Origin of the sequence: Thermostichus vulcanus str. 'Rupite' (genome assembly GCF_022848905.1) — a bacterium.
GTDB classification, from domain to species: Bacteria; Cyanobacteriota; Cyanobacteriia; order Thermostichales; family Thermostichaceae; genus Thermostichus; species Thermostichus vulcanus_A.
Map to the genome: position 1 here is coordinate 57672 of NZ_JAFIRA010000001.1, position 57671 is coordinate 115342.

Sequence of the window (57671 nt, forward strand, 5' to 3'; positions counted from 1 at the left end):
ATGGGCAAGGGATCCCTTCTTATCGGATCCTGGCCAACCAAGCCTACGATTACATTGAGCTGGATGCGGAACAGCTGCGAACCTTAAGGCCCAGCTTACTGTATCGAGGCAGCTTGGCTGCTCGCACAGAAGCCGCCCATCGACGGATTCAGATCCTGATCCAAGCGCTGAATTGCCCTGTCTTTCTGGATCTGAACTTGCGGGATCCCTGGTGGAACCCAGGGCGGATCCGGGAAATGATCCGCAGCTGTGATTGGCTGAAACTCAACCAAGAGGAATTGGTGCAAGTGGCCAATTTGGAAGGGATCCCTGCTGAAAATCCGCTTGACCAGGCTCAGACCTTACGGGAGAACCTGAACCTGAACAAGATTTTCCTCACCCTTGGAGCAGCCGGTGCGAGGCTGATCACCTCCACGCATATCCATCGGGTAGATCCGGTACCCGTCCCTCAAATGGTGGATACGGTTGGGGCTGGGGATGCCTTTAGTGCCGTGGTGATTCTGGGGTTACTGCAGGGATGGTCTGAGGTGGCTCTGTTGGAGCGGGCGGTGATGTTTGCCGCTGCGGTGTGTGGGATCCGGGGGGGGACACCTCAGGATCCCGAGTTTTATCTGCCGTTTCGGCGGGAGTGGGGATTGGGAGTGGGGGCACCTGCAGAGTAAGGTTCTGCCAATTGAGAGCTTTTGGAGTGCCTCCCAAAAGCGGCACCCAACTTTTGCTGTTTTGCTATTGAAACTGGCGCAAATGGAACTGAGCATAACGGCCTCCTTTACCCAATAACTCCCCATGGTTGCCCTGCTCCAAAAGCTGCCCCTGTTCCAGGACAAAAATACGATGGGCTGTGCGCACCGTTGAGAGCCGATGGGCAATCACAAACACGGTGCAGCGGTGCATCAGCCGTTGCAAAGCTTCCTGCACCAGAGCTTCTGACTCGTTGTCTAGAGCAGAAGTGGCCTCATCCAAAATCAGAATCTTCGGGTTAAGCAAGACCGCCCGCGCAATCGCCAGCCGTTGCCGCTGTCCTCCCGAGAGGGTTACCCCCCGTTCCCCCACCAAGGTGGCATAACCATCCGGCAGACTTTCGATGAAGGTGTGGATATTGGCCACTTGGGCCGCCTGACGTACGGCTTCTAGGTCAAAGTGCTCCTGGCCATAGGCGATGTTGCTGGCGATGGTTCCAGAGAACAGGGTGATCTCCTGGGGAACAATGCCGATCTGACGGCGCAAACTCTGGAGGGTAACCGTGCGAATATCAATGCCGTCGATGCGGATACACCCCTGTTGCGGATCATAGAAGCGAGGGATCAAGCTCACCAAAGTGGATTTTCCGGCACCAGAGGATCCCACTAGAGCGACAATCTCGCCGGGAGAGACCTTAAAGCTGAGCTGTTTGAGCACCGGCTGATCGGGTTTGTAGCGAAAAGACACCTGATCAAACTCCACCCACCCCTGAATCGGGGGTAAAGGTTTGGCTCCCGGTAGATCGCACACTTGGGAGCGAATATCCAAGAGCTCGAAAATCCGCTCTACCGAAGCCTCTCCCTGTTTCAACTCGCTGTAGTTGTTGGTGATATGCACAATCGGGTCGATCAGCATCGCGATCCCGGCAATAAAACCCAAAAACTGGCTGCCGGTTAGGTTGCCCTGGCTAATCTGCCACCCGCCAACCCAAAACACCCCCAAAACGCTCATGGCGTAGAGGAATCCCACTACTGGGTCTTGAATCGCCTTCACCTGCTCCGTTTGAAACCGGGCCAGACGGTTGCTTTCGGCAATGGTACTAAAGCGGCGGATTTCATATTCCTCTGCAGCAAAGGCGCGAATCAGGCCAATCCCGGCAAAAACTTCTGTCAAAAGGGCGGCCAGATCCGACATGCTCTCCTGGTTGAGGCGGGAGCGAAACAAAAGCCGATCCCCAAACCAGCTGATCAAGGCTCCCATGAGGGGGGCGATCACCAAGGTGGTCAGGGTTAGGATCCCGTTGAGGTAAAACAGGTAGCCCACCACCGCCACAATGGTGAGCACACTCGGAATGAAGCGATGGAAAAACCGCTGCACCACTTCCCCGACCCGATCCAGATCCCCCGTGAGACGATAGACCAAGTCCCCAGTGCGGCTGCCGGAAAAATAGTCCAGATCCAAGGCCTGTAAGTGGGCATACAGCCGCTGCCGCAACTCCAGCACCATTTGCAGTGAAGCTCGCGCCATCAGGGCGTCCTGGCCATACTGAAAAGCGCCACGCACCAGAAAAAACACCACCCCAATTAGGGCTAGCAGGCGCAGTTGACCCAAATCTCCTGCCCCAATCGACCGCGCCACCCACTCGATCAGATAGGCAAGCGCAGGCATGGTCAGCACAAAGCCGAGGGTACACATTAGCCCCAACAGCAGCATCCACAAATGGGGCTGGATAAAGGGAATTAGGCGACGATAGCTACGACCCGGATGCACAAATGACGAACCAAAAGGGCCTCTGACCCAACCAGCTTACAGGATAGTGCTGCGAACTGTTGTCGGGATCTCGTTGATCGGGCTGTAGAGTTGGAAGCCATTGCGACTGTTTTCCTTCACCCGGTAAAGGGCCAAATCGGCATGGTGTAGCAGAGTACACGCCTCCACCCCATCCTGGGGGTAGAGGGCAATGCCAATACTGCAGGTGACAGCAATGGCATGACCTTGGCAACAGATGGGCTTCTGAAAAGTATCGAGAATCCGTTGGGCCAGACGCATGGCTACTATAGGGTTACCAATTTGGGGCAGCAACAGGGTAAACTCATCTCCTCCCCAGCGGGCTACCGTATCTCCCGAGCGAACACACTCCGTCAGGCGCTGGGCAACCCCCCGCAACAGATCATCTCCCACACTATGGCCAAAGGTATCGTTGATGTCTTTGAAGCGATCCAAATCCACAAAAAGGAGCGCCAGCATTTCATGGCGGTATTGCTTGAGGACTTGCTGCAATTGATCGCTGAACCGTTCGCGGTTAACCAATCCGGTTAGAGCATCATGATGAGCCCGAAACTCGATGTGGGCCAGGTTTTGCTTTTGGGCAGTAATGTCTTCCGAGATGCCTTCGTAACCGAGAATGTTCCCTTCGCCATCTTTCACCAAGCGGGCATTTTCTCGTACCCAAATGATCGAGCCATCCCGCCGTCGAATCTGATACTCGAAGCCGCGCACGGATCCCTGCTCATGCAACAGACGTACAAATTCTTCTCGCTGACTGGGATCCACATAAAGCTGAGTGCCGACATTCTTGACTTCCTGCATCAATGCTTCCGGGGAGTCGTAGCCACAGATTTGAGCCAGCGCCGGGTTGGCAGAAAGGTAGCGGCCTGCGGCATCGGTGAAGAAGATTCCCTCGACAGCATTTTCGAAAAAGTTGCGATAACGTTCTTCTGCTTGGCGAAGAGCTTCTTCCATCTGCCGACGTTCTGAGATTTCCAAGGCCAGGGATACCAAATCCGCCAGGGATCCGGCAAAGTTCTGTTCCTCTAACGTCCAGTGGCGGGGAAACCCGACGTGACCGTGACAGAGAATGCCCACCATCTGCCCTTCGAGTCGAATCGGGGCATCCAACATCGAGACGACCCCGATCCCAGTCAGGTAGGAATTGCGAAACTCAACCGTGCGGGGATCCTCAGCCACTTGGTCGGCAGCGATGGTGCGTTCTTGCTCCAAGGCATGAAAATAGCGGGGATAGTCTTTGGCCCAGATCTCCGCTCCCTGGGTGTGGGATCCCTCGGGGTTGTTCTGGTTGATCTCAAATTGATTGACGCAGCGAATGCTCGAGCGTTCCGGTGTGTAAAGCCAAACCCCCACCCGTTCTACTCGCAACGTATGGGCAGCCGTGGTACAAATCTCCCGCAAAGCCGCCTGTAGATCCCCTTGGTTGAGGGCCTTGTGACGGGTGAGGGCCATCAGAGCGCGATTTTGCTCCAATAACCGCTCTTGGCTGCGTTGCAAGGCCCATTCCACCTGTTTACGCTCGGTGATGTCCTGGCAGGAGCCGACAATTTGGCGAATCGGCTTTTCCCCTTCCAGGACGGGTGAGAGGGTCACAATCAAGATATGGGTTTGCTCTTGGTCTGGGGTACTGGCGGGATCCACTAAGCTCAGTTCGAAGCTGACCCGCCTGCGGTGTTTGATACAGTGTTGGGTGTGCAATTGTATCTGGGCTGCTGTGGAAGCGGTTAGACAAGACAGTAAGTCCTCCCCTTCAACCGGCCCGGAGAGGAGAAAGAACATCCTGCGAAAGGCAGGGTTACAGACAAGAAATCGGTAGCGCGGCTGGGAGGTGCCCTGACTTTCTCCTTCTGGGAGATGCTCCAGAATAAACAGTCCATCGCTCACACTTTCAAACAGGGTGCGTAGCATGGCTCGGCCCCGCTCCTGCATCGGACGACCCCGATACAGCACCTGTGGGTTCCACAGCTCGCTGGGTGCCAACGTGTCATAGACGCTGGGATCCTCACCGGGCCAGGTATTCGAAGTCTCACCCATAGGCCAGAAGCACCTGCTGTCTGCCTCATCAATGCTGAGGGAGAAGGAACCGCAGCAGCATGGCGTAGCGCAGACTACGATACAGCTTTATTTTCCAAGATTATCCTGTGGGGCTGTGTATTAGTTGACACAAAAACCTACAGATTCCCTTCAGCCCTAATCAGGGTTTGCCAGATATTTCCTTGAATCCACAAGGCTCGCAACCCCGTTCCTTTCCCCTCTTGAGTGGGGGGATCCCTGTGGCAGGATTGTGGGGTCGCTATCGTTTGTGGAGAGGGATCCCGGTGCGCTTGACCACACGGGCTACCTATAGCATCAGGGCACTGCTGGATTTGGCCATGCTCGGATCGGGGCAAACGGCTTCGGTACGGGCCATCGCCGAGCGACAACACATCCCGGCTCCCTATCTGGAAAAGCTGCTGATTGAGCTGCGTCAGGCGGGTTTGGTGCGTTCGCAGCGGGGGGCGCAAGGGGGGTATCAGTTGGCGCGGGCGCCACGCCGGATCCCATTGAGTGCCATTTTGACGGCGGTGGGAGAATCTCTGGATCCCGTGGCCAAAGAAGGTTCTGATGTCGAAGGAAAGTCCTCTGGTCAAGGCGGAGATCAGGCTTTGGAACGGCTGGACTGGGTTACAGAAGCCTTGTGGGAGCGGATTGCACGGCGGGTTCAACAGGTTTTAGACGAGACGACCTTGGAAGATCTCTACTTTGATGCCCGCAGTTGGCAGGCAGCCCAAGATCAGGAGAGTGGGTTTGTGGTCTGAATGGTTTTTCCCGGCTCAACGGACGGCCTGGGTTGTACTGGCTGCATCGCTGGGGCTGGACTATCTGCTGGCGGATCCCTGGGGTTGGCCACACCCAGTGCGAGTGATGGGGGCGGCGATCACGGTCGGGCAGCGGTGGATCCTCAAATACTGTCGCACGGCTCAAGCCCAGCGGTGGGGGGGGGCTGGACTGGCCTTGGTTTTGGTCATGGGATCCTACGGGGTGGGTTGGGGACTCATGGCTGTGGGCGATTGGATTCATCCTTGGGTCGGGATCCTGGTTCAGATCATTCTCCTGGCCAGTTGTTTGGGGGGGCGCAGCCTGCGGTTGGCGGCTTTGGAGGTGTTGGATCCCTTGGAGAAAGGGGATCTGCCGGGGGCTCGGCAACGGCTTAGCCGCTATGTGGGGCGGGATACCGAAAATTTATCGGCAGCAGAGATTTTACGGGCAGTCCTCGAAACGGTAGCGGAAAATACCCCGGATGGGGCAACCGCACCTTTGTTCTACGCTTTCTTGGGCGGGGCCCCCTTGGCACTGGCCTACAAAGCCGTCAGCACCCTGGACTCAATGGTGGGTTATCGTCGGGCTCCCTTTACTCACCTGGGCCTGGTCTCGGCCCGATGTGAAGATGGGTTGACCTGGTTGCCCTGTCGCTTAACGGTGCTGACGTTAGCGCTGCTCAGTCGGGATCCCTGCTCCTTCTGGGCCCGCTGTCGTCAAGATGCGCGGGCGGATCCCAGTCCCAATTCGGGATGGAGTGAGGCGGCCTTTGCCTGGAGGCTGGGGATCCAATTGGGGGGAACCAATGTTTACCAAGGGATCCCAAAAGAGAAACCCAAATTAGGGATCCCAGCTCGAGCTTTATCCCCGCAAGTGGTGCTGGAAAGCTTGGGGATCCTGCGACAGATTTTGCTGATCTGGGGAGGAGGAATGACAGGGATCTTGTTGATGCCGCACTTGCTCCCTCTGGTTTTGGGCTGAAGACTGTGGGGCTGATTCCCACGGATTACCACTGCAACCGTTGCCCGCGCGAGAGCAAGTAATTTTGCAACTCTGCCATTTTCCCTTGCGGCACAATCTCGGCGGGCGTCAAGCTGGGATCCTGGCTGTGCAACCAAGCCACCGTTAACCCTGCCGCCGAACCAATCGTCCATTCGCCGTAATGAACCCGGGTTGCCGCATTGACAATATGGCTAACGGCGATGCCTTTTCCTCCAATCAAGAGGTTATCGATCCTCTGAGGAATTAAGGCTTCTAAGGGAATGTAAATCGGATGGACGGAAAACTCGTTAATCGGAGCCGAACTGGCGGAAAAAGAGGGTTCCCAGTTGCGATACCGACAGCCGTGGATGTCAATGGCATAGTGAGTCACCCCCACCACCGTCGGCCTGAAATCGCGTCCACCTCTGGTGCCAATGCGAATATCCTGCTCTCGCATCATGAATTCCGACTGGCCGTAGGCAGCCCGTCCAAGAATGCGCCGCCCTTCGCGGATGTAGGGGTAAAGGCTGAGGCCGGAACGGGTGCCCATCAACGACTCTTCCCCAAACAGCAGCGACAGGGGATAGCCTGGCCGGCTTTGGGTTTCCATCAACCATTCGGCAAACAAGAGAGCGTGGTTCTCGCCATCTTTGATCGCTGAGACATCCAGCCCCCCCAACCAGTTGTGGCGTTGCCCCGACTGCAGCAGGCGTTCTTCTGTCAGGATCAGAGGCGGGTTCATGATTCCCCAATCGTTGCCGCGATTCCAGTTCACCATCGTCATATCTCCGGGAACAGGGGTGCCGTAAAAGGGATCCGTGCGCCCTTTGCTGACAATGCGGCGGTAGTTAAAAAAGCTCTGGCCACTAAAGGTGGGAAACCCTTCCATATCAAACTCGCGGCGGTGCTCGGCGCGGGAATAGCCTGGTTGCAGCTGGGCCAGTTCGGCTTTGGAGCGACCGCCATCGTCGTGAATGGCCATCACAAACGGAAAGGTAAAAGCTTGGGTACATTCCGGATTCGTCGCCGGCGCCCCGTTGGGTTCCCCCAGCAGTTCACGGCTTTCGGAACCGACGCGATAGGGGATCCCTGCCCAGCCCACCAGTTCTCCCGTATCGGTGGCATCAATAACCCACAATTGTCGGCCCGGCGGCGCCTGTAGGCGTACTGACCGTTTGGTAAAAACCTCTGTTTCCCCCCAGCCATACCAACTGTTCAGCTCGCGCCACAAGCGCCCTGGCGGCACAAAATTAGGATCCCGGGGTTGTCGTTGCACAGCATAAATGCTCTCGATCCGGGATCCATCGGTGCTAAAGGTGGCCCCCTTAAAGGCGGTCTGGGTAGCCCAGCGACTGTTGGGAGCATTTTGGGCCGCTTGTTCCAGCCAGGTCTCTACTGCTTTGACCCCAGCCTGGGGTGGAAAACATAACCCTCCCACCCAGCAACTGTTGATATCCGCTACGCGCGTTCCGGCAGGGATCCCGGTCCAGGCAGGTAGCTCGACTGGCTGACCTTCCAGTAGAGCTTTGAACTGCATCCAATGGCTGGAAAAATTGCCCCGTTGCCGCATCGGTAGCGATTCATCAATGGCCGATACTCCTTGTGATGTGATCTGCCCACCGAGCCAAGGGGTTAACTCGATCAAACAAGTTGGGATCCCGGCTCGCATGGCGTGACTGGCTGCTGCCACACCCCCCAGGGATCCGCCGACCACCACCAATTCACACTCCCAAATCTGATCGGGCTGAGGCTTCGGATCCAGCAGTGGCCAGCCCTGGGCCGTAAAGCGGGGTGGCTCAGGTGTGGCAGCCTCAGACGGGGGGAGGGATCCGGAGGACAGGGAGCTCACCTCCTGCCGGGACACACCCGCTACCCCCATTCCCCCCAAGAAGCCCAGCAAGGACAGCATTCCCAACCACAGCGGCACCCGTTCGCGTAAGCGGGACGAAGTCTTTTTTTGCCCACGCCCCAACCGCAGCGGAGCGCTTCCTTTGCCAGCCATGCTCACCTCGGTTTTGCCTCACACCCCAGGCCCTTCCCCACCGGATGTCTTTTTGACATCAACAGGAGAAATCCCCTTGAGAATAGCTGACAGAAGTAACCGTGGATCCCTTTTCGCTCTTTCCTATGGCCGAATTGCCACTGCTTTTCGAGCCTCGCTGCCTACACCCCGGGCTAGGTGTGGGAAGGGGCCGTACTTGCGGACAAAGGCATCAGCATCACCCAGGTGGGTCTGGCCTGGGAGAGTTCCCCTGGTAAACCCAGCAACAAGGACGTTTCCCCCTCTGTCTATAGCAATAGCGCGGACAACGTCATCCTCACTGCTTCCAAATTGTCGGGCTAAGAGTTCGTTGCCCTCGGAGTCGTACTTGCGCACAAAGGCGTCCCTTCTGCCAGAGTGGGCTTGGTCAGGGAGTGCTCCTTCGGTTTGACGCTCATCCCGCTAACGCTTTGCGTACAGCAGGAGATTCCCCGTTCACAGAGTCTTGACTAGACGTCCCAAAGGACACCCCCGCCAGAACCTCTCCAGGGGCATTTTCAGCACTGTGCGCCCCACAGCGCTTTTGTTCCCGATAGGATGCCGCACTCATAAATCTGTTCCGCAGAACCAACGCGCTGGCAATATCCCTAGGCATGGAGCAACCACAGGAGCATTCATGCCAACGTGTTGACAGCGTTTTGCGAACGGCTTCCCCACACTTAGGGCACTCCTGAGAGGTGCCCGCTGCCTGCTCCTTCACCACAGCCTTGCCACGTTTGAAGCCCACCCAGGGCAGCACCGAGTTAGTGCTCCGCACCGCTACGCGATCAGAAACTGACCGTGGCCGGCATCCAGCATGTGTTTGCCCAACATGCCGCGACTGAGGTTAATCAGGTTCAAGTCCTCAACCACAATCACATCAGCTTCATGACAAAGTTGGTGAGCTGCCTTGAAGTGGAAGTCTTTGCGGGTATTGGCAATCCGCTCATGCAGCCGTGCCACCTTGAGCTGAGCCTTTTTCCAGTTCGCCGACCCAAGCTGTTTCCGCTTCAGTCTGCGTTGCAGCGATTTAAGCTTGCGGTGCAGATCCACGAAAAACTTGGGGCGCTCTAGTTGAAGCCCATCTGAGGTGGAAAGAAAGTATTCCAGGCCCACATCTACGGCAACCACAGGCCCCACCAACGGTGGTGCTGGGATAGCAATATCCGCCTGAAAAGTGAGCAGGACGTAATAGCCAGAGGCCCGCTTGACCACCCTGGCTTGCTTGACCATGAAACCCTCTGGGTATGGCCGTGACTGACGAAGGGCGACCCACCCCAACCCAGGCAACTTAACTGCCCCATTGTTCAGGGGAGTCTTGCCCAGTTGAGGGAACGCAAACGACCGCATCTGTCCCGGCTTTTTGAACCGGGGGAACCCAGTCCCCAACTTTTTGCGACGGTCAAAGGCTTGGTCTAAGCGCCTCAAAACCTGCTGCAATGCCTGGGCATTGACAGAAGCTAGATCCTCATCAAGCCGCTTTGCCTCAGTCAGCCGTTGGCATTGCAGCTTAAAGCTGGGGTATGGCGCGTCTGCCGGGATGATGGACTCGCTACGCAGAGAGCAGGCATTGACCGGACATTTGCGAGAAGCCATCCAGTCTTTGCGCTCTCTCAGAGCATCATTCCAGACCCTACGGCATATCTCCAGATAGTGGTTGATCTGTTTGGCCTGCTGCTGAGTCGGTTTTAGCTTGTACTCATACGTCAAGTTCATCATAGGTGCAGTGTAACGTTTGGCTTAATCGTGCTCCGCACGACCCGGAGGGTCAACGTGCTCCGCACGACCCGGAGGGTCAACGTGCTCCGCACGACCCGGAGGGTCAACGCTTCACCCCCACCTAACCGCAAGCGGTATAGGCGGAGCACTGCGATGCTCTCCGGTAGCCCGAGACCAGGATGTTTCCCTGTTGATCCACTGCCATGGAAGTAGCCCAGTCATCATGGTGGGTTCCGAACTGCCGGGTCCAAAGAACTGAACTGAGATTGGCCGGATTTCGGGTTGGGGCGAAGTCCGAGGCGGGATTACTACGAGTCAAGATCCAAGCCACAGGGCATAATGGGCTAGCAACTTTTCAAGTAGGGATCCACAGCAGCATGGGACGGGCGAAGAAGGTGGTGTTGGCCTATTCGGGTGGGGTGGATACTTCGGTCTGTATCCCCTACCTGATTCACGAGTGGGGGGTGGAATCGGTGGTGACCTTGGCCGTGGACCTAGGGCAAGGGGCGGAACTGGACGCGATTCAAGCCAAAGCCCTGACCGCTGGGGCCGAACAATCCTTAGTGCGCGATGCCATTCGGGAACTGATCACCGACTACGCTTTCCCGGCCATTCAAGCCAATGCCCTCTACGAAAATCGCTATCCCCTCTCCACCGCGCTGGCCCGGCCCTTGATCGCCAAACTGTTGGTGGAAGTGGCGGAGGAAGTGGGCGCCGATGCGGTGGCCCACGGTTGCACCGGCAAAGGCAACGACCAAGTGCGTTTTGATCTGGCCATTACCGCCCTTAATCCAAAGCTGAAGGTGTTAGCGCCGGCCCGTGAATGGGGCATGACCCGCGAAGCAACCATTGCCTACGGGGAGCGGTTCGGGCTCCCTTCGCCGGTGAAAAAATCCAGCCCCTACAGCATCGATCTCAATATTTTGGGCCGCAGTGCCGAAGCCGGGATCCTAGAGGATGCCAACCTAGAACCACCGGAAGAAGTCTATGCCCTCACCAAATCGGTGCAGGATGCGCCAGCGGATCCCACCTACGTGGAGATTGAGTTTGAGCAAGGGATCCCTGTGGGCTTGGATGGCGAGCGGCTGGATCCGAAGATGCTGTTTGAACAGTTGAACCTTTTGGCAGGCGCCAATGGGGTCGGGCGCATCGACATGGTAGAAAATCGCCTTGTCGGAATTAAATCTCGTGAAATCTACGAGTGCCCCGCTCTGCTGGTGCTCATCCAGGCCCATCGTGAGTTGGAAAGCCTGACGTTGACCCGCGATGTTACCCATTACAAGTACGGCATTGAAACCACCTACAGCCAACTGGTTTACAACGGTCTCTGGTATTCTCCACTGCGGGATGCTTTGGATGGATTTATCCATGCCACCCAAAAAACCGTTACCGGCGTTGTGCGCATGCGCTTACATAAGGGACAAGCGGTGTGTGTGGGGCGTTCGTCTCCTTACTCCCTCTACAACGCTGAACTGGCCACTTATGGGGAAGGGGATCAGTTTGATCACAAGGCTGCTGAAGGCTTCATCTATATTTGGGGCCTGCCCACCCGCGTTTGGTCACAATCGCAACGGGGCTGAGGGGATCCCGTTTAGAATCTCACTGCACAACCGCGCCCACAGGTGCTCAGGATCCCAAGCCGACCTAAGCTTAGGATCCCTAACCTCATCTCAGAACTGCTTAATTAAGTCCCAGCTGTCCAAGAATTGCCATACTCGATTTGTTCTGGGGTGAGGCTGTCGATTTGGATCCCCATCGCCTTCAGTTTCAAAGCGGCGATCTCTTGATCCACCTCCACCGGGATCGGGTGCAGCCCAGGAGCCAAGTTCCCCTTGTTTTTGACCAGGTATTCACAACCGAGGGCTTGGTTGGCAAAGCTCATGTCCATGACACTGGCGGGGTGCCCTTCAGCAGCGGCTAGGTTGATCAAGCGACCCTCCCCCAAGACCACCACCGACTTGCCGGACTTGAGGCGAAACTCCTCCGTAAAGGGGCGTACCACCTGCCGTGAGGTCGTGCGTTCCTCCAAAGCCACCAAGTCAACTTCAATGTCGAAGTGGCCAGAGTTGCAGACCATGGCTCCATCTTTCATCCGGTCAAAATGCTCACCGCGAATCACATGCTTGTTGCCCGTGACGGTAATGAAGATATCCCCCAGGGGAGCAGCCTCACTCATGGGCATCACCCGGAAGCCATCCATCACCGCCTCCAGCGCCCGCACCGGGTTCACTTCCGTCACGATCACCTGGGATCCCATACCACGGGCCCGCATCGCTACCCCTTTGGCGCACCAGCCGTACCCAGCCACCACCACTGTTTTGCCGGCCAAGAGAATGTTGGTGCAGCGCAAAATGCCATCGAGGGTGGACTGGCCGGTACCGTAGCGGTTGTCGAAAAAGTGCTTGGTCTCCGCATCATTGACAGTCATAACCGGGAAGCTGAGCACCCCTGCTTTGAACATGGCCTTGAGGCGGACAATCCCTGTTGTGGTTTCCTCGGTGGTACCAATAATATCGGCCAGTTGCCCTTTGCGGTGCTGAACCAGCTCGGCAGTAACATCGCTGCCATCGTCAATAATGATGTTGGGGCGGTGATCCAGAGCAATCTGCACATGCCGATGGTAGGTGGCAACGTCTTCTCCCTTAATGGCAAAAACAGAAATGCCATAGTCTGAGACTAAACTAGCGGCCACATCATCTTGGGTGGAGAGGGGGTTGCTGGCAATGAGTACACTGTCAGCTCCGCCTGCTTGCAGGGCCAAGGCCAAGTTGGCGGTTTCGGTGGTGACATGGCAGCAGGCCACCAGGCGGATCCCGGCGAAGGGTTTTTCCTGGGCAAAACGCTCGCGGATTTGGGCCAACACCTGCATCTCCCGGGCCGCCCATTCGATACGCTGTTTACCAAGCGGGGCAAGGCCGAGGTCTTTCACCTCATGCTTGGGAAGAGACAGGGTAGCGGTGGTCATAGAGATCGACTCCCAATTAAGTTGAGTAGGGTGTAGAGATGTTCACAAACCTGACCTATTCTGCCACAGGGGATCCCGTTGCCGCGCTGGGCTTGGATGTAGGCAATCGCCGCATTGGCATAGCGGGATGTGATCGGATGGGTTTGCTGGTCACTGGATTGGGGGTGATTCAGCGACGCTCTCTCTCAGAAGATATTGCCCAAATTCAGTCTTGGATCCAGCGTCGTCAGGCCAACATCCTGGTGGTGGGGATGCCGCTGTTGGCGGATGGAACGGTTGGATCCCAGGCTCGTAAGGTGCAGCGGTTTGTGCGGGCTTTGCAAAAGGCTGTGGATCTGCCCATCGAAACGGTGAATGAATACCTCAGCACCGTCCAAGCGGAGTGGGATCTGCAGGCCGCTGGGATCCCGGCCAAAAGCCAGAAGCCCCTCATCGATCAACAGGCGGCAGCCGTGATTTTACAAACCTGGCTGGATCAGCGCCGTTCTCAACCGCCTCTGCCTGCCGACAGGACAGAGGGCCTCGATATTGCTCTCAGCTAGAGAGCTCTCTCCTAGCTTTTGCTCAATTGCTGAGCCACCAACTGCACAATCGCTTGGGCTGCCCCCGGTTTCCCCCCCAGTTGTTGCAGTTCGGCCTGCATCTGCCGACGGCGTTGGGGATCTTCGAGCAAAACTTGGGCCTGCTCTGCTACCTGCACTGGACGCAAATGCCCCCGCAACTCCGGCACCACCTCCCGCCCCGCCCAAATGTTCGGCCAAGCCAAGTGACCTAACCAGCCTAGGGCCAACCGATTGATCCAACGGGCCAACCCAGTGCCAATGCCGGGCAAATTCACCAATAGGCCCAGGATCCCATCCCAAGCTCGCATCGCTTCCAGCTTATTGGTGGGGATCACCACCACCATCGGTACCCCCAGTCGCGCCAGTTCCGCTGTATTGGCCCCAATGGTTGTTAGGCAGAGGTCGCAATTGGCCAAAACCGAATAGGCCGGAAAAGTCGTCCACAGTTGAATGGTGCTGCCAAAGGGGGTAATGAATTGTGCCCCCAAATTGGTTTGCTCTAGCGCACCCGATGTTCCATACACCAAGGCCATATCAGGGTTAAATTTGGGATGGGCATAGCCCGCCAAGGACTGAGGTGTTTGTCCAGGAGCCACGGGAATAACAAAGCGAATGTTGGGTAGCTGTTGGCGCAACTCATCGGCCACCGCCAGCATCATCGGCACCCCCAAAGAGAGTTTGGCGGGTTTGGAGCCCGGTAATAATCCCACCTGATAGTGAGTACGGCCCCCATCACTGAGGCGTTGCCAACCCCGCGGCAGCAATCCTTCTTGGGCAAAGCGATTTGGCACTGGCTCTGGCACGGTTCCCTCAGAGGGGACAGCTTCACTCAGAGCAGGAATTTGGGTTAGGGAAGAAAAACCAGCTGTAGGTTTAGAGGCAGCAGCAGGGGTCTGGGTGGAAAAAGATCTACTGCTGAGCCAACCGGAAACCGGCATCCCCGGCAAGTAGGTAGCACTGGCTACGCCATCTGCCATTAAATCCCCAACTACATGCATTTTGCTGGCCCAACAGTGACCCAATAACCATCCACCGTCATAACGTCGTTTGATCTCTTCCGTTCGCAGGGCAAAAGCATCCACCCAAGGCTGCCAACGGGGCTGATGCTCGGCATACACCACCAGCCGGTAACGCAGGCGCTGGGCAATCCAGATAGCAAAAAATTGATCGCCACCCAGGAAGAGCACCACTCCCCGTTTCGCCCAATCCCAGGCTTCTTCCGTTTGGCCGGTGAGCAAAAAAGCCAGAAAAAAATCGGGATCCTGTACCCGATCGATTTGAATAAACTCCTGTGCCATTTTGGCTTCTTGCCCGGAGGCGTGGGGACAGGGGGAGAGCACCAGGGAAAGACGAGCCTGAGGCAGTTGTTGGCGCAATTCCATCACAACCGGGCGTACCCAAGTGGTCAGCTCTCCGGGGCCGTTCGAGAGGATGAGGATGTCGTAGGGAGGCGCGCCACCGCTTAATAAAGCCATTAGGAGCTCAATTCCTCAGGTACAGCAATTGTATAGTGTGCTTCTGGCCTTGAGTTAATTCTGCTGTCCGGGATAGAGGGTTGGCTTGAAATCGGGATCCCTTCCCAGCCAAAACCCAAAGTTTGCAGATCCGGAATGGAACGAGCAAAAAATCGACCCTTGAGGCCATAGCTGAGCAACCCTAAGTACTCACGCAGGGCGGGTAGCGGGAAGCCGCGCGATGAGTAGGTCTCACTGATGATGGGAATCACCCGGATGCCAAAGCTGCGAAAGGTAAGCTCAGAACGCAACATGTGAATGTTATCGGTGATGAGAAGAATCGATTGCACCTGAGCCGGTTCTAGTAGGGCCAAGCTGAATTGGGCATTTTCTTCTGTTGTTTGGGAGCAGTCTTCTCCATTGAGATCACTTCTGGGAACCCCCAATGCCAACAGAGCCCTACCCATCGGCCCCGCATCTCCTGCGCCACTGACAAAGATGCGCGGAGCCCAGCCTGCTTGCCATAGACGATAAGCCTCTTCAACCCGCCCACTGGCCAAAGCTTCACCTCGGCCCAACACCACGATGGCATCAGCAGGAGCCAGTGCATCTCGAGGGATCCAAGTGGTCAGTCCCCAGGTGAGTATGCCGTTGCCCGCAGGGGTGAGCAGCACCAAGTAGAGCCAGAGGGGTAAACTGCTCAGGAACAATCCGAGGCGACGCCGCGCAGGAGGCACCAGCCAAACCACTGCCAAGACGATCAGCAGCAGCAAGGGCACCATCCCAAGGGGCTGAGTCAGCATTTGGCTGAGATTGGCTTTTAACCCCAACCAGGGCAATGGCTCCCGTTCACAGTGGTAGAGATCAAACATCGGGATCCCTCACCTCCACAACGTCAAGTTGACATCAGGTTGAGATCCTCATCGGGCATGGCCACTAGGCCAACAGGGATCCCCCAATCATGCCTGCTAGCAAAATAAATCCCTGCACCACATTCTGGCCGAAGATGGCCGGATACAGGGTCGGTGGTGCATCCACCTGATGCAGTTGCCAGGTTTGTCGGCCCCACATCGAGGTGGCGATCACCCAACTGGCGAAGTAAACTCCGTGCAAACCCAAAGTCAGCCCCACTCCTAGCAGGGCAATAGAAGTGCCCAAGAAAAAGAATCCCACCGCCGTCGGAGTCAACCGCCCAAAAAAACGGGCGCTGGAATGGATCCCAGCCCGTTCGTCATCCTCTCGATCCGACAGAGCATAAACAGTATCAAACCCTAGTGTCCAGAGCACCGTTGCCAACCATAACCAAGCCAAGCCCCCTTCCCAGAGGGGAGTCTCCGGATCCTGACCGCTCACCGCAGTCCAGCTGATCAACACGGCAAAGCCCCAAGCCAGCGCCAACACCAATTGCGGCACCGGGAACACCCGCTTCGCCGCCGGATAGAGCAAAATCACTGGCACCGCCGCCACACAGAGGGCAAAGCTCACCGGATTGAGAAACAGGGCCAATCCTGCTGCACAGGCCAAACTCACCAGCAAGGTTATGATGGCAACCCCAACCGTCAACTCTCGACTGGCCAAAGGACGATTGCGGGTTCGCTCCACCAAGGGATCCAAGTTGCGATCCCAGAGGTCGTTGATCACACAGCCTGCGCCACTGGTGGCCAGGGTGCCCAGAATGATAATTCCTACCAACGGCCAAGGCGGGATCCCGCGTCCGGCCAGAAAGGCGCCCCACAGAGCTGGAATCATCAAAATCAGCCGCCCTGCTGGTTTGTGCCAACGCAACAGCCTGAGAATGGCTGCGCCAGTGGCCCAAGGTGCAGGAGGAGAAGCAGACATGGATGAGATCCAGTGAAAAACAGGTGTTGAGGTCGTTGGGGCATTGAACAGCAGTTGCCGTGCAGCAGGTACAACCCACGGCAGCTAGAACCAAGCTGATCTTAAATCATGCTAAAACGCCCCCCAGAACTTCGGGTGTGCTGATGTATCCGGGATCCTTGCGGGCACAAATGCCGTCAGGGAAAAAATCGCGGATCCCTTCATCCGTTCACTGCTTGTTCCCCCAATCTTGCCCTTGCAGAAGTTTGATATCCTATCGGGGGGCTGCTGTTGAAGGTGGTGGCATCTGCCCTTCTTTCTCTGACCTCTGTGAGGCCGATTATGCAAGCGACCCTTCCGACGCTCACCAGTCCACTTCCACAACCGAAGGAAACCGCGCCTTTGTCGGAAACCCTCCTAGTGGTGGATGACGAAGATGCCATTCGGGAAACCATTGCCATCGCCCTAGAAGAACAAGGCTATCGAGTTTTGCAGGCAGCTGATGGACGGCAAGCATTGGAGCTGGTGCATACCTCAGAACGGTTGGACTTGGTGATTTTGGACTTGATGTTGCCCAGCCTGAATGGCTTGGATCTGTGTCGGCTGCTGCGCCGCGAGGGCAATACGATCCCAATTTTGATGTTGACTGCCAAAAGTAGTGAAACCGACCGGGTGGTGGGTTTGGAGCTTGGTGCTGATGACTACCTGACCAAGCCCTTTGGGATGCGCGAGTTGATTGCCCGCTGTCGCTCTGTATTGCGACGGCAGCAGCAATCTCAGCTTAGCGATGCTACTGTGCTGCGACATGGGGATCTGTGCCTGTTTACCCAAGAGTGCCGGGTGTTGGTGCGGGGTATTGAGGTAAATTTTTCCCCCAAAGAATTTCGCCTGCTGGAATTGTTCATGGGCAACCCTCGCCGCGTTTGGACTCGAGAACAGTTGCTGGATCGCATTTGGGGATCCGACTTTATGGGCGATAGCAAAACGGTGGATGTCCACATTCGCTGGTTGCGGGAAAAGTTAGAGCTGGATCCCAGTAACCCTGAGTATTTGGTAACAGTGCGCGGCTTCGGTTACCGCTTTGGCTAGCGGTTTAACTTATTGTTCTCAGTGTCTAAGTTCTTTTTCCACTGCTGAACAAAGGCGAGGGCCTCGGAGCGGGTTTGAATCTGGCCACAGACTTGGGCCTCTTGCAGAGCATCCAGCAGTTGCCCCACCCAAGGGCCAGGTTTGGCTCCCAAACTATGCAATACATCACTGCCGTCCAGCAACGGCACCGGATGAGCCAAGGGATCCCCTGGGTCTTCATAGCGAGTGAGCCAGGGTTCCAATTTTTGCCAATCGCATCCTGTGGCCACGGCCAGCAAAGCCAATCCACCCAGCAGGGATCCCGCCTGTTGATACAGGCGCCACTGTTGGACAGGGGTAGGGGATCCCATCAAGAGAGTCTGAAACAGCGGGAGAAGCTGGTGCAGCTTCTGGACAGTTCGCTGTTCTGCGCGACTGAAGCGTAACCTTTCCAGGTTTATTTGGATTGCTTCTGCCTTAAAGCCGGAAGCATCTGAGGGATCCCACAACAGAGCCGCCAGCACCACCGCCAAAAACCGCGAGCGACGATCCGCCAAAGGCTGCTGCAATTCCTTCTGGATGCGGGGATAGTTGTGCCACTGCTGCACCCACTGCATCACCTGCTGGGCTTGGACAAACCCCTCACTCTCAGCTTGTAAACTAGGTAACCAATAGCCCAGCAACCCGGCTGCTGTGGCCGCCTGGAGGTGCCGCAACCCCAGGATCCCTGCCTCCAACAAGGCCACCACTTCTGAGCGCACCCGTTCTGCTGCCACCTGGGTCAACAGATGGGCTCGTTCCCGAATCGCCTCTTCCGTCAGGGGATCCAGCCCAAACCCCAGTTGAGCCGCCTGTCGATAAGCTCGCAACAGCCGCACCGGATCGGCACTGAGGTTGTCTGGATGCACCATGCGAATCTGGCCCCGGCGCATGTCCTCTAGCCCGCCCGTGGGATCCAGGAGGTAACCCCTGTGGAGATCCAAAGCCAGAGCATTGCAGGTGAAATCCCGCTGCCCCAGATCGGATTCTAGGGTTGCACCCACTTGCTGTGCTATGTCAACTGTCAACTTCGGCAACACGATGCGGGTAATCTGTCGTTCGGTATCCAGCACCACAAACCCCGCCCCCAACTGCCGTGCCACTGCTGCTGCCCACTCCACCGGTGGGTGCTCTGCACCTTGTGCATCGATATTGAGCACCAAGTCCAGGTCAACCGACTCCGCCTCTTCAGGAAAGGCTCCCGCTCCAGTCCCTGTTTTAGAGATCCCCAGTTGACGCAGGCAAGCATCCCGCAGGGATCCCCCTACCCAATAGGCTTCCTTCGGCAGCCAAGTCCAGGGAAAGGGCAAAAGACTGCGGATTCCCGCCAAGAGCAGCTCTGTTTGCAGGGGTTCGGTCATGCTTCCTTATCCCCTCAACCCATTATCCCAAGGGATCCCGCTGAACCTAGATCCCCAAATTGGCACGTCAAGGATCCCAGCCTAGGGGTGAAGTGCTGTCGCTGGAGCAAAAGCACTGGAAGCCAAACCGGGAGTGAGCAAATGGGGCCGTACCAGCGCCACCAAGCCTGCAATAAACTGCGGATCAGCATTCAAAGCAGGAACACGACGAAAATCCGGGATCCCCGAGTGGTGGGCCAGCTCCCGGTACTCAATATCAATTTCCTGCAGCGTCTCGATATGCTCTGAGACAAAGCTAATGGGCACCACCAACAGGTGCTTAACGCCACGGGATCCCAGCTCTGGAATCACCGTTTCGGTATAGGGATGGAGCCATTTCACCGAACCCACCCGACTTTGGTAGGAAAGAGTATGGGGATTGGGTCGCCCTACCTGTTGCCAAATCAACTGCACACAGGCTTCCATTTCCTGCTGGTAGGGATCCCCGGCCTTGGTCACATAACTTTCCGGAATGCCATGAGCGCTAAACAGCACATGCACCTGTTCCGGGTGTTCAAACTGATCCAGCCCAGCACGGATCCCGGCAGCCATCGCCTGCACATAGTCTGGCTGGTCGTACCAGGAACATATTAGATGCCGTTCGATGCGGGCCAATTCTGGATCCTCTGCCCAAAGCCGATCCAACAGCTTAAAGCTAGATCCTGTTGTGCTGATGGAATATTGCGGGTAAAGCGGCAGCACCACCAAACGGGTGATCCCATCGGATTTGATCTGTTGAACCACGGATTCCGTAAACGGATGCCAGTACCGCATCGCCACGTACACCGGCACATCATAGCCCTCTGCCACCAAATGGGCCTGTAACTCCCGCGCTTGTTCGGCAGTGATGCGCCGCAACGGGGATCCGCCCCCAATAGCCGCGTAGTTGCGCCGAGATTTTTCCGCCCGCAAGCTGGAGATGGCCCAGGCGAAAACCCGCTGCAAAAACGGGAAGGGTAAGCGGATCAGCTCCGGATCGGCGAACAGGTTGTAGAGAAAGGGCTGCACATCCGCCTGGGTCTCTGGCCCCCCCAAATTCAGCAGGAGCACTCCGCTTTTCGACATAACACATCTCAATAATCAGTCTTTCTCCACTGTAGGGGGTCTTATCCCATCGCGGGAAAATGGTCTTAAGTTTTTTTGCGATCTTTCTCATTTTCCCATCCTTCCCAGAGGGATTTCTCTGGCCAGACCCTTGAGCGCAGATCCGTTCACCCCTAGCTGCCGCCCAAACGGACGAGAAGGAGCACAGGAGTTGGATCTTTCTCTCCTATCGCACTTTGCCCAATCTTCAGAAGATGAAGACAAGTTCAAAAGCAAGCAGCTACTGTGGGCACCGTCGGCAACCAAGCCTGTACCTGTTCTGGAGTGAGCGGGAAAGATAGATGATACCCTTGGCCCATCGGGCAGCCGATATTCTGGAGATGTTTCAGTTGCTCGGGAGTCTCAATGCCCTCAGCTACAACCGCCAGATCCAACTGCTGGGCCAACAGCAAAATCAACTGCAAGGTATCCCACCGTTCTTTGGCGACAAAACTCTGGTCGATTTTGAGGAAATTCAGGGGCAAATTATCGAGACAACTGAGGGAGGAGTAGCCCGTGCCAAAATCATCCAGGCCAATGCGGATACCGAGCTTTTGCAGATGGAGGAGCTGCTGGCTGGCCTTGCCATAGTTTTGTACAGCAGAGCTTTCGGTGATTTCCAGGCTGAGATGGCGAGCGGGGAACCCTGTTTCCAGCAGGATTTTGCTGATTTGGGCGCTGAGGCTGAGCTAATCCAGCTGTCGTGCGGAGAGATTCACACTCAGTTGCAGGGGCCGGCCCAGTTGTTTCTGCCACCTCACCATCTGTTGGCAAGCGGTTTTCAGCACCCAATGCCCCAGCTCGTGGATCAAGTCACTGCACTCGGCCACCGGAATGAACTCACTCGGAGGGATCCACCCCCGTTCCGGATGTTGCCAACACAGCAGAGCCTCAAATCCAACCAATTCCCCAGAGTCCAGGCGAAAAAAGGGTTGGTACTGCAGAAGCAGCTGTCCATGGCCCAGCGCCAACTTAATGTCACTGTCTAAGCCTTGGGAGAGAACGACTGGGCAGGAAACCCCTTCAGGAAGACTCGGCCCCCGCAATAAAGACAGCAGATGCAGAGCATTTTGGATCCCGGCTTCCAGCAACTGCCGTCCTTTCGGAGAGTGCAAGTCCAATCGGCCCTGGTGAATCAGCCGCAATGTCCCCCAGAGGGTAGCCAAGTGAGATTGCACCTCATCCGTGATCGCCCCAGACAACTGCGGCAATTCTGCGGAAGGCTCTAGGGGAGGCTGAAACATAAGATGCCCGTCTTTACATTTATTTATGTACAATCCGAGGCTAAGCTCCTTTCAGGGAGAAGACGGGGAAATGAATAGGAGGAAGCTAGAAGTTACGCATTTATGCGGACTTTCCTAAGCGAAAAATCGTGTTTACGTAAATCCTCGGATATTTTTAGGGCAAGACCTCTAAGACTTCTTCCTGGATAAGTGGGATCCCCAGGATGATAGAAAAAGATTGCTGCTCAGTTTCCCCGGTCTCCCTCCATGTTCTTACGGGTGGTCTAGGGTTGTATAACTTGAGATAGTGTCCAGATCCTGAGGACTCCCCCAGCCCCATGAAAATCGTCTTGGTTGAGGATGATCAGGCGCTGGCCCAACTTATTTCCGATCGCCTGCGCAAAGAGCACTACCTGGTGGAGATGGCCACCAATGGTCTGGAAGGGCTGAAATTGGCTCGCGTCACGGCAGCAGACTTGTGGATTATCGATATTGAGCTGCCCAAGCTGAATGGGTTCCAACTGTGTCAGCACCTGCGGCAACAAGGGATCCAGGCTCCCATTTTGTTGCTCACGGCACGGCGAGGGGAGACGGATTTGGTGATGGGGTTTAATCTCGGGGCGGATGATTACCTGGTTAAGCCTTTTCAGATATCGGAATTGCTGGTGCGGGTGCGGGCCTTGCTCCGTAGACCTCGGCAACTGCAAAACGCTTTGTTGTCCTGGGGGATCTTGGAACTCAGTACAGAAACTGCCACGGTCACCTATGGGGGAAAACCGGTATCCTTACGCCCCAAAGAATATAAGTTGCTGGAGATTTTGATGCGGCACGGGCGACAAATGCTCAGCTATGAGCAACTGTTTGACCAGCTTTGGACGTTGGAGGAAACTCCAAACAAAGAATCCCTGAAAGCCCATATCAAAGGACTCAGACAAGCATTGAGACAAGTTGATGCTCCCCCAGATATCATCGAGGCAATTCGTGGCTTAGGGGTTCGCCTCAACCCCACTTACGAAGCAGCAGAACTCGAGAACCCAGAGCCTTCCCTGCTCCTGCCGCAATTGCAAGAAGCCTGGCCCAGCTTCAAGCCTAAAATGGTGGAGCGCATCCAACTGATCGAAACCGCCCTCAGCCAATGGCAAGTGGATCAACTGACTGCTGAATTACGCGAACAAGCCCGCAGCGCCGCCCATACTCTAGCGGGATCCCTGGGCACTTTTGGGTTTTCCAATGGGACTCAACTGGCCCAAGAACTCGAAGAGGGATTGTCTTCTTCGGTGTATCCATTGCAACGGCTACAGGAGAAGCTCCTGCAACTGAGAAAGGAACTGGAACGGGATCCCTTTGTCACCCCGTCCGAAGAGGATCTTTTTCTCCTGCTGCTCGGTTCAAACCCAGAAACTCTGGCTATTCTCAAAAGCTTTTCCAGCCAAGCAGGAGGGATCCGGGTGGAACAAGTTGCTTGTCCCTGCGATGCCAAGTTGCTGATGGGATCCGTGGATGTTTTATTACTGGACTTGACTCACCCCAAAGCTGAGGAGCAAGGGATCCATTTAGCTCACAGATACGGGATCCCTTACATTCTCATGTTGCGAGAAGATCAACTGACTGCACGAATTGAAGCTCGGCAAAAAGGCGCTGCCGGGTGTGTGCCCAGCCCTTGCCCGCCGGAGTTACTGCTACAAACGGTGCGGCGCGCTGCCCAGACGGTTAAAGCGCTACCGATAAAGGTATTGGCGGTAGACGATGATCCCCATTTTCTAGAAATCCTTCAGATCCTATGTGGGAACCTTTGCCAGCTCACGGTTTTACAGGATCCCCGAGAATTTTGGCCCATTCTTCAGTCCACCCTGCCGGATGTGTTGCTGTTGGATGTCAAAATGCCCCATTTTTCCGGTATCGACCTATGTCATGCGGTGCGCACCGATGTTCGCTTTGACCGGATCCCGATTTTGATGATGACCGCCTATCCACAGGAACTGAGTGCCGCAGAAGCCCTGGAAATGGGTGCCAATGATTGTCTGAATAAACCCCTCCACAGTCAGGACTTGCGCCGCCGCTTGGCCCGATATCAGTTTTTTGCCACCTCAGCAGCAGCATCGGGAGGGGATCCGCTAAGGACTGTTTAACCTGTAGCTCAACTCAGCCTAGAAGAGACTGCACACTTAAATTGACCATCTCTCATCCTTCAGGCTCAAGAGAACCCAATTTAATTCCACACTTTTTCCATAAATTCTGTTCTAACCCAAGAGTTCAAATCAATTCCAACAAAGTTTCCACTACCAGGGATCCCTTGTAGCGTCGAGAGGTGACCTTTGAGCCAATCGGAGCGAATAGTAGCGTCTTGAAAGAAAAGCCCGGTGTGATCGTTCTCCGGACAACCTTTAGGGTAATCAAAGGCTACCTCCTGGGGCATGACATGGGCTACCACGTGGGGATCCAGCTGAAGCCACTGCCCCACCAGATTGGGGGCGCTTGGGGTAGTGACATACCAATATTGGGCAGCACGGAGAGCCCGGAGATAAGCCACCACAATATCGGGATGGTCTTCGGCAAAAGTCGAACGCACCACCACCCCATGAAAGGCGGGCAAACCAGTTGCATGACCATCGAACAACTGTCTGAATTGGCCCTGACGGCGGGCAATCTCCCAGAAGGGGGCGAAGTGTCCATAGCCATCTACTACTCGATGGGGCCGTGCAGTGAAGTTAAAGGTGAGATCATCAATGTTGGTAAGTTTCACTTTTGAGAGCAAGTTAGCTTCGCCTAAAACTCGGATGATCATGCCATGGGCTGACGATTCCCACGGCACCGCAATGGTTCGGCCACGCAAATCCTCAATGCTGCTGAGCTGGGATCCCTGGGGCACAATGACGGCATTGCCTCGCCCGTTAGGGTTGATGGCCACAAAACTGATCAGGTGAGTGGTCGGCTGCTGCGATCCGGTAAGTTGCAGGGCTGTCAGCAACAGGGGATAGTCCCCCAGCACGCCAAAATCTAGCTGTTCGGAGCGCAGCCTCTGGACGATCGGGGAGCCCGAGGTAAAGTCTTGCCATTCAATCTGAATGTGGGTGGAGCTGTAGCGGCCCTCACGGGGTAAAAAGTGCTCCAGCAAGCCCAACTGTCGAATCACCAGCCCAGCCGTGGTTGAGTGGATGGTGCTGTTTTGAGTGCCGATGACGATTTTGAGCACCTCAGTCGAGGCACTGCTGTGGGAGCGAAGACCAAAGGAGGGGGATCGCAGCCGCATAGGCTGAGGGGGGGTGATCAGGGGGGGACGATCCGATGGCGGTGAGGGAACTGCGGGGGGATCCGCGTGGGTGGTGCGCAGAAACTGCAGAAAAGCTTGAGCGGTCTCGGCGGATCCCTGGGGCATGTCCTGATCAGATTTGGCGGTGGCCGCGGTCAGCCGTCGGGGTTGCAATAGATAGAGGTTGGCCTCCAGAGCAAATTCTTGTAAGGGTACCAGCCCCATCAGTTGAGCCTGACGCTCCATGACAAATTCTAGGCTGGAGCCAAAGCCCAGGTAGCCCCCCTGCATGATGTAGGTTCTCATCAAGCTGAGGGAATCCACCGTCTCAAGGCGTTGAAAGTCCGAAAGCCGGATCCCCACTTCGGCCAAGCGACTCTCAAATACTAGCCGACTAGGGGATCCCTCCGCCAACACCACCCAAGGTTGGTGGAGGGTTTCTCCGATGCTAAGCCACGTCTGACCCCAGTGAGGGTGTTCCCCCCTGACAAACGCCCCATAGACGATGGTGTCCACTGCAGTGGCGCTGATCTCGTTGAACTCTCGAAACTCAATATCCGAGATACCTAGATCCACCGATGACTCGATGATGGCTCGATAGAGCAGCTCCGTGTTGTCAAACTCAAGGCATTGGGTGGTGAGGTTGGGATGCTGGGAACGGTAGCGAAACAATAGACTGGGCAACCATTCATCCGCTACTAGAGCGGTGCACCCAATCCGTAAGGTACGATGTTTGCCGGATTTGAGATCCTGAATCCGGTTGATCACCTGCTGCTCCAAGGCCAACAGTTTGGATCCCTCTTCCACCAGGCATTGGCCCATCTCAGTCAGTTGGATCTTGCGCCCTAATCGGTGAAATAAGGTGACATCCAACTCAGACTCTAGGGATTTGATCTTGGCACTGACAGCCGGTTGGGTGAGGTGAAGAGCATCCGCCGCCTCGGTAAAACTCAAATGCCGGGCAACCTCCAAAAATACCTTGAGTTGATATAGCTCCATCGGCTCAGTTCCTGCATTGTCGCCAGGGATTTCATTCTGACATGTCTGGATACATTGTCTATACACCACCATCCCCATGAGGACTGTTGTAGCGAAAGTACCTCTTCGGAGGATGCCTACAGGGAGCAGGATGACCCATGAGGATAAATCGACATCAGAACATCAGACATAAAAGTCCATCCTTGGATCGAATAGCTCTCCCAGGAATGTGATAGATGCGGCTCATTTCCTACTCTGAGATCTTTGCCCTGTCAGGTGTTGACATTGTGCTACGCACCGCTAACGTGAACGGGAGATTCTAGTACTGTCACCATAAAGCCAGGAGAGCCCTTTGGGATCCCAAATATCTCACTAGAAGACCATATTAATTAACGAAATTTATCTATTCATCAAATCATCCTCTTGTTCGATCAAACTAGGCCTGACTGTTTTATGTCTAAGATTACAGATGATGTGGATGACTATTTTAGTTTGGCAATTGGCGCTTACAAGGTTCTTTATCGACCAAAATAGACACATCATCTATCTTGAGTTCTTAGCTTCCAATGCCGAGATTATCCCAGCAGGCAATCACAGCAAAACGATTGGTTATGGATCGATTCAGGATCCCTATGATGGATTGATGTGAATGGCCAGAGAATACCTTGATGCATGTGAATAGAGCACATATGATGAACAGGCGTGGCACGTTGTAGAACCTGTGCTTTCAGTCAGACTGATCGAAAACGGATCGATTATGTCCCAAGATTCTGAATATGTTGAGCAGTTTCATCCGAAAAGAGGTTCCAAATGGATACACGATGGCTGAAGACTGATGTGTTGGTTGTGGGGGGTGGCACTGCCGGGACGATGGCAGCTATCAAAGCGAAGCAAAGTCATCCTGATTGCGAGGTATTGATCCTCGAAAAGGCCAATATCCGCCGTAGTGGGGCCATCGCTATGGGTATGGATGGCGTGAATACGGCGGTCATTCCTGGCAATTCTACCCCTGAACAGTATGTCCGTGAGATCACTATTTCTAACGATGGGATTCTCAATCAAAAGGCCGTTTATCAGACCGGCAAACTCGGCTTTGAGGTGATTCAGGAACTAGAAAGCTGGGGTGTGAAATTCCAGAAGGATCATGAGGGCAACTATGACCTCAAACAGGTGCATCGAGTTGGTAAATATGTGTTGCCGATGCCGGAAGGGAAGGATTTGAAAAAGATTCTGGCCCGTCAGGTAAAACGGCATAAAGTGCAGGTGACTAATCGGGTCATGGCCACACGTGTGATCGTGCAGGAAGGGCGTGCCACCGGGGTGGTAGGTTTCGATGTGCGCAATGGCGACTTTGTGGTGATTCAAGCCAAGGCGGTGGTGTTGTGCACGGGGGCTTGCGGGCGGCTGGGTCTACCGGCGTCGGGATACCTCTATGGCACCTACGAGAACCCCACCAATGCCGGGGATGGCTACTCGATGGCCTACCATGCTGGAGCTGAACTGACCAACATCGAGTGCTTTCAGATCAACCCCCTGATCAAGGACTACAACGGCCCCGCCTGTGCCTATGTGGCCAGCCCCTTCGGGGCCTATACCGCTAATGCTGAGGGCTATCGCTTCATCAGCTGTGACTACTGGAGCGGCCAGATGATGCTGGAGGTTTACAAAGAACTCAACTCTGGCAAGGGGCCGATCCAGCTCAAGATGACCCATCTGGATGAGGACACCATCTCTGAGATTGAGCGAGTCTTGTGGTCGAATGAGCGGCCCAGTCGCGAGCGATTCCATGCCAATCGGGGAGAGAACTACCGCACCGATGGGGTGGAGATGAACATCTCTGAAATCGGCCTGTGTAGCGGCCACAGTGCCTCTGGGGTGTGGGTGGATGAATGGGCGCGCACAACCGTGCCCGGACTCTATGCCGCTGGAGATATGGCCAGCATCCCCCACAACTATATGATTGGGGCGTTTGTCTCTGGTCGCTTGGCTGGGGAGCACGGCATGGCCTACAGCCAAGACCTTGAGCATGTGGAACCGGATGCAGAGTTTCTGGAGGCCGAAAAGGCCCGTATCTATCAGCCCCTGCAACAGCCGGACGGGATCCCTCACACGCAGGTGGAGTATAAACTGCGGCGGCTGGTGAATGACTATCTGCAACCCCCCAAAGTCACCAACAAAATGGAAATTGGTCTGCGGCATTTTGTCCGTTATCACGATACTCTTGGCCAGATGGGAGCACGGGATCCCCATGAGTTGATGCGGTGTATGGAGGTGCATTTCATCCGCGACTGTGCCGAAATGGCAGCGCGGGCCTCTCTCTATCGCAAAGAAAGCCGGTGGGGTCTCTATCACTATCGGGTGGATTATCCCGAGAAAAACAACAGCGAATGGTTCTGCCACGTCAACCTGAAAAAGGATCCCAGTGGTGAGATGACCTTGTTTAAGCGGGCGGTGGAGCCTTACATTGTGGATGTGAATATCGAGAAAGAAATCTACGATGTGGCTGTTCGCTAGGACAAGTTAGCGCTCAGTCTTCTGTCTCTCACTGCTCATCCCTCAGTTTTTTTAGTCAAAAATGCCGCAAAACAATGCCGCAAAACAATAATGTCGCAAAAGGAGCTGCTGAACTATGGCCTTAACTACCCAACGTGTGGATGTGCCGGTCATCGTCGATGAGTCAAAATGTCTGGAAAAATGTGTGGCCTGTATTGAGGTGTGCCCCCTCGATGTGTTGGCGAAAAACCCCGAAACCGGCAAAGCATACATGAAATATGACGAGTGTTGGTTCTGTCTGCCTTGTGAGAAGGAATGCCCCACCAATGCCATCACTGTTCAGATCCCGTTTTTGCTGCGCTAGGAGGCCCCTGTCATGACCGATGCCAATCTGGATCTCGCCAATTTAGATCCCGAATTGCACCAGTGGGTGGAGATGTTGGGGGCCGAGGATGTCAACGACCGTCTGGTGGCGGTGAAAAACCTTCAGCATATCGGGAATGAAGAGGCTATTCCCTTCCTTATTCAAACTCTCAAAGACGACAGCCCTGCGGTGCAGCTGATTTCCATTACTGCCCTCTGGGAGATGGCTAACCCAATTGCTGTGAAGCCCTTGATGGCCTGCCTCGGATCTCCTCATGCGGATGTGCGGGAGGAGGCACTGTCGGCCCTGAAGGAGCTAGTGGCCCCTGATGATCTGCCGCAGTTGTTGGTGGAGTTAGAGCAGCTGAATCCCAAGAAACAGCTCAACATCCTGATTTTGCTGCGCAAGATCCATGATGTGCAGGCTTTACCCTACATCTTGCCCTTCTTTACCTCCGATCGGCCTGAGCTGCGGGAAGCGGCTGTCATCACCCTGCGCTACCTCAATCAGGTGGAGCGATGCCAGCCAGCCCTGGCCCTGATGGAGGATCCCGATGTAACGGTGGTACGGGCCGCCACCCTGACCTTAGGCCACCTACAAGACCCTGAGGTAATCCCCACCTTGCAGGATGCCTTGACCCGCCACCCCGATTGGCAGGTGCGGCGCAATGCGGCTCAGTCCCTGGCACTACACCAGGATCCCGGTGCCATCCCCACCCTGGGGCAAGCTCTGGGGGACGAGCACTGGCAGGTGCGCAAGTTTGCGGCTCAAGCCCTGCAAAAGGGAGCCAGTCAGGCGGTTTTGCCGCCTCTGGTGCGGGCATTGTCGGATGAATACTCCGACGTGCGCAAAGAAGCCGCCATTGCCCTCGGTCATCTCGGGGATCCCCAGGTGCTCAATGCCCTGCAACAGACCCTCGATGACCCGGATATCGAGGTGCGCATCCAGGTGGAGCGGGCCATCAAGCAGCTTCAGGCTGCCACCCAGGGGGCCTCCAATGTTTGATGGGCTGTTTGCGGAATCGCCTACACCAGCCCCACCAGCTCCGCCCGATCCAGTGGCGGAGGCACGGCAGGCTGAGGTGATCCAACGGCTGAAGCAGGTGGTGGAACCCACGCTGGGCAACACCATCGTCAGCCTGGGCATGGTGCGCAATCTACGCATTGTGGGGGATTACGTCTATCTGCGACTCTATGTGGGATCCCATCAGTTGGCCCTCCAAGATCAGGTGGAGCAGGCGTTGGCCCCTCTGCCATGGTGCAAAAAGACCTATGTGCAACTGTGTACGATTCCACAGGTGCGGATCACCCTGGCGGTGTCCAGTGGCAAAGGGGGCGTGGGCAAATCCACCAGCACCGTCAACCTAGCTGCCGCATTGACCCAGGCGGGGGCACGGGTAGGGATCCTGGACGCTGATATCTATGGCCCCAATATCCCTCAGATGCTGGGGATCCCGCCCTCGGCAGTGGAGGTGATCCAGACGGATGCGGGCCAGCGGTTTCGGCCCCTAATGGGATACGGGATCCAGGTGATGTCGGTGGGGCTCTTGGCGGATCCGGAGCATCCGTTGGCTTGGCGGGGCCCAGTGTTGCACAAGATTTTGACCCAGTTTTTGCATGAGGTGGCCTGGCAGGATCTGGACTTCTTGCTGATTGACCTGCCGCCGGGAACTGGGGATGCCCAGATCACCATCGTCCAAGAAAGCCCCATCTGTGGAGCCCTGATGGTGACCACTCCCCAGCAGGTGGCCCTCTCTGACGTGCGCCGCAGCATTCAGATGTTTCGCAAAGTCGGGGTGCCCACCCTCGGCCTAATCGAGAACATGAGCTATCTGCGCTGTGGCCATTGCGGCGAAACGACCCCCATCTTCGGGCAGGGAGGAGGGCGACAACTGGAGCAGGAGCTCAACATTCCCCTCCTGGGCCAGGTGCCTTTGGATCCCCGCATTTGCGCGGGGGGGGATGGGGGACAGCCGCTAACGCTAGGGGAGCCCCAGTCGGAGACTGCTCAGGTGTATGGGCAGGTGGCCGCAGGGTTGATCCAGACCTTTGCCCCGCGTGGGGCTATTGAACAGTTGAGGACAGCCGTATCCTAACCCTCTCTCTCCAGACTTGGGGGATGGCGGCCTTGATCTGTGGCATCGCTGGAGTGGTTCGAGGGTTCTCGGGCTTTGGCTCCGCCATGGTGCAAATGCCCGCCCTCACCCCACTCGTCGGCCCCTCGGTTGCCGCCGCCATCGCGGTAATGTTTGAGGTCATGGCCTCCATTCAGTCGGTGCCCGGTGCTTTTCGGCAGGCCAACTGGCGGGCCATCTTACCTATGGCAGCTGCCGCATTGATTGGGATCCCGGTGGGAACGGTCTTTCTGGTCAGTATCGATCCGGTGATCGTTCAGCGCACCATCGCCATCGCCATCCTGATCTCGGTGCTGATCATCGCCTCTGGTTTTCGCTACAGCGGCCAACCCAATCGAGCCACCTCGCTGGGCACCGGGCTGGTGAGTGGTTTTTTAACGGGCATCGGGGGCATTGGCGGGCCGCCGGTGGTGATCTATTTCTTCTCGGGATCCAACAAAGCCAGCATTAATCGGGCCAGTTTGATCGCCTACTTTGGCCTCACCCAAGCGGTGACGGTGGTCGCCTACTGGTTGCGAGATTTACTCAGTGTTGAGGTGCTGGGGCTGGGCTTGAGTTTGATCCCCGTTTTCTACCTGGGACTCCTGCTGGGCAGTTGGCTATTTGCTCGCGTCAATGAGCACCTGTTTCGCCGCCTCATCTTGGGATTTTTGGCGTTGGTCGCCGTCATGGGTCTGGTGATCTAAGTCACAAAATCCCTCCTACCTGTCGGAAATCCTGACCCAACGCTGTGTTGATTGGAGTGTCTTATGGAGTCGCCCCTGTGAAACGGTTGCCTCTGAACATAACCCGCCCCCCGATCCCCACCCAGCTTCCGTCTGCCCATTCCTCCCGCTGGCGGGCCTGGGCCATGCTCCTACCGGGTCTGCTGCTCACCAGTGGCTTGGCGGTTGGGGCAACGCTGATTCAGGCCACTTGGACCATCTCGCTGCTCAGCCCCTTGTTGCTGGCCATCCTCTTCGGGATCCTGTTGCGCAACACCGTCGGCCTGCCCCCAACCTTTTACCCTGGGGTGCGATTTTCCCTCAAGAAAATCCTCAAGCTGGCCATTATTCTGCTGGGTCTGCGCCTCAGCTTGGGGGATATCGCCACCCTGGGCCTAACTGGGTTTGTCATGATCTCAGCAACCTTAGTCAGTACCGTGGCCTTCACCCTCTGGCTGGGATCCCGGCTGGGCATCTCGCAAAAGTTAGTGCATCTGATCGCGGCGGGCACCTCAATTTGTGGAGCCTCGGCAGTGGTCACCGCCAACAGTGTGGTGGATAGCTCTGAGGAGGAGATGGCCTACGCCATTGGTTTGATCACCGCTCTGGGTACCGTCGCGATGTTGCTCTACCCATTGGTGCCGGAGCTGTTGCACCTGTCCTCGTTATCCTATGGCATCTGGTGTGGGGCCTCCATCCATGAGGTAGCCCAGGTGATCGCGGCATCCTTTCAACACGATCTGGTAAGCGGCGAGTTTGCCACCCTATCCAAACTAAGTCGGGTGCTGTATTTGGCCCCCTTAACGGTCGTGCTCAGCCTTTTGACCCAGCGGAACCAACCCACAGGCTCCTCTCTTTATATTCCGTGGTTTGTGGTCATCTTTTTGGGGGTGGTGGTCGTCAATAGCCTGGGACTGCTGCCCAGGGATCTGACAGATGGGATCCTGAGCATCAACAAGCTCTTGTTGGGTATCTCGCTGGCGGGAATGGGCCTAGAGACCGACCTCAAGAAAATTCGTACGCTGGGGATTCAGCCCCTCTACCTTGCCATAGCCTCATGGCTTTTTCTAGCTGTCTCAAGTCTGGTTCTGGTGAAACAGTTCTATTCCTAATCACTGCCATCATGAAGCTAATTTACAACGCAATTAACCAGCATCTTATAAGTCATCAATGATTTCTATGGATTCAGTTAATTTCCCTATTCCATCATAACAATATCGATCCGAGTTTGTATCTAGGCTTACAGTTGGCTGCTACTCCTTTCGATTTGATAAGTGTACCGATTTGGGACGACAAGACTATGAAGATAACCCGTCAATGGTTTCTCAAGGCTTCCACTAGTTTGCTGATTTTTTCAACACTTTTGCTCGGTAAAGAAGCTTCTAGTCAGCAGCGAATTCGTATCTCGATTGCCACTCAAGATCAAGTAATCAACACCTCCACCGGCGGTTCTGTGATCCGAGAAATGGGACTGTTGGAGAAGCATCTGCCCACCACTGGTGACTACGAGGGCGTCACCTACGACATCGAGTGGTCAAGCTATACTTCTGGCCCCCCCATCACCAACCAAATGTTGGCTGGAAACGTTGACATCGGCATGATGGGGGATTTCCCTGCCGTCATCAACATGACCACGTTTCGGCGGGAATCGGACGTCGAGACCATCTTTATTGCCACCCTGGCCTACAGTGCCACGGGAGCCGGTAATGCGGTCATGGTACCGGCAGATAGCTCCGCCACTTCTCTGGCTGATCTAAGGGGAGCCGAGGTATCCGTGCCCTTTGGCTCTGCGGCCCACGGAATGCTGCTCAAGGCTTTTCAGGATATCGGCATCGATCCGGAAACCGAGGTCACCCTGATCAGTCAGGCGCCGGAGGTAGGGGGCACCAGCTTGCGTACCAACCAAATTGATGCCCACGCTAACTTCGTGCCGTTCGGGGAGCTGTTCCCCTTCCGGGGGTTTGCCCGCAAGATTTTTGATGGGGCCCAGACCAATGTGCCCACTCTACATGGGGTACTGGTGCGCTCTGATTTTGCTGAAAAACACCCCGAGATCGTGGTGGCTTACCTCAAGGCCCTATTGGAGGCCAATCAACTATTCCAAGTGAATCCAGAACTGGTGTCAGCCGATATCGAGAAGTGGTCCAGTATCGAGAAAGAGGTAGTCTACATGTTCCTTGGTCCCTCCGGATTGCAGACTATTGATCCCACCATTCGCGAGATTCACCTGCAAAGCCTCGAAAATAGCATCACTGTGCTTCGGGCGCTAGGCCGAGTGGATGAGAATATTGATCCGTCTTCGGTGCGGGACTGGGTGGATGACAGCTTTTTGCGGATGGCAATGGAGGAGATGAGCCTCGACTACGACGAGGTAGTGGCGACTAGCGAAAACTATGTCCTCGCAGGCGAGGATGACTTGACCGGCGAGCCGATTGAGGATCCCTCGATGGCAGCGCAACTGTGGGTAGGAGGTGAGGAGCTAACCCGCAATTTTGCCTCCATCAAGAACATGCTGGCTAAGCTTCAGGAATTGCGCGCCGATGGCCAGGCGGCGCGGGTGATCTTTGTGCACGATCGCAACAACGGCTGGAAACTATTTGCAGAAAATTCTTTCTTTGTGCAGAATGGCGAAGAAATCTCTGCTTTCTTACTGGAAGAAGATGCTCGGGCTTTTGCCAATGAAGTGGGATCTTCTGTGATGGGCTTTCGTGCCTTACAACAGTCTCAACAGGCAATGGCTTTGCCTCAATAGATACGAATTCCTGTTTGTTCTTGACCTGTTTTGGAGTATCTGATGACAATGCCACAGTCCAAGTCTCCCCTGCTCCAATGGTATAAAGGGGTTGCCTATCGCATCGACTATTTGACTAAGCAAAAGCAATCCTTGTATCTTCATCCTCCAAACAAGTTTCTGCCTCTATGGGAGAATAGGAAATTTCGACGTGTGCTGTCATTAATTCTTTTTTTTGGGATTTGGCAGATTCTGTCCACAATTAATTTCAACTTCTTCGTTAATTTTCGCTTTGTTCCCTCTCCTGTACAGGTTTTTCAAGCTACTATCCACTTTCTATCTCGAAATCCCTGGCTGCATTTTAAGGCCAGTATTAGTCGGGTATTGATTGGTTATTTTGTTGCCGTTGGACTGGGATGTGGTTTAGGGATCCTGATTGGCTGGTTCCAGAAGATAGAAGATTTGATTTTCATTCCATTGGAGATTCTCCGTCCTATTCCAGCCGTATCTTGGATCCCGTTGGCAATTTTAATGTTTCCCAATGCAGAAACAGGCATGATTTACATCACGTTTGTGGGAGCTTTTTTCCCGATTTTGATCAGCACAATTCGCGGTGTGGAGGGTACAGACCCGCTGCTTTTACGCGTCGGTCAATCCTTGGGAGCCAAGCAGCATCACATCTTCACCGATATCGTGATTCCAGGGGCGCTGCCCAGCATTGCCAGCGGCCTAGTGATCGGCATGGGAAACTCTTGGTTTTGTCTGGTCACAGCTGAGATCTTGGCAGGTCGCTATGGGGTAGGCTATGTCACCTGGGAATCCTATGTCACCTCTCACTACCCACCGATTGTAATGGGAATGTTGATGATTGGCTTTATGGGAGCCTTCAGCGCGTGGGGGGTAGATCAACTGACTCGATTGCTAATGCCCTGGAGAGTTCAACGGGTAAAATAGAATGTAAGAATGCACCTTTTTGATTCTGATTGGATATTGCCTCAATTTGAGTGAAGACTGGAAATTCTGTTGAGATCAATCAATATGACTAACTTACTCGCCACACATACCTCTACAATCAAAAAAGGATATGTGGAGGTTGAAAACCTGAGCATGACATTTTCCCGTCGGGGAGAAGCTATTCGTGTTTTTGATTCTATTAATTTCAATCTGGATCCGGGAGAATTCGTCTGTTTATTAGGGCCATCTGGTTGTGGAAAGTCAACTGTGCTGAATGTGATTGCCGGTTTTATTAAGCCTACTAGTGGCTACGTTTTTATCAATAAACGTCATGTGGATACACCTGGATCGGATCGGGGATTTGTTTTTCAGCAATATTCGCTTCTGCCTTGGAAAACCACCTTCCAAAATGTCGAATTTGGTCTAAAAATTAGAGGTATACCCAAAAAAGAGCGGACAGATTTAGTTAATGACTTTTTGGAGCGAGTTGGTCTCTACAGATACCGGAATGCTTTCCCTCATCAGTTATCAGGGGGAATGCAGCAGCGGGCCAGCATCGTCCGTGCCCTAGTGAATTCTCCCTCGGTTCTGCTCATGGATGAGCCATTTGCTGCCCTTGATGCCCAAACTCGTCACATGATGCAGGAGTTGTTGTTGGATGTTTGGCAGGAACTTCGACCTACCATCATTTTTGTTACCCATGATATTGATGAAGCAGTATTTTTGAGTGACCGGATTCTTGTGATGGGGACTAACCCAGGATGCATCAAAGCTGAGGTTTCGGTTGCGTTGCCTCGACCCCGGCATATTGATATCAAGCTAACTGAAGATTTTTTGTCTCTAAATCGTCAGGTCTTTGACTTGATCCGAGAAGAAACACTTAAGAATATGATCAACCTTTAGTCATCCAATAGAGCTCTTGAATTGTGAATAGATCAACATTGAAAGTCCGATTCTTTCGTATTCATTCTCAACAGGATCTGGCCAGGATCTGGATTTTTCAAGACACCCTTATCTATGGCAATTTTGATTTAGAATGGGACACTGCGTTCATGACCAAATCCTTACACAGGGCAGGCTAGAAGAGTTGTGCCAGCACCCGAAGTGTCTGATCCTACATTGGGAATGATTATACCCATCAGTTCACCCACACTTGCGGAGTAAAACTGCCGTGTAGACCATAAGGGATATGATGCCGCAACGGGATCCGTGCAATCGGCCCAGCAGCAAGGTCTTGCGCTTCCAGAACCACCACCTGAGAGCACTGGCTGGCCGCATCAAAAATCACCGTGACGATCCACCCCTCCTCTTCCCCCTGGCTAGCGGGATAGGGGATAAACACCGGCTCCCCGACAAACCCACGCGGAGCAAAGCTGTACTGCTGGGTACGGCCCGTTTCGGTATCCAACTTCAGAATGGCCTGTAAAGGAGCATTGGGGCCGGGGGCATGGGTGGCACCGATGTAGATGTAGCGATGGGATCCCCCCATTTGGGCCGGATGAATGGCCGGAAACTCCACCGACCGATCCAGTAGCAGTTCTTGCTTCGCGCTGCCTGCCTTGGGATCCAGATAAAACCGCCACAGCTTACCCGCCGGAACCTGGGTGAAATCGATGTGCAAATAATCGGCATTGGGCTCCAGGGCAGGGTATTCCTCGTAGAGAATGGCATCGACGATCACTTGCTCCCCGACTTCGTAGCCGTTGACGAAGTGAAAGACAAACCCCGGTTCTGTTTCCAGTTGAATGGGATGAAGGGGATCCCTGCTGTTGGGAAACAACCAGATGCGAGTCGGCTCCCCCCGCTTTAGAGTCAGACAAGTGCCTGCCGATTGCCAGCCCAACACAAACGGCAGGGGGTTAAAAACCACCGGATTTTGGAAAAAGATGCGGTACTGAGGTGTCCAAACAAAGTCATGCAGAAAGGCAAAACCTGGAATTTGGAAATCCCGTTTTTCGGTTAATCGCCCCTGGGAATCGAGACGGTAAAACAACAGCGTCGAATTCAGGGCCGCCCGCACCCCAAACGCAATCAGATCGCCCGTTTTCGGATCCCGGCGGGGATGAGCCGTAAAGGGTTGATGGGGGGAGATCCCGCCTGCAAACGTTTCAATGCCCTCTGTGGTCAAATCGGCAGGGTTCAGTCGATAGGGAGCACTCGCCTCCCAAAGGGCCAGCAGTTTATCCCCTTGGTAGATTACGTTGGTGTTGGCGGGGTTCTTAAATTTCAAATCCAGGAAATTGGTCCACCAGCCCCCCGGCTTTTGCGTTCCAAACACCCCCCGATAAAGTACCCGCCCCGCCTTCTCTTCCGCCTCAAACTCACGGGTGCGGACAAACCGATTGCGAAAATGGGCTTTCCCCTCGACAAATGTTATGGCGCAAATCATGCCATCGCCATCAAATGGATGGCCATAACGCTGGGATCCCGCCTCCAACTTGCCCGGCCCATTGCGAAACAGAGTACCCCGCAAGCCCGCCGGAATTCGCCCCTCGATCTCCGGGATCCAATACTCCTGTTCTGTGGTCAGAGAGCGGTAGCCCAGCTGCCAATCGGCAGTGCTGTAGGTAGGCGTGGCAGTAACCATGGGTGGATCTCAACAGCAAGCAACGCCTCCCATTGTCGCTTAAACTTTTGTAAAGGAGCCAGTTCCTGCGGGCCGAAATGGTTGTTCGACCCCATCCAGGGGTTGGTGAAGGATTCTTATCTGCCAGCATTGGGATGGGAGGGATCCGTCTTGGACTCTGCTCTAGACCCTCTAACCCATCTCTGACAACAATTGCCCCAACTGGACTATGGTAGGGAATGCCCTCAGGATCCCTTGACAGGATAAACAGCACCCATGTTTGATGCCCTCTCCGAGAAATTGGAATTGGCCTGGAAAAAGCTGCGTGGCCAGGACAAAATCACCGAAACCAACATTCAAGAAGCCCTCCGGGAAGTGCGGCGGGCCTTGTTGGATGCGGATGTAAACCTGCAGGTGGTGAAGCGGTTTATCGAAGAGGTACGGGAGGCCGCCCTCGGATCCGAAGTGATCATGGGGGTCAACCCGGATCAGCAGTTCATCAAGATTGTTCACGACGAATTGGTGAAGGTGATGGGGGACGCCAACGTGCCCATCGCCCAGGCTTCTACCCCACCGACCATCATCCTTATGGCCGGTTTGCAGGGATCCGGGAAAACCACCACTTGTGCCAAGCTGGCCTTATACTTGCGCAAACAGGGCAAAAAACCGCTCATGGTAGCCGGAGATATTTACCGGCCAGCGGCTATTGACCAACTGAAAACCCTCGGGCAACAAATTCAGATTCCCGTCTTCGATCTGGGCAAAACCGATCCCGTTGAGATCGCCCGCCAAGGGGTAGAGGCAGCCCGCCAGCAGGGATGTGACTACGTGATTCTGGATACCGCCGGTCGGCTGCAAATTGACCTGGAGATGATGGCGGAACTGGAGCGGGTCAAGGCCACCGTGCAACCCCACGAAATTTTGCTGGTGGTGGACGCCATGATCGGGCAGGAGGCGGCCAATCTCACCCAAGCTTTCCATGAACGGCTGGGCATTACCGGAGCCATTCTCACCAAGTTGGATGGGGACACTCGCGGCGGGGCGGCCCTCTCGATTCGGCAGGTGTCTGGACAACCGATTAAGTTCATCGGGGTAGGGGAAAAAGTGGAGGCCCTGGATCCCTTCTACCCGGATCGCATGGCTTCGCGCATTTTGGGCATGGGGGATATCCTCAGCCTGGTGGAAAAAGCCCAAGAAGAAATTGACCTGGGGGATGCCGCCAGCATGGCGGAAAAGATGATGACCGCCCAGTTTGATTTCACCGATTTCCTCAAACAAATGCGCATGATTAAACGCATGGGATCCCTGGGGGGCCTGTTGAGACTGATGCCGGGGATGGGCAAAATCAGCGATGACCAGCTGCAAAAAGGGCAAGACCAACTGGCCCGTGCCGAAGCGATGATCAACTCCATGACCCCAGAAGAGCGCAAGAACCCTGACCTCTTGGCCCGTAGTGTCAGCCGCAAACGCCGCGTGGCCAATGGCTCTGGCCATAAGTTGGAGGATGTCAGCCGTTTGGTCAGTGACTTTCAACGCATGCGCGACATGATGCGTAACATGGGCATGGGCGGTGGGTTTCCTGGCATGGGGGGCTTGGGGGGTGGCGGTGGACGTAGTCCTCTTCCCAGTGGCGGCCCCAGCTGGCGCGGACGCTCCGCCGCTCCGCCTCGCCAACAACCCAGTCGTAAACCGGGTAAAGGTGGCGGTAAAAAGGGTGGCGGCAACCGAGGCTTTGGGGGCAAGTGAGGGAAGAACGAAAGGGCTGTAGCCCACGCTTCCATAAACCTCATCCAAAGTGAGCGCAACCAATCTACGCTTGCCAGAAGCAAACCTTGGGATCCGGAGCGCGCCCGTTAGTGACTGGATGCAGACCGATCCATGGTGCGGTAGGTAAGGCTAGCAGCCACTTCTAGGGCTTTGGCAGCATCCCGAAAATAAAATCCTAGCTCCTCATCTTTTTCAGTGCGATTGGGTTTGTTGAACTTGGCCTTGGACTGCACATTGCAATACATGGCTAACCCGACCAGGATCTCCGAGAGGCCATGCTGGTTGATCAACTGTTCCACATCGGTGAGCAGACTTTTGATCAGAGCATCGGCTACGGGTTCTGGCAGGCTGTCCAGATTCATCGGGTTTCCTCATGACAACAGATACAGCAGATATAGGCGTGTCGATCCCCACTTAGGGATCCCCTCTTGATTTGATTCTCCTGCATCTTTGCGGTGTTCACCCTGTTTTGTGCCTGTTGGTTGCCTAGGTCTTCTGCCAATGCCGCAGCCAACCGAGTGGCCCCGGATAGCGAATGGAGCGCTCACAGGCCAACTGTTCCAGGTGACGGGCGTGGTCTGGGGATCCCGGGTGGCGCAACCGATTCAAATGGATCAAATAAGCATAGCGGCGCATGCGTTCCCGCAATTGGACAGGGGATGCGGCAAAACACTGGGGGCAGAGCGGGCCGAGATCCAGCTGGGCATCGCTAAACAGATGAGGAACCCGTCTCTTTCCTGGAAAGCGTTGCCCGCAGGTGGCACAGTGGCAGGGTGCTGTGGGGGTAGCAAGCCGTCGCCAGCGGATGTTCATCTTAAGCCTCCGAGAGACCCCTGCCTTTAAGTATGGGATGGGCACACAATAACCTATACCACTCACAGAACAGGTGCTATCTGTCAAATAATGTGAGCATGGAAAAAGCTTACAGCTACCGCTTTTACCCCACCAGCGAGCAAGAAACACTGACTGCATTGAGTACAGGTGAAAAGGTGAAAGTCCCAGACACCAGTGCTTTAGAGGGTGTCATTGTTGACCACTATTGGCAACTGGGTGAGCAGTCTGAGAAGCAAAGAGTGAGATATCCTAAAACAAACCAACTGTTCGGCCACCCTTCATTGGTCTGTAGCCTATGCCAGCCTCTTCCACCATGCTCCTCTTTCCCATGTCTTCCGAGTGTGTGCAGCGGCAAGGTGTTCTAGAGGGTACTCAGGGATCCCTGGAGCCCAATCTCAAGCGGGGTCGTCTGCTGGTACTCACAGGGCCCAGTGGTGTGGGGAAAGGCACGGTTGTGAGACAGTTACGCCAACGCCATCCTGAGCTGTATTTTTCCGTTTCCGTTACCACTCGCTCCCCCCGCCCCAGCGAACAGGAAGGGGTCAACTATTTTTTCCGCAGCCGCGAAGAATTTTTCCGCTTAATTGAAGCGGGCGAATTGCTGGAATGGGCGCAGTACGCAGGCAATTTCTACGGAACCCCCCGCGATGCGGTTCTGGACAAGCTCAGCCAGGGGCAGGATGTCTTGCTGGAAATTGAATTGGCTGGGGCCCGTCAAGTGAGCCAGCATTGCCCAGAAGCAATCCGTATCTTTTTGTCGCCTCCTTCATTGCAAGAGCTGGAACGGCGTATCCGCGAACGGGGGCAGGACTCCGAGGCCAGCATTGAGCGACGTTTGCAACAGGCCCAACAAGAATTGGATGCCCAAGATGAATTTGACTATGTGATCGTCAACGATGATCTAGAGCAAGCTCTGCTTCAGTTAGAAACCTTGCTCTATCCGAAATGGCCAGAGCCAGAAGTTCCAGCAACCTGAGGTAGGAAAACTGCGCAAGAAGCGTGGGGTTGATTCATTTTCCTCAACCTATGAGATACTGGTAAAGCTGTGCTTTTCGGCATGGCCTTGTGTTTCTATCTGGCCAATTAGGGGATAGTATGGCTCACACACTATCTGGCCAATTAGGGGATAGGTCTCTGGCTCTGATCGGGATCCACTGCATCCTAGAGCTCTACGACTGCCCGGCCAATCTTTTAGATGATGTCTCTCTCGTGCAACAGGCATTGCGGGAGGCAGCGAGACGCTCCAACTCCACCTTTTTAGGGGAGCTGTGTCACCGATTTAAGCCCCAGGGGATTACGGCCCTTGCGCTGTTGGGGGAATCTCACATTTCCATTCACACCTGGCCCGAAGCGGGCTATGCGGCGGTGGACGTGTTCACCTGTGGCCGTCATACCCAGCCGGAGGTGGCTTGTGAGTATCTGATCACGGTGTTTCAAGCTCGTGGACATTCTCTGCGCAAGGTGCCTCGCCGCCCCATGGGGATCACCGACCCCGTAGACTCCCTCACCCCAAACTGGGAAGCTGCCCCTCAACGAGGACGCTAGGGTTAGGGTATGTATACGCCTGGGATCCCCCTTTGGATACAGGAATACTCCACCCCCTGGGATGGTAGCGTTCGCGGTATCACCCGCATCCTTGCCTACCGGCGAACCCCCTTCCAAGAGATGCTGATCGTGGAAACGGGTGCCTATGGCAAGGGGTTGGTGTTGGATGGGCGCTGGCAATCCACCACTGCAGATGAGTTTCTCTATCACGAGGCTCTGGTGCATCCAGCCCTGTTGCAAGTGGTTCAGGGGGGTGGGATCCCGAAGCGCATCCTGGTGTTGGGTGGCGCCGAAGGGGCAACGGTGCGCGAGGTGTTGCGCTGGCGCTCGGTTGAGCAGGTGGTGATGGTGGATATCGACGGGGAAGTGGTGGAAGCCTGTCGGGAACATTTGCCGGAAATGCATCAGGGGGCGCTAGAAGATGCACGGGTACAGGTGGTGATTGCTGATGCTTTGGAGTTTCTCCACCACACCGGCCCGATTTGGGATGTCATCCTTTCGGATTTGTCGGATCCGATTGAGTCTGGCCCGGCCTACCGCCTGTTTACCCAAGAGTTTTTCCGGCAAATCCGCTCCAAGTTGCAACCGGATGGGGCCTTCGTGGTGCAAGCGGGGCCAGTGGGGCCGGTGGAATTTCGACAACACACCCGCATCATTCATACCCTGCAGACCGTGTTCGCCGCTGTGCAGTCCTATGCCATCTATACCCCCACCTATGGTGGGCCACTGGGGTTTGCCCTCTGTGCCCATCAGCCCATTCCCTCTAGACCCGACCCAGACTCCATTGACCTCGTCCTGAGGCAACAGTTGGATCCCAGTCGAGGGGCACTGCGATTCATCGACGGCACTACCCTGTTGGGGCTTTACCAAGTGCCTGCCCATCTGCGGCGAGCGATTGCCGAAGAAACCACGGTTTATACCCTAGACAACCCTCCCCACATCGAATAGGCCAAATTCCTCGATTCCTTGCCGTAAAAACGGGATCCCGCAGGAGTTTGTCTTTGATCCCATAACTTGATAGATTCATGAACAATCGAATTTTGCTCGACTGATGAAAGTCCTGATTATTGGTGGCGATGGATACTGTGGCTGGGCAACGGCTCTGCATTTATCCAGCAAGGGATACGAGGTTGCCATTCTCGATTCTTACGTTCGCCGCCTCTGGGATCTGCAATTGGGGGTTTCCACTCTGACGCCGATTGCCCAACTGGAGCAACGGGTGGATCGCTGGAAAGGGCTGAGTGGCAAAGATATCCCCGTCTTTGTCTGTGACATCACCCAATACGAGGCTCTCATTTCCAGCCTGCGCCGGTTCCCACCGGATGCCATCGTTCACTTTGGCGAGCAACGATCCGCCCCCTACTCGATGATCAGCCGTGATCATGCGGTGATGACCCAGGTGAACAATGTAGTCGGCACCCTAAACATTCTCTACGCCCTCAAAGAAGAGTTTCCTGACTGCCATCTCGTCAAGCTGGGCACAATGGGAGAATACGGCACCCCCAATATCGACATCGAAGAGGGGTATATCACCATTGAGCACAATGGCCGCAAAGACACCCTTCCCTATCCGAAGCAGCCGGGATCCATGTACCACCTCTCCAAGGTGCACGACAGCCACAATATCCACTTTGCCTGTCGCGTTTGGGGGCTACGCGCCACTGATTTGAACCAAGGGGTGGTGTATGGGGTGCTCACGGATGAAACTGGCATGGATGAGGTGCTGATCAACCGTCTGGATTATGATGGCGTGTTTGGCACCGCTTTGAACCGCTTCTGTATTCAAGCGGCCGTCGGGCATCCCCTGACGGTGTATGGCAAAGGTGGCCAAACCCGCGGCTTCCTGGACATCCGCGATACAGTGCGCTGCGTAGAATTGGCCATTGCTCACCCCGCCGAGCCAGGGCAGTTCCGGGTGCTGAACCAATTTACGGAGCAATTTAGTGTCGAGCAGCTGGCGCTGTTGGTGCAGAAAGCAGCAGCCGCAATGGGCCTCAAGGTGGAGGTGAACTACCTAGAGAACCCCCGCGTTGAGCTGGAGGAGCATTACTTCAACGCCAAGAACACCAAACTGCTGGATCTGGGTCTGCAACCCCACTACCTGTCGGATTCCCTACTGGATTCCCTGCTCAACTTTGCCCTCAAGTATAAGGATCGTGTGGATGTGAAGCAGATCCTACCTCGGGTGAAGTGGAAAGGCTAAGGTTCTCCACCGAGACATACCCGGGCCAGACTGAGCCAGCCCTGGGCCAAATTGTTCAGGTCATAGCCTCCCTCAAGGCCAAAAAGAGTTTTGCGGGTAACCTCCTTTAGGCAGAGCTGAGCCATACGGCCAAAATCTTCGGGTTCTAGCAGCATGCCCGCCAAGGGATCCCCTTTGGCACAGTCAAACCCAGCGCTGATCAGCAGCAGATCCGGCTGGAACTTCTGTAAAAACGGCAGGATGGTGTTGTGAAGAGCACTGTTGTAGACCGACCAATCTGAACCAGCAGGCAAAGGCACATTACAAATGTTGCCGTACCTTCCGGTTTCGCTGGCGGATCCCGTGCCGGGATAGAGGGGAAACTGGTGGATGGAAGCGTAGGCCAACTGGGGATAGCGCTCCACCACTGCTTGGGTGCCATTGCCGTGATGTACATCCCAATCGAAAATGGCGACCCGCTCGATGCCTGGTTGTTCGAGAGCCCACAGTGCTGCAATGGCGGCGTTGCTAAACAGGCAAAACCCCATCGCCTGCTCCGGTTCGGCGTGATGTCCCGGTGGACGACAGAGCACAAACGCCGGTTGAGAGGTTTGCAAAACCTGTTCCGACCCGGCAATCCACGCCCCTACCGCCAAGCGAGCCGCCTCAAAACTGCCGCAGGAAACAAAAGTATCGGCCTCAATCCGCCCCCCGCCCGCTGCTGCTAGCTCCATGACCGATTGAATGTGCTGAGGAGAATGAACCCGCTCAATTTCCCCGAGGGCAGCAGCAGGGGGATCCCGCCATTCCAATTGGTCGGCAAAAGGGGCGCTGCGCAGCGTTTTCACAATCGACTGCAGGCGCGCTGGCCGTTCAGGGTGAAAAGCTCCTGTGTCATGCTTGAGAAAGACATCCGAATAGTAAATAGGCAGCATAGCAACCTGAACAAGCTGAAGCGATGCTTCTGCAGTGTAGCCTTCCTGCCCTGGCAATGCTGCCCTAGCCTCAGCAGCTTAGCCGTAGAAAGCTTCCGACATGGATCCCGCGTAGGGGTCAACCCCAAAGGAGGCTTGCTGTAGCTTTTGATTGACCACATCCCGCACGACTGAGCGTAACAATTCCTGCTCAGAAGGGTTGAGCTGATCGCGGCTGGGGCACTCATCGGCAGCCAACCACATATAAATAGCAGGGATCCGGTTCAATATCTGCTGCATCATGGCTTCCCGCTCCATAGCATCATGGAACACCTGCTGATGGGGATGCTCCGAGCAAAGATAATTTTCCAGCTCTCCCAGCGCCAGGTACTCAACGATATTGACCAACATCTTTTCCATGATGAATCTCCCAAAATTAAAGAGGCGTTCCAAAACTAAGACGCCCTGAACACATCTTTACCTGAGTCGAGCTACTGTTTACATCTGGCTTTGGGCTCGAAGTAAAAGAACCGACCCAAGGTAGTCTCAATCCTCACACAATAGAAAACCCATAGAAAAACCAAAATGTTACCATAGGAATCCTTAAACACATCAAACAGATAGCTCTTGACTCCTGGCTTAATCTATCCTCCTATAACCTCATTGATCATATTGAGATCATATTGATCATATAGAACCAACAAGCCTGAAACCTCACCATTGATACTCAGTATCAACACAGGATTATCGGCGTTTTGAGGAAGATATCTCAAGCCACTTAATGAAGAGTATAGAAACTCGGCCCGAGAAGAAAATGAGATTCACCCATCCCCTTCTCATCTGCTACGCTAACACGCAATTGCGTAGGACTTTGTGAGATTGTTGCGGGCTGTACATATTTCTTGATTAAGCAAAATCTTAACCAGGCAGAGCCAGGCAATATCATTTTGCGAACAAGCAAAGACGTGTAGAGGAATACTTTTTGTCTCAGTAAAAGTCACGAAGGTTTAGCCCGCAATGGGCAGATTCACTCGGTGGGCTTGAGCCCAAAAAGACTCTAGATCATAATAATCCCTTTCTTCTTGCATCAGCACATGCACGATTAGATCCGCATAATCGATCAGCACCCAAGAGCCTGATTCTTGTCCCTCAATGCGGCGGGGGGTTTGTTGCCAATTTTCCCAGACTTGTTCTTCGATCGCTCGGGCAATAGCTCGGACTTGCGTAAGGGAATAGCCACTGACCAGAAGAAAGTAGTCTGCCAACGTTGAAACTTGGGATACTTCCAACAAAACAATATCACCACCTTTTTTTTCTTCTGCGGCACGGGCTGCGCTCAACGCCATACGATAGGTGGGATCCGCAACGGGGTCAGGCATGAGATGTAGCAACTAAAAACCTCCTAAAACAACTGGGCTTGCAGATGGGTTGGCATGGGGCCGGGACATCGGCATCTCTAAGGGATGTAACAGAAAATGATTGCGAGTCATGAGGGTGCGTGGATGGATCACCTGACTCCGGTTTAGCAAAAATTTAAGGCTAAGGTCACATACTCCTACCACCGTTTTGGCCAAATCGGTGCAGGCCAGTTGCCGCAACTGCTCCAATTCCGGGCTGTGGCCCCGATTCGGCTCTAGGGCATCGGCAACAAAAATCACACAACTTAACGCATCCATACCCGGCTGCCCCAACGTGTGGTTGGCAATGGCCGCCAAGATCTCGGGATCCCGTACCTGAAAGTAATCCCGCGCCACTAGGGATCCCGCTTCCGCATGGAGAATATGGGGTTCAGCCCGCTCGACTTCGTCCAGTTCCCGTTCTTGAGCCACCATCTCCAACAGCTTTTCAGGGGGAAAATACTTAGCCAAATCGTGCATTAACCCTGCCCAAGCGGCCTTTTGCCCGTCCAAGCCGTGACAAGCGGCCAGCTCCTGTGCCATCGCCTCTACCCCGAGAATATGACGGATGCGAGGGGCCGGTACTTGCTGCTCCAACCAGGCCAGCACCGCTTCTCGTCGCAGAGGGGATCCAGTTGTACTCCTCATGTCGCACTACTCATTCTGCAGCTTTAACACCGCCATAAATGCCTCTTGAGGCACATCCACCGTACCCACCGACTTCATGCGTTTTTTCCCTTCTTTTTGTTTCTCCAACAGCTTCCGTTTACGGGTGACATCACCCCCATAACACTTGGCCAAAACATTTTTGCGTAAGGCGGGAATGGTTTCGCGGGCAATCACTTTGGAGCCAATAGCCGCTTGAATTGGTACTTCAAACTGATGACGCGGGATCAACTCCCGCAACTTCGCCACCAACGAACGGCCCACATAAAAGGCTTTGTCGCGGTGAACAATGGTGGACAGCGAATCGACTGGATCCCCGTTGATCAAGATATCTAGGCGCACCAAATCATCGGGACGATAACCAATTATTTGATAATCCATGCTGGCATAGCCGCGGGTGCGGGATTTCATCTGATCAAAAAAGTCCGTGACCACCTCTGCTAAGGGCAATTCGTACACGAGCGTCGTGCGACCCTGCGCCAGGTATTTCATATCCTTAAAGGTGCCCCGCTTGGTCTCACACAGTTCCATCACTGTACCGACAAATTCCTCCGGCAAAATCACCTCAACTTTGACGATCGGCTCCTCGATACTGGTGCGCTCGTTGGGAGAGGGCAACTCACTCGGGTTATCCACCCGAATGACGGATCCATCATTCAGGGTGACTCGGTACACCACCGTCGGGGCTGTGATCACCAAATCCAGGTTGTATTCCCGCTCTAGCCGCTCCTGCACCACCTCCATGTGCAGCAGGCCCAAAAAGCCGCAGCGGAACCCAAAGCCCATGGCACTAGAGACTTCTGGTTCAAAATGCAGGGCTGCATCGTTGAGCTTCAGCTTTTCCAGGGCTTCTTTCAGTTCCGCGTATTGATCAGAACTGCTAGGGAACAGGCCACAAAACACCATCGGTTTGGCTTCTTTGTAGCCCGGTAGGGGCTCTGGGGCCTTGCGATTAACCAGGGTGATGGTATCGCCAACGCGGGCATGTTCCACACTCTTAATGGCGGCGGCGATGTAACCCACCTCCCCCGCATGGAGAGCATCAATCGGCTCTTGTGTGGGACGCATCACCCCCACTTCGGCAATCTCATATTCCCGCCCGGAAGCCATAAAGTAGATTTTGTCGCCGGTTTTCACTTCCCCATCCATAACCCGCACATACACGATCACGCCGCGGTAGGGGTCGTAATAGCTATCAAAAATCAAGGCTCGCAAGGGATCCGCCACGGTATCGCGGGGGGGAGGTACCCGCTGTACGATTGCCTCCAAAATCTCTTGAATGCCAATGCCAACTTTGGCGGAAGCGAGGATCGCCCCGCTGCAGTCCAGACCAATCACCTGTTCAATTTCTTCGATCACCCGATCCGGCTCAGCCCCCGGCAGGTCGATTTTGTTGATCACCGGGATGATTTCCAAGTTATTTTCCAAGGCTAAGTAGACATTGGCTAAGGTTTGCGCCTCCACCCCCTGGGAGGCATCCACCACCAACAAGGCCCCCTCACAGGCCGCCAGCGAACGGGACACTTCGTAGGTGAAATCCACATGACCAGGAGTGTCAATCAGGTTCAGGACATACTCCTGACCATCCTGAGCACGGTAGTTCATGCGGGCCGCTTGCAACTTAATGGTGATGCCCCGCTCCCGCTCCAGCTCCATGTTGTCCAACAGTTGGGGCTTCATTTCCCGAGCAGCCACTGTGCCTGTATCTTGCAGGAGTCGATCTGCCAGGGTGGATTTACCGTGGTCAATGTGGGCGATGATCGAGAAGTTGCGAATGCGGGAGACAGGAACGTCGGTCATAAAAACCTGAGAAGGGCAAAGATTTTTTACAATCGTAACCCCTCTAGACTCCTACGGCTCGATTCTAGATCAAGGCTCTAAGGCAGAGGATCCCTGTCCCCTGTTTCTACGCCTACTTGATGCCTACTTGTCCAACTTCTCGATGTAAGGGCGAATCTCATTCAGGTCGATATAGCGGTCGGTGGCGTTGCGCAGCTCACGGGCGATCATCCCTTCAGTGGAGACCACAGTGATCAGGGTATTCTTAGAGCGCAACAACTCAACAGCCCGCTCGAAGTCGCCATCGCCGCTGAACAAAACAATTTTGTTGTATTGCTCGACCGTATTAAACATATCGATGACGATTTCGATATCCAGATTTGCCTTTTGGGAATAACGTCCAGAATCATCATCTCGATATTCTTTGAGGAACTTGGTACGAACGGTAAAGCCTAAACTAATCAGGGCATCTCGAAAGGCTCTTTGGTCATGGGGATCCTTGATTCCGGTGTACCAAAATGCATTGATCAGTTCGACATTAGGCTGGGATTTAGCAAAGTAATCTAACACTCGGCGCGGGTCAAAAAACCAGCCATTCTTTTGTTGGGCATAAAACATATTGTTGCCATCAATAAAGATGGAGACCCGGGTGACGGGATGGTGAAACATAAAGATTTTCCAGGAAATAGTGAGGTGAACTTGTCAGAAAAAGAAAACGAGTACGAGAATACCGACTTCCCGAAAGGACAATGGTTTCGGTCGGCCAGAACTCTATTAAGCTAATCTCTTATCATAACCAATAGAGGGATCCCTTAATCAACAAGCTAGCTAATCACGGGGGCACCACCGTAGACTAAAGCGGGCTCCGCTTGCCGCAAAGCATAGCTGGCTCCTGGGTGCCCTGCCTGACTGACGTAGAACTCTGCTAGTTGTCGGGCTAGGGTGCGAATGCGCCCAATGTAGAGGGTTCGTTCTGCCACGGCAATAACGCCACGGGCATCGAGCAGGTTGAAGCAATGGGAGCACTTGAGCACATAATCGTAAGCGGGTAGCAGCAAAGAAACTGCCAACCGATCGGGCAAAATTTGCTCCTGAAACTTTTGATGTGTGACCTCAATCAATCGCTTGGCTTCTGCCTCATAGCGACGAAATAGTTCAAACAGCATTTCTGGATCGGAATATTGAAAATTGTAGTGGGACTGCTCCACCTCGTTTTGAAAATAAATTTGTCCGTAGGTGATACGCCCCAGGGAAGGATGCTCATTCCAACAGAGGTCATAAACAGAATCCACCCCTTGCAGGTACATCGCTAGCCGTTCTAACCCATAGGTGATTTCCACAGAAACAGGCCGACAATCCTGCCCACCCACCTGCTGAAAATAGGTGAATTGGGTCACTTCCATGCCATCCAACCAGACCTCCCATCCTACTCCCCAAGCCCCCAGGGTGGGAGATTCCCAATCATCTTCCACAAAACGAATGTCGTGTTCAGCCGGGTCAACCCCCAAAGCACGCAGGCTATTCAAGTACAGATCTTGAATATCATCGGGGGAGGGCTTAATCAGTACTTGATATTGAAAATAATGCTGTAGGCGATTCGGGTTTTGCCCATAACGCCCGTCTGTGGGTCGACGACAGGGTTCCACGTAAGCGACTCGCCAGGGATCCGGCCCCAAGGCGCGCAAGAAGGTATGGGGACTCATGGTGCCTGCCCCTTTTTCGGTGTCGTAAGGTTGCAGGATGAGGCAACCTTGTTCCCCCCAAAACTGTTGCAATCGAAAGATAAGACCTTGGAAATGATGGGTTGACATGGCAAGTAAGGGAGGATGCAGACACAAGGCAGTTCCCATCCTATCAAGGCCCTTCCCCCCTCAGTCGATCAGTTCCTCTTGATCTTGGGGATCCTGGTAGGCCCACTCAATCGGTGGCATTTGGTCGAAGGCTTGTTTGAGGGAACTTTCCCACAGTTTGCGCATTTTGGCCAGGTAGGGATCCCCAGTGCGCAGGCGCAGGCGATGGCTTACTTTCAGATGATCAGCTTGTACCATCACCAGATCGATCGGGGGGCCAACGGAAATGTTGGATTTCATGGTGGAGTCGATGGAGAGGAGGGCGCATTTGGCAGCGTCCTCCAGGGAGGTTTCGTAGGAGAGGGTACGATCCAGGATCGGTTTGCCATATTTGGTTTCCCCCACCTGCAAAAAGGGGGTTTCGGGGGTGGCCTGAATGCAGTTGCCCTGGTTGTAAATCAGGTAGAGGGATGGATTTTCGCCGCGTACCTGTCCCCCCAGCAGCAGGCTGCATTGGGCATCGATGCCATCTTTTTCCAGCCAGGGGCGGTCTTGCTCTTGAATGAGGCGAATTTTGGATCCCAGGTAGCGGGCAATGTCGTAGAGGTTGGGGAGGGTATGCAGGTTGAGGGTTTCCTGTTGGCGCAGATCCCGCTGAATCTCGGTGAGAACGCTCTGGGTAATGGAGAGGTTGCCGGAGGTGCAGATCAAGATCACCCGCTCTTCTGGTAAGGAGAAATCGAACAATTTTTGGTAGGTGGAGACGTAATCAACCCCTGCATTGGTGCGGGAATCTGCGGCCATCACCAACCCAGAGCGCGTGATGATGCCAAGGCAGTAGGTCATGGAAGTACCCGGCTCGGCCCTTTGATTGTAAGGATTGTAGAGGACTTTAGGTGAGAGCGGATCCCATTTTCTCGCGGATTTCTTCGCGGATGCGGGCGGTAATCGAGGCTTCGTCTAAGTCGGCCAAAATCTGGGCAATGGCGGCTTTGGGACCCTCTGGCCCCCAACTGGCCCCTTGGGTGAGGTAGTGGCGGGTCGATTCGCCAATCGCATAGCAGGAAAACCCGGCCAACACCGCCTGGGTAAGAGCCACCGAGGTATAGGCCCCCAAGGAAAATCCCCCACTGAAGGGAACGGCTCCCCCTAGCAAGGTTTTCAGGGATCCCAACCCCAACAGGGCCACCCATTCTCCGGCCCCGAGGCTGAGCATGCTGAGGATGATCTTTTGCAGCAGCTGAGTCGCCCCCTGGGTGCTCATGGGCAACCCGTACAGACGAGACAGCCGTAGGATCAGAGCTACATCGATGGCCAAACCCCCCAAGCTATCCAGCAGGGTGATCGGGTTGAGAGCTACCGCCAGCGCTTTGGTTCGTGCTGCGGAGCCAATCAGGTCTTGTGCTTGCTCAGAGCGGCTTGCCAACTTCCGTTCAATCACCTGCTGATTCAAACGATCCGCAAACAGCAGCGCATTCAGGGCCAGCAGCGAACGCCCTTCCCGATGCAAAACTTCCAGGATCTTCAGCCGCAAAGCATCCACCTGCGGGGATCCCACCTCCAACTGCGCCCCGAAGCTACCATCCGGTCTTTGCACCAGGCGGGGAACGCGGGGGGAGGCCGCCACCATCACAATTTCATCAGGGGAAAGAATCTGTCGTACCCGTTCGTTGCGGATTTTGTCGTAGATGGCCTGCCGATCCGCCTCAGGGTACTGGTCGATTTTATTGAATACCAGCAGCATCGGTTTGCCTGCCTCCCGTAGGGCCGCCAGTGCCTCAAACTCTACCCGTGTCAAGTCGCCACAGATCACAAACAGGATCAAATCCGCCCGCTGCGCCACCGCTTGGGCCAATTGGGCGCGGGTTTCTCCATCCACTTCATCAAGGCCAGGGGTGTCGATCAGCTCCAGACGGGATCCCTGCCAACGGGTCACCTGCACCGATTGAACCGAGGCCGGGGGTAGGTAGGATCCCTGGACAGTCACCGGCTCCGCTTGGGTTTTGGGACGGGTTTCCCAACTGACTTTCCAGGCGGCGGCTTGTTGGCTGCGGGTTACACCATGGGTTGGCCCCGTTTCAAACACCGACTCCCCCAGCAGGGCATTGAGCAGAGAGGATTTGCCCCGTCCCACCAGGCCAAAGGCGGCAATATGAATCACTTCCGTTTCCAGCTTGTCTAGGAGGGTTTGCAGGCTCTGCAACTCGGCTTCCATGCCCACCGCTTCTTGGGGTTGCAAGTCCAGTTGAGCCACCCACTGGCGGAGACTGCGCTTGGCTTGCTGGTAGTTAAGGTCGTCTTGGAGGGTGTTGCGACGGGCCATGGTGACAAATCAGGATCTATAGAACAAGTCAGCAGAACAAGTCAGCCAGTTTGCGAAAGTTGCAGGAAATAATGGAGGGGAACAGCCTCGGCCCGATCTAGAGCAGTGGGTGCAGGCTGATCCCAGTTAAGGCTTTGCAAGAGGAGGCTCACCATGCCCAAGGCGATTTGGAACGGAGTGGTATTGGCAGAAAGTGAACACTACGAAACGGTGGAAGGTAACATCTATTTTCCGCCAGAATCGCTGCATCAGGAGTATTTTCAGCCCAGTTCTACCCACACCACCTGCCCCTGGAAAGGAGTGGCCAGCTACTACAACCTGGTGGTCAACGGTCAGGAAAACAAAGATGCCGCCTGGTACTACCCGGATCCCAAGCCTGCCGCCGCCAACATCCGCGGTTACGTGGCCTTTTGGAAAGGGGTAAAGGTGGAAGCCTAGCCGTCCTGGCTGACTCTGACTGACTCAGTAAAACTCAGTAAAATAGACTGGAGGAAAACCTGGAAGGGCAATGATGCTAACCGATAGCCTGAACTGTTCACGCCAGCGACAAGGGCTCTTGCCTAGCCTAACGCGCTGGGGGGGGAGACTGTGTTTGACCGGACTGAGCCTGCTGCTGCTCGGCTGTACCCCTGCGGGCTTTCGCACCCCCAGGCCCAGTCTGACCAACAGCGGCCTGAACAGCATTTACCCGGATGGGGAACCTGCTTTTAACGGTGACGGTCGCTATTTGGTGTTTTCCTCCGCTCGCAGTGGCAGTCAGGATATTTTCCTATACGACACCCAGGAGCGGCGCCTTGTGGATTTGCCTGGTCTCAACTCCAGCGATGTGGCCACCACCTCCCCGGATATCAGTGCTGATGGCCGCTACATTGTCTATGTATCGAATGCACTGGGCAAATCGGAAATTTTTCTTTACGACCGCCAAACCCGCAACGTCCAAAACATCAGTAGCCGGGTGGCCGGCGATGTGCGCAACCCCACCATCAGTGGCGATGGCCGCTTTATCGCCTTCGAGAGCAACGGCCAAGGGCAGTGGCACATCGAGATTTTTGATCGGGGGCCTCAGGCCAGTTCCCGCCCATCCCCTGCTCCCTCTCCGGATTCCAACGCCAATCCCTGAGGGGATCCCTCTCTAGGAGCCCTTCTACTCCGTCGTTGGATAGGCTTCCAACCAAAGGTCTTCCCCCAGCTCTTCTCGGCGGGCCAGGCTCAGCCTTTTGGCTTCCGCCATGTGCTCCAGAACTTTTCCCCCCTCCAGCAAGCTTCTGCCCTCGCCCAGCAGCTTGGGGGCCAAAAAAAGGGCCAGCTTATCGACCCAGCCTCTCTCCAGGAAAGCACTGGCCAGCCGAGGGCCCCCCTCCAGCAACACTCCGTCTAGCCCCTCCTCCTGAAAAACCCTCAAGGCGGCTTCTAGGCTCACCTTGCTCCCTTCCCGAGGCAACTCCACCACTCGGGCCCCTGCCCTTTCTAAGGCAAGGATCCGCTCCTTGGGTGCCCCCTGTCCCACCAAAATCAAGCAACGGGCTGTCTCCCCGCGGGGGCCTGGCTGAAAGAGCCGGGCTGTTGGGGGGGTACGGGCTGCAGTGTCCAAAACCACCTTGACGGGATCCCGGAGCGGCGGCGGCTCCAGCATCAGCGGGAAGGGACGGAAATCGGGATCCCGCACGGTCAGGGCTGGGTCATCCGCCAAGACCGTTCCTACCCCCACCACAACTGCAGGAAGCCACTGACGATACGCCTGGGCAACACGGCGGCTTGCTGGGGAAGAGACGAAACGGGCATCCCCGGAAGGGGTAGCCACCTTGCCATCCAGGGTCAAGGCAGCCTTCAGGAGAACAAAGGGGCGACCCGTCTTCTGTACGGTGAAAAAGACCTCGTTTTGTTCGCGGGCCTCTTTTTCCAGAAGCCCCACGGCTACTTCTATTCCCGCTGCCCTCAGTCGTGCCATTCCGCCACGAGCTAAGGGGTTCTCCTCCCGAGCCGCCACTTCTACCCGAGCCACCCCCGCTGCGATGAGGGCCAGAGAGCAGGGAGGCGTGCGGCCAAAGTGGTCGCAGGGCTCTAGAGAGACGTAAACCGTACTCCCCCTGGCTTCTTCCCCCGCCTGCTGCAACGCCAGCACCTCAGCATGGGCCTCTCCTGGCCGGGGGTGATAGCCTTCCCCCAGGATTCGGCCATTCTTGACCGCCACCGCCCCCACGATCGGGTTGGGGTAGGTGTGGCCGCGAGCCCGTTCTGCCAGCTGCAGAGCTCTACGGAGAAAACGCTCATCCACTTCCTGTGTTTTGCTGGCCAAAGCTACTACCAAAAGACTTGAGGCTAGGTTGACATTCCCGTCAATTGACATTCCGTATAAATTGTAGGCTGGCCTCCTCTTGATAAGGATCCCCAGGCTAGGATAGATCGCCCCTCTGGAGGAGTTGTTGCATGGTTGCTCCCCTTGCTCACCGTCTGTATCCCCTTGGCTCCAATGTGTTTGACCAAATGGATCAGGCCAAACGGGAGGCCCGTCAAGCGGGGCTAGACTTAATCGATCTGTCCTTGGGATCCTCGGACTTATTTCCGCCCCCCGAGGCATTGGCCACGGTGCAATCGGCCCTCTCGGATCCGGCCACCTATGGTTACACCCTCTTTCACGACACGGCTGCTTTTCGTGCCGCCTGTGCCAAGTGGTATGAGGGGAAGTTTGGCCTAGAGATTGACCCGGAGACAGAGGTGTTGCCCCTGATTGGATCCCAGCAGGGGACGGCCCTGTTGCCTCTAGCACTACTCAATCCGGGCGATATGGCCTTACTGACGGATCCAGGTTACCCCTCCCATGTGGGCGGGATCCATTTGGCGGGCGGGATCCCTTACTATTTGCCCCTATTGGCCGAGAATCACTTTTTGCCCCAGTGGGATCGGATCCCGGAGGAGATCGCTCAGCAGGCGCGGCTGCTGGTGTTGAGCTATCCCCACAACCCCACCACAGCCACCGTCACACCGGAGTTTTGGCAGGAGGCGTTGTACTTCTGCCAACAGTACCAACTGGTTTTGGCCCACGATTTTCCCTATGTGGACTGGCGCTTTGACGGGCAGGTAGCCCCTTCGGCCCTCCAGGCGGATCCGGATAAGACCTGCACGATCGAGTTTTTTTCCTTATCCAAGTCTTATCACATGGGGGGGTTTCGGGTGGCCTATGCCATTGGCAATCGGGATTTAATTCGGGCACTGCGGCTGGTGAAATCCACGATTGACTTCCGGGCATTTTGCGGGGGGCGGCGGCAGCTTTGGCGGCTCCAGAAACCTTTTTGCACCACTGGCGACAGGTGTATCGAGAGCGGCGAGATACGGCGGTGGCGGCGCTGCATGACATCGGTTGGCCGGTACCGGTGCCGGAAGCGACGATGTATCTGTGGGCACCCTTGCCAAGGGGCTATCCAGGATCCTCTGGGCAGTTTTGCCTGGACTTGGTGAAAACAGCGGGGGTAGCTTTGTCTCCGGGTTCTGGCTTTGGCCCCAGTGGGGAGGGCTACGTGCGCTTTGCTCTGGTGGTGGAGGGATCCCGTTTGCAGGAAGCCGTCGGACGGATCGGCCACTTTCTGGCTGGGGGATACCCTCAAGAATCCTTAAGCTGAGCTTGAGTCACCGCTAAGGCTAGGGCCGTCCCACCAATAGCGCCAAGGGGCAAGATCAACAGGTTCAACAGCGGAATCGCCAGCAGGAGTGCCGCCATGAGGCCAAACCCAACCATCAAGACCCAATGTTCTGAAATGTTCTGAAATGTTCTGAAATCAAAGAGTAAAACCAGTATTTCTTCGGTCTCGGGCAGGACGAATGATATTCACAGGGCACGGCGGCGGTAACCTAAGGGAGCAAGCTAGGTAGACCTTATGGATGCCAAAGATCTGCTCCGGTTGTACCGGTCAGGGCGTACCAACTTTACAGGTGAAAATTTTGCTGCGCTTGACCTGAGTCGAGTTGATCTGATTGGGGTCGATCTCTCCGGTGCCAATCTACACAATGCCAACCTGATCTTTGCCTATCTGGGGCGGGTCAAGCTGCAAAAAGCCAATTTGGCAGGGGCCAAATTAAGCGGGGCCAACCTCAGTCAAGCGGATTTGAGCGATGCGGATCTCAGGGATGCCCAACTGCACGGCACCACCCTACAGGGGGCAGACTTGCATGGAGCCAACCTAACATTGGCCCTGTTGAACGATGCCAACCTTCTGGATGCGGATTTGCGGTGGGTGAACCTCACCAGTGCCAATCTGCTGGGGGCTTGTTTGCGCGGGGCCAACTTTCGTCTGGATAGCCGCCGTCATGCCGTGTTGCGCAGTGCGAATCTCAGCCGTGCTGACCTGAGTGGGGCCAATTTGTCAGGGGCAGACTTAACCCGGGCTGACTTGAGTGGAGCCAATCTGCGGGAGGCCAGTTTGCTAGGGGCCAATCTGAGTGGGGCCAATTTGCAGCGAGCCTGTTTGCGCGGGGCCATCCTCAGCGAGACCGACCTGAGCGGAGTGTCCTTCTTGGGGGCAGATATGCAGGGGGTGCAGATGGCGCGAGTGAACCTCAAAGAGGGGATGCTGAGCCAAGTCAACCTCACTGAAGCCAATCTGAGTGAAGCGGATTTGGGTGGGGCCGATCTTTCCGCCAGTTGCCTGTACTCGGCCAAATTGGCACGGGCGGATTTGAGCCGAGCTAACCTGGCGGGGGCAGA

The 57671-nt window shown here is 55.2% G+C and carries 52 protein-coding genes and 2 pseudogenes (2 of these 54 cut by a window edge); 27 read left to right on the forward strand and 27 right to left on the reverse strand.

Annotated features, from left to right (window positions below; all coding sequences use genetic code 11):
- Positions 1 to 662 carry the 3' portion of a PfkB family carbohydrate kinase gene (locus JX360_RS00270; RefSeq protein ID WP_244348356.1) on the forward strand. It extends 217 nt beyond the left edge of the window, so the window shows 662 of its 879 coding nt (coding positions 218-879); its start codon lies off the left edge, out of view; the stop codon is at positions 660 to 662.
- Between the two features lie 64 nt (positions 663 to 726).
- On the opposite strand, the gene JX360_RS00275 is transcribed toward JX360_RS00270, so the two are convergent.
- Together JX360_RS00275 and JX360_RS00280 are read right to left on the reverse strand one after the other, a co-directional pair.
- Positions 727 to 2394: an ABC transporter ATP-binding protein gene (locus JX360_RS00275; RefSeq protein WP_425244327.1), complete on the reverse strand. Its 1668-nt coding sequence runs from the start codon at positions 2392 to 2394 to the stop codon at positions 727 to 729.
- A gap of 93 nt (positions 2395 to 2487) precedes the next feature.
- Positions 2488 to 4503: a diguanylate cyclase domain-containing protein gene (locus tag JX360_RS00280; RefSeq protein WP_244348358.1), complete on the reverse strand. Its 2016-nt coding sequence runs from the start codon at positions 4501 to 4503 to the stop codon at positions 2488 to 2490.
- Between the two features lie 284 nt (positions 4504 to 4787).
- On the opposite strand from JX360_RS00280, the gene JX360_RS00285 reads away from it, so the two are divergent.
- Both JX360_RS00285 and cbiB read left to right on the forward strand, forming a co-directional pair.
- On the forward strand, positions 4788 to 5267 hold the full coding sequence (locus JX360_RS00285) for an Rrf2 family transcriptional regulator (RefSeq protein ID WP_244348580.1): 480 nt from the start codon (positions 4788 to 4790) through the stop codon (positions 5265 to 5267).
- Positions 5257 to 6249 carry an adenosylcobinamide-phosphate synthase CbiB gene (gene cbiB / locus JX360_RS00290; protein ID WP_244348359.1) on the forward strand — a complete coding sequence of 331 codons (993 nt, stop codon included), beginning with the start codon at positions 5257 to 5259 and terminating at the stop codon, positions 6247 to 6249. The genes JX360_RS00285 and cbiB overlap by 11 nt, the downstream gene beginning before the upstream one ends.
- A gap of 25 nt (positions 6250 to 6274) precedes the next feature.
- On the opposite strand, the gene JX360_RS00295 is transcribed toward cbiB, so the two are convergent.
- The 4 genes from JX360_RS00295 to JX360_RS17785 all read right to left on the reverse strand — a co-directional run bounded on the left by JX360_RS00295 (position 6275) and on the right by JX360_RS17785 (position 10319).
- Entirely contained in the window at positions 6275 to 8251 is a 1977-nt protein-coding gene (locus JX360_RS00295; RefSeq protein ID WP_244348360.1) for an FAD-dependent oxidoreductase, read from the reverse strand.
- Between the two features lie 433 nt (positions 8252 to 8684).
- Complete coding sequence (locus JX360_RS17780; RefSeq protein ID WP_425244322.1) at positions 8685 to 9047, reverse strand: zinc ribbon domain-containing protein; 363 nt, start codon at positions 9045 to 9047, stop codon at positions 8685 to 8687.
- A 2-nt stretch (positions 9048 to 9049) separates the two neighbouring features.
- Positions 9050 to 9988 carry an RNA-guided endonuclease InsQ/TnpB family protein gene (locus JX360_RS00305; protein WP_244348361.1) on the reverse strand — a complete coding sequence of 313 codons (939 nt, stop codon included), beginning with the start codon at positions 9986 to 9988 and terminating at the stop codon, positions 9050 to 9052.
- A 121-nt stretch (positions 9989 to 10109) separates the two neighbouring features.
- Positions 10110 to 10319, reverse strand: coding sequence for an SBBP repeat-containing protein (locus tag JX360_RS17785; protein WP_425244323.1), 210 nt, complete (start codon positions 10317 to 10319; stop codon positions 10110 to 10112).
- Positions 10320 to 10365: 46 nt separating this feature from the next.
- On the opposite strand from JX360_RS17785, the gene JX360_RS00310 reads away from it, so the two are divergent.
- A complete protein-coding gene (locus JX360_RS00310) occupies positions 10366 to 11568 on the forward strand; it encodes an argininosuccinate synthase (protein ID WP_244348362.1) in 1203 nt (400 codons plus the stop codon).
- A 104-nt stretch (positions 11569 to 11672) separates the two neighbouring features.
- Here the strand turns inward: JX360_RS00310 and ahcY are convergent, their stop codons facing one another.
- Positions 11673 to 12953, reverse strand: a complete 1281-nt coding sequence (gene ahcY, locus JX360_RS00315) for an adenosylhomocysteinase (protein ID WP_244348363.1) — start codon at positions 12951 to 12953, stop codon at positions 11673 to 11675.
- 38 nt (positions 12954 to 12991) lie between these two features.
- Between ahcY and ruvX the strand changes: the two genes are divergently transcribed.
- Positions 12992 to 13495 (forward strand): Holliday junction resolvase RuvX, encoded by a 504-nt coding sequence (gene ruvX / locus JX360_RS00320; protein WP_244348364.1) that lies wholly within the window; start codon positions 12992 to 12994, stop codon positions 13493 to 13495.
- An 11-nt stretch (positions 13496 to 13506) separates the two neighbouring features.
- On the opposite strand, the gene JX360_RS00325 is transcribed toward ruvX, so the two are convergent.
- From JX360_RS00325 to JX360_RS00335, 3 genes are all read right to left on the reverse strand, one after another.
- Positions 13507 to 14991 carry a glycosyltransferase family protein gene (locus JX360_RS00325; protein WP_244348365.1) on the reverse strand — a complete coding sequence of 495 codons (1485 nt, stop codon included), beginning with the start codon at positions 14989 to 14991 and terminating at the stop codon, positions 13507 to 13509.
- Positions 14991 to 15842 carry a YdcF family protein gene (locus JX360_RS00330; RefSeq protein WP_244348366.1) on the reverse strand — a complete coding sequence of 284 codons (852 nt, stop codon included), beginning with the start codon at positions 15840 to 15842 and terminating at the stop codon, positions 14991 to 14993. The genes JX360_RS00325 and JX360_RS00330 overlap by 1 nt, the downstream gene beginning before the upstream one ends.
- Before the next feature lie 64 nt (positions 15843 to 15906).
- Positions 15907 to 16809: a 4-hydroxybenzoate solanesyltransferase gene (locus tag JX360_RS00335; RefSeq protein ID WP_244348367.1), complete on the reverse strand. Its 903-nt coding sequence runs from the start codon at positions 16807 to 16809 to the stop codon at positions 15907 to 15909.
- A gap of 321 nt (positions 16810 to 17130) precedes the next feature.
- Here JX360_RS00335 and JX360_RS00340 point away from each other — a divergent pair, with 321 nt between their 5' ends.
- A complete protein-coding gene (locus tag JX360_RS00340) occupies positions 17131 to 17877 on the forward strand; it encodes a response regulator (RefSeq protein ID WP_244348368.1) in 747 nt (248 codons plus the stop codon).
- Here JX360_RS00340 and JX360_RS00345 read toward each other — a convergent pair.
- The 3 genes and pseudogenes from JX360_RS00345 to JX360_RS00355 form a co-directional block, all read right to left on the reverse strand.
- Positions 17874 to 19256 carry a tRNA nucleotidyltransferase/poly(A) polymerase-related protein gene (locus tag JX360_RS00345; protein WP_244348369.1) on the reverse strand — a complete coding sequence of 461 codons (1383 nt, stop codon included), beginning with the start codon at positions 19254 to 19256 and terminating at the stop codon, positions 17874 to 17876. The genes JX360_RS00340 and JX360_RS00345 overlap by 4 nt on opposite strands.
- Positions 19257 to 19337: 81 nt before the next feature.
- Positions 19338 to 20360, reverse strand: a complete 1023-nt coding sequence (gene hemH, locus JX360_RS00350; protein ID WP_244348370.1) for a ferrochelatase — start codon at positions 20358 to 20360, stop codon at positions 19338 to 19340.
- A gap of 245 nt (positions 20361 to 20605) precedes the next feature.
- A pseudogene (locus JX360_RS00355) lies at positions 20606 to 21622 on the reverse strand (EAL domain-containing protein).
- Between the two features lie 317 nt (positions 21623 to 21939).
- On the opposite strand from JX360_RS00355, the gene JX360_RS00360 reads away from it, so the two are divergent.
- The gene (locus JX360_RS00360) at positions 21940 to 23730 is read left to right on the forward strand and encodes a response regulator (protein WP_244348371.1); all 1791 of its coding nucleotides are present in this window, start codon (positions 21940 to 21942) and stop codon (positions 23728 to 23730) included.
- 80 nt (positions 23731 to 23810) lie between these two features.
- On the opposite strand, the gene JX360_RS00365 is transcribed toward JX360_RS00360, so the two are convergent.
- A complete protein-coding gene (locus JX360_RS00365) occupies positions 23811 to 25850 on the reverse strand; it encodes a LysR family transcriptional regulator (RefSeq protein ID WP_244348372.1) in 2040 nt (679 codons plus the stop codon).
- A 448-nt stretch (positions 25851 to 26298) separates the two neighbouring features.
- On the opposite strand from JX360_RS00365, the gene JX360_RS00370 reads away from it, so the two are divergent.
- The 10 genes from JX360_RS00370 (at position 26299) to JX360_RS00415 (ending at position 36112) form a co-directional block, all read left to right on the forward strand.
- Positions 26299 to 26478, forward strand: a complete 180-nt coding sequence (locus JX360_RS00370) for a hypothetical protein (RefSeq protein WP_244348373.1) — start codon at positions 26299 to 26301, stop codon at positions 26476 to 26478.
- A gap of 161 nt (positions 26479 to 26639) precedes the next feature.
- Entirely contained in the window at positions 26640 to 28343 is a 1704-nt protein-coding gene (locus JX360_RS00375) for a fumarate reductase/succinate dehydrogenase flavoprotein subunit (RefSeq protein ID WP_244348374.1), read from the forward strand.
- A 115-nt stretch (positions 28344 to 28458) separates the two neighbouring features.
- Complete coding sequence (locus tag JX360_RS00380; RefSeq protein ID WP_036011745.1) at positions 28459 to 28686, forward strand: 4Fe-4S dicluster domain-containing protein; 228 nt, start codon at positions 28459 to 28461, stop codon at positions 28684 to 28686.
- Positions 28687 to 28698: 12 nt separating this feature from the next.
- Positions 28699 to 29691 carry a HEAT repeat domain-containing protein gene (locus tag JX360_RS00385; RefSeq protein WP_244348375.1) on the forward strand — a complete coding sequence of 331 codons (993 nt, stop codon included), beginning with the start codon at positions 28699 to 28701 and terminating at the stop codon, positions 29689 to 29691.
- Positions 29684 to 30781, forward strand: a complete 1098-nt coding sequence (locus tag JX360_RS00390) for an Mrp/NBP35 family ATP-binding protein (RefSeq protein ID WP_244348376.1) — start codon at positions 29684 to 29686, stop codon at positions 30779 to 30781. Before JX360_RS00385 ends, JX360_RS00390 begins: the two co-directional genes overlap by 8 nt.
- A gap of 23 nt (positions 30782 to 30804) precedes the next feature.
- Positions 30805 to 31506: a sulfite exporter TauE/SafE family protein gene (locus JX360_RS00395; protein ID WP_244348377.1), complete on the forward strand. Its 702-nt coding sequence runs from the start codon at positions 30805 to 30807 to the stop codon at positions 31504 to 31506.
- A 77-nt stretch (positions 31507 to 31583) separates the two neighbouring features.
- Complete coding sequence (locus JX360_RS00400; RefSeq protein ID WP_244348378.1) at positions 31584 to 32636, forward strand: YeiH family protein; 1053 nt, start codon at positions 31584 to 31586, stop codon at positions 32634 to 32636.
- Positions 32637 to 32824: 188 nt separating this feature from the next.
- Positions 32825 to 34276 (forward strand): ABC transporter substrate-binding protein, encoded by a 1452-nt coding sequence (locus tag JX360_RS00405; protein WP_244348379.1) that lies wholly within the window; start codon positions 32825 to 32827, stop codon positions 34274 to 34276.
- A 132-nt stretch (positions 34277 to 34408) separates the two neighbouring features.
- The gene (locus JX360_RS00410) at positions 34409 to 35209 is read left to right on the forward strand and encodes an ABC transporter permease (protein ID WP_425244328.1); all 801 of its coding nucleotides are present in this window, start codon (positions 34409 to 34411) and stop codon (positions 35207 to 35209) included.
- Between the two features lie 84 nt (positions 35210 to 35293).
- Positions 35294 to 36112 (forward strand): ABC transporter ATP-binding protein, encoded by an 819-nt coding sequence (locus JX360_RS00415; protein ID WP_244348381.1) that lies wholly within the window; start codon positions 35294 to 35296, stop codon positions 36110 to 36112.
- Positions 36113 to 36347: 235 nt separating this feature from the next.
- Here the strand turns inward: JX360_RS00415 and JX360_RS00420 are convergent, their stop codons facing one another.
- Complete coding sequence (locus JX360_RS00420) at positions 36348 to 37796, reverse strand: carotenoid oxygenase family protein (protein ID WP_244348382.1); 1449 nt, start codon at positions 37794 to 37796, stop codon at positions 36348 to 36350.
- 255 nt (positions 37797 to 38051) lie between these two features.
- Here JX360_RS00420 and ffh point away from each other — a divergent pair, with 255 nt between their 5' ends.
- Positions 38052 to 39521: a signal recognition particle protein gene (ffh, locus tag JX360_RS00425; protein WP_244348383.1), complete on the forward strand. Its 1470-nt coding sequence runs from the start codon at positions 38052 to 38054 to the stop codon at positions 39519 to 39521.
- A gap of 107 nt (positions 39522 to 39628) precedes the next feature.
- Here the strand turns inward: ffh and JX360_RS00430 are convergent, their stop codons facing one another.
- Positions 39629 to 39904, reverse strand: coding sequence for a hypothetical protein (locus tag JX360_RS00430; RefSeq protein ID WP_244348384.1), 276 nt, complete (start codon positions 39902 to 39904; stop codon positions 39629 to 39631).
- Between the two features lie 124 nt (positions 39905 to 40028).
- A complete protein-coding gene (locus JX360_RS00435; protein ID WP_244348385.1) occupies positions 40029 to 40355 on the reverse strand; it encodes a hypothetical protein in 327 nt (108 codons plus the stop codon).
- Between the two features lie 98 nt (positions 40356 to 40453).
- Here JX360_RS00435 and JX360_RS17790 point away from each other — a divergent pair, with 98 nt between their 5' ends.
- The 5 genes from JX360_RS17790 (at position 40454) to JX360_RS00455 (ending at position 44124) form a co-directional block, all read left to right on the forward strand.
- The gene (locus JX360_RS17790) at positions 40454 to 40741 is read left to right on the forward strand and encodes a helix-turn-helix domain-containing protein (RefSeq protein ID WP_425244325.1); all 288 of its coding nucleotides are present in this window, start codon (positions 40454 to 40456) and stop codon (positions 40739 to 40741) included.
- Positions 40672 to 41352: a guanylate kinase gene (gene gmk / locus JX360_RS00440; RefSeq protein WP_244348386.1), complete on the forward strand. Its 681-nt coding sequence runs from the start codon at positions 40672 to 40674 to the stop codon at positions 41350 to 41352. The genes JX360_RS17790 and gmk overlap by 70 nt, the downstream gene beginning before the upstream one ends.
- A 119-nt stretch (positions 41353 to 41471) precedes the next feature.
- Entirely contained in the window at positions 41472 to 41921 is a 450-nt protein-coding gene (gene speD, locus JX360_RS00445; protein ID WP_244348387.1) for an adenosylmethionine decarboxylase, read from the forward strand.
- A gap of 9 nt (positions 41922 to 41930) precedes the next feature.
- Complete coding sequence (locus JX360_RS00450) at positions 41931 to 42869, forward strand: fused MFS/spermidine synthase (RefSeq protein ID WP_244348388.1); 939 nt, start codon at positions 41931 to 41933, stop codon at positions 42867 to 42869.
- 103 nt (positions 42870 to 42972) lie between these two features.
- Positions 42973 to 44124 (forward strand): NAD-dependent epimerase/dehydratase family protein, encoded by a 1152-nt coding sequence (locus JX360_RS00455; RefSeq protein ID WP_244348389.1) that lies wholly within the window; start codon positions 42973 to 42975, stop codon positions 44122 to 44124.
- Here JX360_RS00455 and JX360_RS00460 read toward each other — a convergent pair.
- The 9 genes from JX360_RS00460 to JX360_RS00500 form a co-directional block, all read right to left on the reverse strand.
- Positions 44121 to 45038, reverse strand: a complete 918-nt coding sequence (locus tag JX360_RS00460; protein WP_244348390.1) for a histone deacetylase family protein — start codon at positions 45036 to 45038, stop codon at positions 44121 to 44123. The genes JX360_RS00455 and JX360_RS00460 overlap by 4 nt on opposite strands.
- A 78-nt stretch (positions 45039 to 45116) precedes the next feature.
- Positions 45117 to 45437, reverse strand: a complete 321-nt coding sequence (locus JX360_RS00465; RefSeq protein ID WP_244348391.1) for a hypothetical protein — start codon at positions 45435 to 45437, stop codon at positions 45117 to 45119.
- 587 nt (positions 45438 to 46024) lie between these two features.
- Entirely contained in the window at positions 46025 to 46396 is a 372-nt protein-coding gene (gene rsfS, locus JX360_RS00470) for a ribosome silencing factor (protein WP_244348392.1), read from the reverse strand.
- Positions 46397 to 46408: 12 nt separating this feature from the next.
- The gene (gene yqeK / locus JX360_RS00475; RefSeq protein ID WP_244348393.1) at positions 46409 to 47062 is read right to left on the reverse strand and encodes a bis(5'-nucleosyl)-tetraphosphatase (symmetrical) YqeK; all 654 of its coding nucleotides are present in this window, start codon (positions 47060 to 47062) and stop codon (positions 46409 to 46411) included.
- A gap of 6 nt (positions 47063 to 47068) precedes the next feature.
- The gene (gene lepA, locus JX360_RS00480; protein ID WP_244348394.1) at positions 47069 to 48880 is read right to left on the reverse strand and encodes a translation elongation factor 4; all 1812 of its coding nucleotides are present in this window, start codon (positions 48878 to 48880) and stop codon (positions 47069 to 47071) included.
- A 123-nt stretch (positions 48881 to 49003) separates the two neighbouring features.
- Entirely contained in the window at positions 49004 to 49528 is a 525-nt protein-coding gene (locus JX360_RS00485; protein ID WP_244348395.1) for a low amplitude/bright protein LabA, read from the reverse strand.
- A gap of 155 nt (positions 49529 to 49683) precedes the next feature.
- Positions 49684 to 50670 (reverse strand): glycine--tRNA ligase subunit alpha, encoded by a 987-nt coding sequence (glyQ, locus tag JX360_RS00490; protein ID WP_244348396.1) that lies wholly within the window; start codon positions 50668 to 50670, stop codon positions 49684 to 49686.
- A 60-nt stretch (positions 50671 to 50730) separates the two neighbouring features.
- Positions 50731 to 51495 carry a proteasome-type protease gene (locus JX360_RS00495; protein WP_244348397.1) on the reverse strand — a complete coding sequence of 255 codons (765 nt, stop codon included), beginning with the start codon at positions 51493 to 51495 and terminating at the stop codon, positions 50731 to 50733.
- A gap of 46 nt (positions 51496 to 51541) precedes the next feature.
- Entirely contained in the window at positions 51542 to 52972 is a 1431-nt protein-coding gene (locus tag JX360_RS00500; RefSeq protein WP_244348398.1) for a DUF697 domain-containing protein, read from the reverse strand.
- A gap of 153 nt (positions 52973 to 53125) precedes the next feature.
- Between JX360_RS00500 and JX360_RS00505 the strand changes: the two genes are divergently transcribed.
- Both JX360_RS00505 and JX360_RS00510 read left to right on the forward strand, forming a co-directional pair.
- The gene (locus JX360_RS00505) at positions 53126 to 53410 is read left to right on the forward strand and encodes a DUF427 domain-containing protein (RefSeq protein WP_244348399.1); all 285 of its coding nucleotides are present in this window, start codon (positions 53126 to 53128) and stop codon (positions 53408 to 53410) included.
- Between the two features lie 154 nt (positions 53411 to 53564).
- Complete coding sequence (locus JX360_RS00510; protein ID WP_244348400.1) at positions 53565 to 54092, forward strand: TolB family protein; 528 nt, start codon at positions 53565 to 53567, stop codon at positions 54090 to 54092.
- A 24-nt stretch (positions 54093 to 54116) separates the two neighbouring features.
- Here JX360_RS00510 and ribD read toward each other — a convergent pair whose 3' ends face one another.
- Positions 54117 to 55268 carry a bifunctional diaminohydroxyphosphoribosylaminopyrimidine deaminase/5-amino-6-(5-phosphoribosylamino)uracil reductase RibD gene (ribD, locus tag JX360_RS00515; RefSeq protein WP_244348401.1) on the reverse strand — a complete coding sequence of 384 codons (1152 nt, stop codon included), beginning with the start codon at positions 55266 to 55268 and terminating at the stop codon, positions 54117 to 54119.
- Between the two features lie 131 nt (positions 55269 to 55399).
- Here ribD and JX360_RS17795 point away from each other — a divergent pair.
- Together JX360_RS17795 and JX360_RS00525 are read left to right on the forward strand one after the other, a co-directional pair.
- A pseudogene (locus JX360_RS17795) lies at positions 55400 to 56589 on the forward strand (LL-diaminopimelate aminotransferase).
- A 255-nt stretch (positions 56590 to 56844) separates the two neighbouring features.
- On the forward strand, positions 56845 to 57671 hold the 5' portion of the coding sequence (locus tag JX360_RS00525) for a pentapeptide repeat-containing protein (protein ID WP_244348402.1). The gene runs 160 nt beyond the window's last position; only the first 827 of its 987 coding nucleotides appear in the window; it begins with the start codon at positions 56845 to 56847; its stop codon lies beyond the right edge, outside the window.

Excerpts from the sequence above, each read along its gene's own strand:
- JX360_RS00455 (WP_244348389.1), top strand. The coding sequence starts at position 42,973 with ATGAAAGTCCTGATTATTGGTGGCGATGGATACTGTGGCTGGGCAACG.
- JX360_RS00385 (WP_244348375.1), top strand. The coding sequence starts at position 28,699 with ATGACCGATGCCAATCTGGATCTCGCCAATTTAGATCCCGAATTGCAC.
- JX360_RS00310 (WP_244348362.1), top strand. The coding sequence starts at position 10,366 with ATGGGACGGGCGAAGAAGGTGGTGTTGGCCTATTCGGGTGGGGTGGAT.
- glyQ (WP_244348396.1), bottom strand. The coding sequence starts at position 50,670 with ATGTCAACCCATCATTTCCAAGGTCTTATCTTTCGATTGCAACAGTTT.
- JX360_RS00375 (WP_244348374.1), top strand. The coding sequence starts at position 26,640 with ATGGATACACGATGGCTGAAGACTGATGTGTTGGTTGTGGGGGGTGGC.
- lepA (WP_244348394.1), bottom strand. The coding sequence starts at position 48,880 with ATGACCGACGTTCCTGTCTCCCGCATTCGCAACTTCTCGATCATCGCC.
- JX360_RS00275 (WP_425244327.1), bottom strand. The coding sequence starts at position 2,394 with ATGCTGCTGTTGGGGCTAATGTGTACCCTCGGCTTTGTGCTGACCATG.
- JX360_RS00330 (WP_244348366.1), bottom strand. The coding sequence starts at position 15,842 with ATGTTTGATCTCTACCACTGTGAACGGGAGCCATTGCCCTGGTTGGGG.
- ruvX (WP_244348364.1), top strand. The coding sequence starts at position 12,992 with ATGTTCACAAACCTGACCTATTCTGCCACAGGGGATCCCGTTGCCGCG.
- JX360_RS00450 (WP_244348388.1), top strand. The coding sequence starts at position 41,931 with ATGTATACGCCTGGGATCCCCCTTTGGATACAGGAATACTCCACCCCC.
- JX360_RS00420 (WP_244348382.1), bottom strand. The coding sequence starts at position 37,796 with ATGGTTACTGCCACGCCTACCTACAGCACTGCCGATTGGCAGCTGGGC.
- JX360_RS00325 (WP_244348365.1), bottom strand. The coding sequence starts at position 14,991 with ATGGCTTTATTAAGCGGTGGCGCGCCTCCCTACGACATCCTCATCCTC.
- JX360_RS00340 (WP_244348368.1), top strand. The coding sequence starts at position 17,131 with ATGCAAGCGACCCTTCCGACGCTCACCAGTCCACTTCCACAACCGAAG.
- JX360_RS00305 (WP_244348361.1), bottom strand. The coding sequence starts at position 9,988 with ATGATGAACTTGACGTATGAGTACAAGCTAAAACCGACTCAGCAGCAG.
- yqeK (WP_244348393.1), bottom strand. The coding sequence starts at position 47,062 with ATGAGGAGTACAACTGGATCCCCTCTGCGACGAGAAGCGGTGCTGGCC.
- JX360_RS00415 (WP_244348381.1), top strand. The coding sequence starts at position 35,294 with ATGACTAACTTACTCGCCACACATACCTCTACAATCAAAAAAGGATAT.
- JX360_RS00460 (WP_244348390.1), bottom strand. The coding sequence starts at position 45,038 with ATGCTGCCTATTTACTATTCGGATGTCTTTCTCAAGCATGACACAGGA.
- JX360_RS00465 (WP_244348391.1), bottom strand. The coding sequence starts at position 45,437 with ATGGAAAAGATGTTGGTCAATATCGTTGAGTACCTGGCGCTGGGAGAG.
- JX360_RS17790 (WP_425244325.1), top strand. The coding sequence starts at position 40,454 with ATGGAAAAAGCTTACAGCTACCGCTTTTACCCCACCAGCGAGCAAGAA.
- JX360_RS00360 (WP_244348371.1), top strand. The coding sequence starts at position 21,940 with ATGAAAATCGTCTTGGTTGAGGATGATCAGGCGCTGGCCCAACTTATT.
- gmk (WP_244348386.1), top strand. The coding sequence starts at position 40,672 with ATGCCAGCCTCTTCCACCATGCTCCTCTTTCCCATGTCTTCCGAGTGT.
- hemH (WP_244348370.1), bottom strand. The coding sequence starts at position 20,360 with ATGTCGAAAAGCGGAGTGCTCCTGCTGAATTTGGGGGGGCCAGAGACC.
- JX360_RS00435 (WP_244348385.1), bottom strand. The coding sequence starts at position 40,355 with ATGAACATCCGCTGGCGACGGCTTGCTACCCCCACAGCACCCTGCCAC.
- rsfS (WP_244348392.1), bottom strand. The coding sequence starts at position 46,396 with ATGCCTGACCCCGTTGCGGATCCCACCTATCGTATGGCGTTGAGCGCA.
- JX360_RS00405 (WP_244348379.1), top strand. The coding sequence starts at position 32,825 with ATGAAGATAACCCGTCAATGGTTTCTCAAGGCTTCCACTAGTTTGCTG.
- JX360_RS00495 (WP_244348397.1), bottom strand. The coding sequence starts at position 51,495 with ATGACCTACTGCCTTGGCATCATCACGCGCTCTGGGTTGGTGATGGCC.
- JX360_RS00390 (WP_244348376.1), top strand. The coding sequence starts at position 29,684 with ATGTTTGATGGGCTGTTTGCGGAATCGCCTACACCAGCCCCACCAGCT.
- JX360_RS00395 (WP_244348377.1), top strand. The coding sequence starts at position 30,805 with ATGGCGGCCTTGATCTGTGGCATCGCTGGAGTGGTTCGAGGGTTCTCG.
- JX360_RS00485 (WP_244348395.1), bottom strand. The coding sequence starts at position 49,528 with ATGTTTCACCATCCCGTCACCCGGGTCTCCATCTTTATTGATGGCAAC.
- ahcY (WP_244348363.1), bottom strand. The coding sequence starts at position 12,953 with ATGACCACCGCTACCCTGTCTCTTCCCAAGCATGAGGTGAAAGACCTC.
- JX360_RS00365 (WP_244348372.1), bottom strand. The coding sequence starts at position 25,850 with ATGGAGCTATATCAACTCAAGGTATTTTTGGAGGTTGCCCGGCATTTG.
- JX360_RS00370 (WP_244348373.1), top strand. The coding sequence starts at position 26,299 with ATGATGTGGATGACTATTTTAGTTTGGCAATTGGCGCTTACAAGGTTC.
- JX360_RS00345 (WP_244348369.1), bottom strand. The coding sequence starts at position 19,256 with ATGACCGAACCCCTGCAAACAGAGCTGCTCTTGGCGGGAATCCGCAGT.
- JX360_RS00505 (WP_244348399.1), top strand. The coding sequence starts at position 53,126 with ATGCCCAAGGCGATTTGGAACGGAGTGGTATTGGCAGAAAGTGAACAC.
- JX360_RS00335 (WP_244348367.1), bottom strand. The coding sequence starts at position 16,809 with ATGTCTGCTTCTCCTCCTGCACCTTGGGCCACTGGCGCAGCCATTCTC.
- JX360_RS00430 (WP_244348384.1), bottom strand. The coding sequence starts at position 39,904 with ATGAATCTGGACAGCCTGCCAGAACCCGTAGCCGATGCTCTGATCAAA.
- JX360_RS00500 (WP_244348398.1), bottom strand. The coding sequence starts at position 52,972 with ATGGCCCGTCGCAACACCCTCCAAGACGACCTTAACTACCAGCAAGCC.
- JX360_RS00280 (WP_244348358.1), bottom strand. The coding sequence starts at position 4,503 with ATGGGTGAGACTTCGAATACCTGGCCCGGTGAGGATCCCAGCGTCTAT.
- speD (WP_244348387.1), top strand. The coding sequence starts at position 41,472 with ATGGCTCACACACTATCTGGCCAATTAGGGGATAGGTCTCTGGCTCTG.
- JX360_RS00295 (WP_244348360.1), bottom strand. The coding sequence starts at position 8,251 with ATGGCTGGCAAAGGAAGCGCTCCGCTGCGGTTGGGGCGTGGGCAAAAA.
- ffh (WP_244348383.1), top strand. The coding sequence starts at position 38,052 with ATGTTTGATGCCCTCTCCGAGAAATTGGAATTGGCCTGGAAAAAGCTG.
- JX360_RS00380 (WP_036011745.1), top strand. The coding sequence starts at position 28,459 with ATGGCCTTAACTACCCAACGTGTGGATGTGCCGGTCATCGTCGATGAG.